The sequence below is a fragment of the Cupriavidus sp. 86D6 genome (assembly GCF_057815095.1).
Genome location: NZ_JBYPSB010000007.1, coordinates 1 through 57671 on the forward strand (window position 1 = coordinate 1; position 57671 = coordinate 57671).

At 61.0% G+C, this 57671-nt stretch carries 49 protein-coding genes and 1 pseudogene (1 of these 50 running past the window's edge); 26 read left to right on the forward strand and 24 right to left on the reverse strand.

Annotated features, from left to right (window positions below; all coding sequences use genetic code 11):
* Positions 1–6 precede the first annotated feature (6 nt).
* The 3 genes from AC3G88_RS17675 (at position 7) to AC3G88_RS17685 (ending at position 2903) form a co-directional block, all read left to right on the forward strand.
* The gene (locus tag AC3G88_RS17675; protein ID WP_488893761.1) at positions 7–909 is read left to right on the forward strand and encodes an oxidoreductase; all 903 of its coding nucleotides are present in this window, start codon (positions 7–9) and stop codon (positions 907–909) included.
* A 70-nt stretch (positions 910–979) separates the two neighbouring features.
* Entirely contained in the window at positions 980–1297 is a 318-nt protein-coding gene (locus AC3G88_RS17680) for an SDR family NAD(P)-dependent oxidoreductase (protein ID WP_488893692.1), read from the forward strand.
* Positions 1298–1370: 73 nt separating this feature from the next.
* The gene (locus AC3G88_RS17685) at positions 1371–2903 is read left to right on the forward strand and encodes an IS3 family transposase (RefSeq protein WP_488893693.1); all 1533 of its coding nucleotides are present in this window, start codon (positions 1371–1373) and stop codon (positions 2901–2903) included.
* 458 nt (positions 2904–3361) lie between these two features.
* Here AC3G88_RS17685 and AC3G88_RS17690 read toward each other — a convergent pair whose 3' ends face one another.
* Both AC3G88_RS17690 and AC3G88_RS17695 read right to left on the reverse strand, forming a co-directional pair.
* A complete protein-coding gene (locus AC3G88_RS17690; protein WP_488893694.1) occupies positions 3362–4075 on the reverse strand; it encodes a restriction endonuclease in 714 nt (237 codons plus the stop codon).
* A gap of 646 nt (positions 4076–4721) precedes the next feature.
* Positions 4722–5399: a carbonic anhydrase gene (locus AC3G88_RS17695; RefSeq protein WP_488893695.1), complete on the reverse strand. Its 678-nt coding sequence runs from the start codon at positions 5397–5399 to the stop codon at positions 4722–4724.
* Positions 5400–5748: 349 nt separating this feature from the next.
* Here AC3G88_RS17695 and AC3G88_RS17700 point away from each other — a divergent pair, with 349 nt between their 5' ends.
* On the forward strand, positions 5749–6513 hold the full coding sequence (locus AC3G88_RS17700; protein WP_488893696.1) for a bestrophin-like domain: 765 nt from the start codon (positions 5749–5751) through the stop codon (positions 6511–6513).
* 554 nt (positions 6514–7067) lie between these two features.
* Here the strand turns inward: AC3G88_RS17700 and AC3G88_RS17705 are convergent.
* Entirely contained in the window at positions 7068–8513 is a 1446-nt protein-coding gene (locus tag AC3G88_RS17705; RefSeq protein ID WP_488893697.1) for an IS1182 family transposase, read from the reverse strand.
* A gap of 794 nt (positions 8514–9307) precedes the next feature.
* Entirely contained in the window at positions 9308–10252 is a 945-nt protein-coding gene (locus tag AC3G88_RS17710) for a LysR substrate-binding domain-containing protein (protein WP_488893698.1), read from the reverse strand.
* Between the two features lie 124 nt (positions 10253–10376).
* Between AC3G88_RS17710 and AC3G88_RS17715 the strand changes: the two genes are divergently transcribed.
* A complete protein-coding gene (locus AC3G88_RS17715) occupies positions 10377–11780 on the forward strand; it encodes an FAD-binding oxidoreductase (protein WP_488893699.1) in 1404 nt (467 codons plus the stop codon).
* A 134-nt stretch (positions 11781–11914) separates the two neighbouring features.
* On the opposite strand, the gene AC3G88_RS17720 is transcribed toward AC3G88_RS17715, so the two are convergent.
* The 8 genes from AC3G88_RS17720 to AC3G88_RS17755 all read right to left on the reverse strand — a co-directional run bounded on the left by AC3G88_RS17720 (position 11915) and on the right by AC3G88_RS17755 (position 19766).
* Complete coding sequence (locus AC3G88_RS17720) at positions 11915–12922, reverse strand: transketolase family protein (RefSeq protein ID WP_488893700.1); 1008 nt, start codon at positions 12920–12922, stop codon at positions 11915–11917.
* Positions 12919–13764 carry a transketolase gene (locus AC3G88_RS17725; protein ID WP_488893701.1) on the reverse strand — a complete coding sequence of 282 codons (846 nt, stop codon included), beginning with the start codon at positions 13762–13764 and terminating at the stop codon, positions 12919–12921. Before AC3G88_RS17725 ends, AC3G88_RS17720 begins: the two co-directional genes overlap by 4 nt.
* A 27-nt stretch (positions 13765–13791) precedes the next feature.
* Positions 13792–15123, reverse strand: coding sequence for an MFS transporter (locus AC3G88_RS17730; protein ID WP_488893702.1), 1332 nt, complete (start codon positions 15121–15123; stop codon positions 13792–13794).
* A 74-nt stretch (positions 15124–15197) separates the two neighbouring features.
* A complete protein-coding gene (locus AC3G88_RS17735; protein WP_488893703.1) occupies positions 15198–15947 on the reverse strand; it encodes an SDR family NAD(P)-dependent oxidoreductase in 750 nt (249 codons plus the stop codon).
* 139 nt (positions 15948–16086) lie between these two features.
* Positions 16087–16986 carry a LysR substrate-binding domain-containing protein gene (locus AC3G88_RS17740; RefSeq protein WP_488893704.1) on the reverse strand — a complete coding sequence of 300 codons (900 nt, stop codon included), beginning with the start codon at positions 16984–16986 and terminating at the stop codon, positions 16087–16089.
* Between the two features lie 242 nt (positions 16987–17228).
* Entirely contained in the window at positions 17229–17912 is a 684-nt protein-coding gene (locus AC3G88_RS17745; protein ID WP_488893762.1) for a carboxymuconolactone decarboxylase family protein, read from the reverse strand.
* Between the two features lie 88 nt (positions 17913–18000).
* Positions 18001–18495 (reverse strand): (R)-mandelonitrile lyase, encoded by a 495-nt coding sequence (locus tag AC3G88_RS17750; protein ID WP_488893705.1) that lies wholly within the window; start codon positions 18493–18495, stop codon positions 18001–18003.
* 14 nt (positions 18496–18509) lie between these two features.
* Positions 18510–19766, reverse strand: a complete 1257-nt coding sequence (locus AC3G88_RS17755) for an MFS transporter (protein WP_488893706.1) — start codon at positions 19764–19766, stop codon at positions 18510–18512.
* A gap of 181 nt (positions 19767–19947) precedes the next feature.
* On the opposite strand from AC3G88_RS17755, the gene AC3G88_RS17760 reads away from it, so the two are divergent.
* Together AC3G88_RS17760 and AC3G88_RS17765 are read left to right on the forward strand one after the other, a co-directional pair.
* Positions 19948–20430 (forward strand): (2Fe-2S)-binding protein, encoded by a 483-nt coding sequence (locus AC3G88_RS17760; RefSeq protein WP_488893707.1) that lies wholly within the window; start codon positions 19948–19950, stop codon positions 20428–20430.
* Positions 20427–22733 carry a xanthine dehydrogenase family protein molybdopterin-binding subunit gene (locus AC3G88_RS17765; protein WP_488893708.1) on the forward strand — a complete coding sequence of 769 codons (2307 nt, stop codon included), beginning with the start codon at positions 20427–20429 and terminating at the stop codon, positions 22731–22733. Before AC3G88_RS17760 ends, AC3G88_RS17765 begins: the two co-directional genes overlap by 4 nt.
* Here AC3G88_RS17765 and AC3G88_RS17770 read toward each other — a convergent pair.
* On the reverse strand, positions 22705–23640 hold the full coding sequence (locus AC3G88_RS17770; RefSeq protein ID WP_488893709.1) for a LysR family transcriptional regulator: 936 nt from the start codon (positions 23638–23640) through the stop codon (positions 22705–22707). The genes AC3G88_RS17765 and AC3G88_RS17770 overlap by 29 nt on opposite strands.
* 210 nt (positions 23641–23850) lie before the next feature.
* Between AC3G88_RS17770 and AC3G88_RS17775 the strand changes: the two genes are divergently transcribed.
* A complete protein-coding gene (locus AC3G88_RS17775; RefSeq protein ID WP_488893710.1) occupies positions 23851–24261 on the forward strand; it encodes a (R)-mandelonitrile lyase in 411 nt (136 codons plus the stop codon).
* A gap of 344 nt (positions 24262–24605) precedes the next feature.
* Here AC3G88_RS17775 and AC3G88_RS17780 read toward each other — a convergent pair whose 3' ends face one another.
* Positions 24606–25481: a GntR family transcriptional regulator gene (locus tag AC3G88_RS17780; protein WP_488893711.1), complete on the reverse strand. Its 876-nt coding sequence runs from the start codon at positions 25479–25481 to the stop codon at positions 24606–24608.
* A gap of 36 nt (positions 25482–25517) precedes the next feature.
* Here AC3G88_RS17780 and AC3G88_RS17785 point away from each other — a divergent pair, with 36 nt between their 5' ends.
* From AC3G88_RS17785 to AC3G88_RS17820, 8 genes are all read left to right on the forward strand, one after another.
* Positions 25518–26405 carry an isocitrate lyase/PEP mutase family protein gene (locus AC3G88_RS17785; RefSeq protein ID WP_488893712.1) on the forward strand — a complete coding sequence of 296 codons (888 nt, stop codon included), beginning with the start codon at positions 25518–25520 and terminating at the stop codon, positions 26403–26405.
* An 11-nt stretch (positions 26406–26416) separates the two neighbouring features.
* On the forward strand, positions 26417–27835 hold the full coding sequence (locus AC3G88_RS17790; protein ID WP_488893713.1) for a 3-isopropylmalate dehydratase large subunit: 1419 nt from the start codon (positions 26417–26419) through the stop codon (positions 27833–27835).
* Positions 27836–27849: 14 nt separating this feature from the next.
* A complete protein-coding gene (gene leuD / locus AC3G88_RS17795) occupies positions 27850–28467 on the forward strand; it encodes a 3-isopropylmalate dehydratase small subunit (RefSeq protein WP_488893714.1) in 618 nt (205 codons plus the stop codon).
* A 67-nt stretch (positions 28468–28534) separates the two neighbouring features.
* Positions 28535–29758 (forward strand): 2-methylaconitate cis-trans isomerase PrpF family protein, encoded by a 1224-nt coding sequence (locus tag AC3G88_RS17800; RefSeq protein ID WP_488893715.1) that lies wholly within the window; start codon positions 28535–28537, stop codon positions 29756–29758.
* 32 nt (positions 29759–29790) lie between these two features.
* Entirely contained in the window at positions 29791–30798 is a 1008-nt protein-coding gene (locus AC3G88_RS17805) for a Bug family tripartite tricarboxylate transporter substrate binding protein (RefSeq protein ID WP_488893716.1), read from the forward strand.
* Between the two features lie 79 nt (positions 30799–30877).
* A complete protein-coding gene (locus tag AC3G88_RS17810; protein WP_488893717.1) occupies positions 30878–31912 on the forward strand; it encodes a Bug family tripartite tricarboxylate transporter substrate binding protein in 1035 nt (344 codons plus the stop codon).
* Positions 31913–31924: 12 nt separating this feature from the next.
* Positions 31925–33337, forward strand: coding sequence for an MmgE/PrpD family protein (locus tag AC3G88_RS17815; protein WP_488893718.1), 1413 nt, complete (start codon positions 31925–31927; stop codon positions 33335–33337).
* On the forward strand, positions 33334–34347 hold the full coding sequence (locus AC3G88_RS17820) for a Bug family tripartite tricarboxylate transporter substrate binding protein (RefSeq protein WP_488893719.1): 1014 nt from the start codon (positions 33334–33336) through the stop codon (positions 34345–34347). Before AC3G88_RS17815 ends, AC3G88_RS17820 begins: the two co-directional genes overlap by 4 nt.
* 708 nt (positions 34348–35055) lie before the next feature.
* Here AC3G88_RS17820 and AC3G88_RS17825 read toward each other — a convergent pair.
* Positions 35056–36429: a type II toxin-antitoxin system HipA family toxin gene (locus tag AC3G88_RS17825; RefSeq protein WP_488893720.1), complete on the reverse strand. Its 1374-nt coding sequence runs from the start codon at positions 36427–36429 to the stop codon at positions 35056–35058.
* Entirely contained in the window at positions 36426–36776 is a 351-nt protein-coding gene (locus tag AC3G88_RS17830; protein ID WP_488893721.1) for a helix-turn-helix domain-containing protein, read from the reverse strand. The genes AC3G88_RS17825 and AC3G88_RS17830 overlap by 4 nt, the downstream gene beginning before the upstream one ends.
* A gap of 727 nt (positions 36777–37503) precedes the next feature.
* Here AC3G88_RS17830 and AC3G88_RS17835 point away from each other — a divergent pair.
* On the forward strand, positions 37504–38415 hold the full coding sequence (locus AC3G88_RS17835) for a tyrosine-type recombinase/integrase (RefSeq protein ID WP_488893722.1): 912 nt from the start codon (positions 37504–37506) through the stop codon (positions 38413–38415).
* Positions 38416–39121: 706 nt separating this feature from the next.
* Complete coding sequence (locus AC3G88_RS17840) at positions 39122–39568, forward strand: response regulator (protein ID WP_488893723.1); 447 nt, start codon at positions 39122–39124, stop codon at positions 39566–39568.
* On the opposite strand, the gene AC3G88_RS17845 is transcribed toward AC3G88_RS17840, so the two are convergent.
* Complete coding sequence (locus AC3G88_RS17845) at positions 39549–40682, reverse strand: ATP-binding protein (RefSeq protein ID WP_488893724.1); 1134 nt, start codon at positions 40680–40682, stop codon at positions 39549–39551. The genes AC3G88_RS17840 and AC3G88_RS17845 overlap by 20 nt on opposite strands.
* Before the next feature lie 214 nt (positions 40683–40896).
* Entirely contained in the window at positions 40897–42816 is a 1920-nt protein-coding gene (locus tag AC3G88_RS17850) for a hybrid sensor histidine kinase/response regulator (RefSeq protein ID WP_488893725.1), read from the reverse strand.
* A 183-nt stretch (positions 42817–42999) separates the two neighbouring features.
* Here AC3G88_RS17850 and AC3G88_RS17855 point away from each other — a divergent pair, with 183 nt between their 5' ends.
* Entirely contained in the window at positions 43000–43455 is a 456-nt protein-coding gene (locus AC3G88_RS17855; protein ID WP_488893726.1) for a DUF2934 domain-containing protein, read from the forward strand.
* 285 nt (positions 43456–43740) lie between these two features.
* Positions 43741–44367: a tyrosine-type recombinase/integrase gene (locus tag AC3G88_RS17860; protein WP_488893727.1), complete on the forward strand. Its 627-nt coding sequence runs from the start codon at positions 43741–43743 to the stop codon at positions 44365–44367.
* Between the two features lie 185 nt (positions 44368–44552).
* Here AC3G88_RS17860 and AC3G88_RS17865 read toward each other — a convergent pair whose 3' ends face one another.
* The 4 genes from AC3G88_RS17865 to AC3G88_RS17880 are packed head-to-tail and all read right to left on the reverse strand — an operon-like array spanning position 44553 to position 48384.
* Positions 44553–45554, reverse strand: a complete 1002-nt coding sequence (locus tag AC3G88_RS17865; protein ID WP_488893728.1) for an NADP-dependent oxidoreductase — start codon at positions 45552–45554, stop codon at positions 44553–44555.
* Entirely contained in the window at positions 45535–46425 is an 891-nt protein-coding gene (locus AC3G88_RS17870) for an alpha/beta fold hydrolase (RefSeq protein WP_488893729.1), read from the reverse strand. The genes AC3G88_RS17865 and AC3G88_RS17870 overlap by 20 nt, the downstream gene beginning before the upstream one ends.
* 37 nt (positions 46426–46462) lie before the next feature.
* A complete protein-coding gene (locus AC3G88_RS17875; protein WP_488893730.1) occupies positions 46463–47251 on the reverse strand; it encodes an SDR family NAD(P)-dependent oxidoreductase in 789 nt (262 codons plus the stop codon).
* Between the two features lie 50 nt (positions 47252–47301).
* Positions 47302–48384, reverse strand: coding sequence for an alkene reductase (locus tag AC3G88_RS17880; RefSeq protein ID WP_488893731.1), 1083 nt, complete (start codon positions 48382–48384; stop codon positions 47302–47304).
* A 131-nt stretch (positions 48385–48515) separates the two neighbouring features.
* Between AC3G88_RS17880 and AC3G88_RS17885 the strand changes: the two genes are divergently transcribed.
* Positions 48516–49082, forward strand: coding sequence for a TetR/AcrR family transcriptional regulator (locus tag AC3G88_RS17885; RefSeq protein WP_488893732.1), 567 nt, complete (start codon positions 48516–48518; stop codon positions 49080–49082).
* A 354-nt stretch (positions 49083–49436) separates the two neighbouring features.
* On the opposite strand, the gene AC3G88_RS17890 is transcribed toward AC3G88_RS17885, so the two are convergent.
* Positions 49437–51146: a tannase/feruloyl esterase family alpha/beta hydrolase gene (locus AC3G88_RS17890; RefSeq protein WP_488893733.1), complete on the reverse strand. Its 1710-nt coding sequence runs from the start codon at positions 51144–51146 to the stop codon at positions 49437–49439.
* 353 nt (positions 51147–51499) lie between these two features.
* On the opposite strand from AC3G88_RS17890, the pseudogene AC3G88_RS17895 reads away from it, so the two are divergent.
* Positions 51500–51923 (forward strand): annotated as a pseudogene (locus tag AC3G88_RS17895) (AMP-binding enzyme); the annotation flags it as partial.
* Positions 51924–52115: 192 nt separating this feature from the next.
* Here the strand turns inward: AC3G88_RS17895 and AC3G88_RS17900 are convergent.
* Positions 52116–53036: a LysR substrate-binding domain-containing protein gene (locus tag AC3G88_RS17900; protein ID WP_488893734.1), complete on the reverse strand. Its 921-nt coding sequence runs from the start codon at positions 53034–53036 to the stop codon at positions 52116–52118.
* Positions 53037–53276: 240 nt separating this feature from the next.
* Here AC3G88_RS17900 and AC3G88_RS17905 point away from each other — a divergent pair, with 240 nt between their 5' ends.
* From AC3G88_RS17905 to AC3G88_RS17920, 4 genes are all read left to right on the forward strand, one after another.
* Entirely contained in the window at positions 53277–53690 is a 414-nt protein-coding gene (locus AC3G88_RS17905; protein WP_488893735.1) for a YybH family protein, read from the forward strand.
* 656 nt (positions 53691–54346) lie between these two features.
* Positions 54347–54985, forward strand: a complete 639-nt coding sequence (locus AC3G88_RS17910; protein WP_488893736.1) for a TetR/AcrR family transcriptional regulator — start codon at positions 54347–54349, stop codon at positions 54983–54985.
* 253 nt (positions 54986–55238) lie between these two features.
* Positions 55239–56930, forward strand: coding sequence for an AMP-binding protein (locus AC3G88_RS17915; RefSeq protein ID WP_488893737.1), 1692 nt, complete (start codon positions 55239–55241; stop codon positions 56928–56930).
* A 94-nt stretch (positions 56931–57024) separates the two neighbouring features.
* On the forward strand, positions 57025–57671 hold the 5' portion of the coding sequence (locus AC3G88_RS17920) for a Crp/Fnr family transcriptional regulator (RefSeq protein ID WP_488893738.1). The gene runs 106 nt beyond the window's last position; 647 of the gene's 753 nt are visible here — the first part of the coding sequence; its start codon is at positions 57025–57027; its stop codon lies beyond the right edge, outside the window.

Genomic DNA, 57671 nt, shown 5'->3' on the forward strand with positions numbered 1-57671 from the left:
ATCACAGTGTGCCAGCATCGCAAGCTCACCCGGGTGTCAAGACGGCCTCCAGCGGGCCGTTACACCAAAGTTGCTCTCGTGACAGGTGCTTCCTCCGGTATCGGTGAAGCCACCGCACTCAAGCTCAAGGCCCAGGGCTACACGGTTTATGCGGCTGCACGTCGCGTGGACCGGATGCGGTCCCTGGCTAATGCCGGCGTCCACGTGCTGGCGATGGACGTGACGGACGATGCCTCGATGCAGGTGGCAATGACCAGGATCATCGCCGAATCGTGCCGCATCGACGTACTAGTCAATAACGCCGGTTATGGTTCTTACGGTTCGGTCGAGGACGTCCCGCTGAGCGAAGCTCGCGCGCAGTTCGATGTCAACGTGTTTGGTGCGGTGCGGCTGACGCAGTTGGCACTGCCGCACATGCGCGCGCAGCGCTCCGGAACCATTGTCAATATTACCTCGATGGGCGGCAAGATCCATACCCCGCTGGGAGCCTGGTACCACGGCACTAAGTTCGCGCTGGAGGCCATCAGCGACTGCTTGCGCATGGAAGTGCAGCCCTTCGGCATCGATGTGGTGGTAGTAGAACCGGGTGGCATCAAGACCGAATGGGCGGACATCGCGGCCGACAAGCTTCGCGAGGTTTCCGGCAAGGGGCCTTATGCGGGACAAGCCAACTCGATGGCCGAGTCGATGGACGGGGAAGCCGGCCGCAAGCGGCAGTCGCCGCCCGAGTTGATCGCCGACACAATTTACAAGGCCGTCAGCGCCCGCCGTCCCAAGACGCGCTATGCAGTGGGCTTCGGTGCCAAGCCGATGATCTTCATGCGCAGCCTCCTGTCCGACCGAGCATTCGACAGTTTCATGCGCATGGCCACGGGAATTTCACGTAACGCGGTTGTCGGCAAATCCTGAAGACCACTACTGGCACGAGATAAGTATCAATGGTGCGGTCTTGTTATTACATTCTTCATGAGGATTAGTCATGTCTGAAAAAGTGTGGTTCATCACGGGCGCTGCCCGCGGATTTGGGCGCGTTTGGGCCGAGGCCGCCCTGGCGCGCGGCGACAAGGTCGCCGCCACGGCTCGGGACGCGGGCGCGCTGGGGCGGTTAGTCGAGCGCTTTGGCGAACAGGTTCTCCCCCTTACCTTGGACGTGACGGATGCTCAGCAGGTCGCGGACGCAGTGGCACAAGCCCATCAGCATTTTGGACGACTGGACGTCGTACTCAACAATGCGGGCTATGCACTCGTCGGCGCGATCGAAGAAGCAAGGGTGGACGATGTAAAGGCGGAGTGTTGATTTGCACTGAATCCTGACCCACCCCCGGCAGGTGGGGATGCGGACAAAATCTTGGACTACCTGGAGGTAGTTCATGTATTCATACGAAGAGCGCATCCGCGCCGTTAGGCTCTACATCAAGCTGGGCAAGCGAGTAGCTGCAACCATTCGACAGCTCGGTTACCCGACCAAGAACGCACTAAAGGGTTGGCACCGAGAGTTCGAGCAGCGCCAAGACCTGCCCCTCGGTTACGCCCGTTCGAAACCCAGGTATTCGCCGGAGCAAAAGAGGCTGGCGGTTGAACACTATTTGGAGCACGGCCGCTGTATTGCACTTACGATCAAAGCACTGGGCTATCCTGGGCGGGCATCGCTCCATGCGTGGATTCAAGAGTTGAGGCCTGAGGAACGCAAGCGCGTCGTCGGCCGATCTGAGGGGGCATCACCTGCTCTCAAGCGGGCAGCGGTCATTGCATTGTGCACGCGAGAAGAAAGTGCACAAGCAATTGCTCAACGACTTGGCGTATGTAGGCCGACGTTGTACAACTGGAAGAACCAGCTACTCGGCCCAGAGGTTTCCGCATCCATGAAGCGCCACCGAGATTTGCCACCGGATCCAGAGCGGGAGGAGTTGGAGCGCCAACTCGAAGCGCTGCGACGCGACGTTCGACGCTTGCAACTGGAGCAAGACCTCCTGAAGAAGGCAAATGAAATCTTAAAAAAAGACACGGGCATCATCCCGCAATCCCTGACCAATCGGGAGAAGACATTGCTGGTTGATGCCCTGAGGCGAACATACGGCTTGACGGAGCTCCTCGAAGGGGTGGGGCTGGCGCGCAGTTCCTACTTCTACCATCGAGCGCGTCTCGATGTCGCTGACAAGTATGTCGAAGTGCGTCGCACCATCGCCGACATCTTTGAACGTAACCATCGTTGCTACGGCTATCGTCGGATGCAGGCTTTGCTCACCCGACAACGCGTACGAATCTCGGAGAAGGTCGTGCAGCGTCTGATGAAGCAGGAGCGTTTGGTCGCCGCAGCGCCGAAGCGGCGCCGATACGGCTCCTACATGGGAGAGATTGGTCCAGCACCAGAGAACATCGTCAACCGCGACTTCGACGCGGCGGCACCCCATATGAAATGGCTCACAGACATTACAGAGTTCCAGATCCCCGCCGGCAAGGTATATCTGTCACCAGTGATCGATTGCTTTGATGGGATGGTCGTCAGTTGGTCGATCGGCACGCGGCCGGACGCTGACTTAGTGAACTCAATGCTGGATGCTGCCATCGAGACAGTCGCGTCCACTGGCGACCAGCCCATTGTGCACTCGGACCGTGGTGCCCATTATCGTTGGCCCGGCTGGCTATCGCGCATCGCCGGCGCGAAGCTGGTTCGCTCGATGTCGCGCAAGGGGTACTCACCTGATAACGCCGCGTGCGAAGGCTTCTTTGGAAGGTTGAAGAACGAACTCTTCTATCCGAGGAACTGGCAATCCAGCACCGTTGAACAATTCATCGAGGCGCTGGACTCGTACATCCGGTGGTACAACGAGAAGCGGATCAAGATCTCGCTGGGCTATCGCAGTCCCGTCGAGTACCGAAAAAGTTTAGGATTCTCTGCTTAACCAGTCCAACTTTTTGTCCGCATCCCCCGTGGGTCAGGATTCGGTGCAAATCAACAAAGAGAGCTTTCACCGAGGCACTAGCTGAGATCGCCAGGAAGAAGCCGCACACCGCCATCGGAACCGGTCTGGCTGACATTGGCCGCCGTCTGGTGCCTGGCCTCGAGATTCCCAACGTGTGCGACCTCCTTCTTGGTGCGAGCTTCGAAAGCCGAACGGAGGTAGTGTTGCATCTGCCGGTGGTTCAGTATGTCCGTCCCACCGCAGTCAATACAAAGGCAAAACCGGTTATTCATTGCGGCAGTCGGCTGGACATCGGGCTATTTCCGGCCAGTCGCGGTCATCCAGGACCCACTTAGGATGATCGCTTAGCAATAGGAAACGGACACCAACCGTCCGTGCGCGTTGACATGGTTTGTTTGCACCTCAGGCAACGCCCTCTGTTAGTCAAAACAAGTCAGCTATACTCGAAGCAGTTCGATTTTTGAACGACACTTCAAGCGGCCGTAATTGGAACAGCCCCAGAAAGGACGCGCGACGTCAGTGACAGGTTTCATCAGTCCTCCGCATCGGGCGCAAATAGGACGCCAATACTGACCCTCGGTAGCCAGCCGAAGCAGTGCTGCCTTACGTGTGCTGTCCAGCGTCCGAAGGCGATTGACCATTTCCTTGCCGTCGATGGTCATGATACGTGCGGCAGCAGCTTCCTCGATAGCCGGCCGAGTGAAAGACGACATGGTGAGGAACACGCCCTCCTTTACGCCGTCTCTCGTCATGACACCTAGAAGGGCCCGGATCGGCTCCACATCTACCCGCTTCTTGCGCCATCCCTTGCATTGGATGAGCTTGACGGGGGTAGGAATGTCCTTGAAGTACAGCGAAATATCAATGCCACCATCAGCCCCGTGACTGCGCTGTTCGGCACGGAACCCATGCGCAGCAAAGTATGCGCCGCACAAAGCCTCGAACCTGTTCCAGGACAGTGCTAGCAGCAGTTCCATGGAAAAGTCATCAGTCGAAATTTTCGGACGGTCAAACTGCGCAAGCAGCGCTTCGCCGTGCTGCCTCTCGGCGGCGGCTTCATTTTCCTGATTTTCTTGTAAGGCCTTGCCTGCTTCCAACATTGCAACTGCGGCATCAATGGCACGCTGTAGCAGAATTTTTCCCTGTCCCATTTGGTCTTTAAGTGTTGTTCCTCTTTGCCGGTGTCGCCTGAAGTAGGGCGTGGGTGCCAGCGTAGTCCATCGAACCCAACATAGCAGCGCGCCGTCCGGCGTCCATACCCAAATAGAGGGGGAGTTGCATATCTACCACTTCTGATACTGTGTAGTGGTCCAATTTCCTCAGACAGGTCGATAGGTGGAAAATCACGATCGACGAGGAAAGACGGCATGACAAAGCAACGCCGCGAGTTTGACGCCGCCTTCAAGCTGGAGGTAGTCCGGATGGTCCGGGATCAGGGCCTATTGGTCGCCGAGGTTTGCCACACGATGGCGATTGGGAACTGCTTGGCCCGGTTCCATGCATAAAAAACGCCTTAAACCGCACCCCCCGGCCAGGCACGCATTTCGAATGGTGGTGCAGTGGCATGACTGCGCACAGTATGTCTCAAGCTTTACGGTGGAACTCCCACTGACTCGACCCAATCCGATTGGGTAACACGCCCAAGAGCGGGTCTAGATCCGATTTTGTGCACCCGCCATTGGGCAAAAGGGCAACATCAACACAAAACTGAAATGGCCAAGTTGCCCTTCTGCCGCTCAAGCGCACTGATCCCAGCATCCGCCACGCCCGCAACAATGGTCTGTTTGATGATGCAGGTCATCGGGCTCGAGCGGCAAGGCGTGCAATAATTCGATCCGCCATCGCCCTATCAATGACTTCAAATGATCGAGTTGCCCGCTCGTAGGCATACATCTCGCCCTTTGCGATGTCGAACCACCAGCCACTGAGAACCAAAGCCCCGGCACTAACCTGCTGGTGAACGATAGGGTAAGTCATTAGATGCTCTAGCTGTACGAGTACGTTGAGTTGCGACAATTGATCGTGAGGCTTTAGACTGCCATCAAGTGGCCCTTCATGTTCTAGGCGAAATGCAGCGTTGTTGGCGTGGTATAGCCATTTGTCGAGGTTTGGCGCCTTTAACTTGGAATTTCGGGTGTACACAGCTCTCATGGCGCCGCATTCGGAATGCCCACACACAACGATATTGGCGACTTTCAAGACCAACACCGCGTACTCAATCGCACTCGCCTCGGAGAGGTCTCCGGTAGACGTGCCTTCCGAGGTCGCGGGCGGTATCAGGTTGCCCACGTTACGCATCGTGAATAGATCGCCCGGATGGGTCGAGGCGAGCAGGTCCGGAACAACCCGGCTATCCGAGCACGTGATAAAGAAGGCATCCGGCGACTGCGAAAGCGCGAGTTCGCTGAACTTCTGCGCGTATTGCGGCAGCAACTTCTCACGGAACTCAACGATGCCCATGATGAGTTTGCGCATGGCTTGCCTCCACAAAACAAGTGTCTGGAGGCCTCAAAACCTCCAGCCACCGCTCAACCGGTTTTGGTACAACGCTTCGCGCAGAGTAACGGCCAACGCTTAGATGTAACACGCCACTTCCGGGTCCTTGGATGGCGCCATCAATGTCTCCGAATGCAGACAATGCTGCCAATCGCACGGTAGCAACTTGCAGAAGTCAATATATATGGAGTAGTCCAACTGAAAGCCGATATATGGGGCTTGGCGTACAGAAAGCGCATCCGGGGAAACCAATACTCGCAAGTACAACTGGCGTCCCTTCCGTCCCAGACGCATTCGAGACCAACAAAACAGTGGGATCCGGCAGAAGATGAATCAACTGATCGATCGACCCGCTCCGCTATTCCTGATCTTGTTAGTCGTACTCACCGGAACAGCGGCTTTCGCCACCTATGTACTTCGACGCTTGCGACCGTTGCCTGACGAGTCTCGTGACGACTTCACCGTAGTCCAAACCGCGACCTTGACGCTTTTCGCCCTATTGATCGGGTTTACGCTTTCAATGGCAGTGAGCCGGTACGATCAGCGCAAAAATCTGGAGGAGGAGGAAGCAAATGCCATCGGCACCGAGTATCTGCGCGCTGACCTTCTAGACTCCGCCCGTGCCGCAGAGATTAAGGCGCTCCTTCGCGCATATGTCGGGCTACGAGTCGAGGCCTATCAATCAACAAACACTGAGATGCTAGCGAAGATCGACTCGCGCACCGCCGATCTCGAGGATCGGATGTGGAAGTCCATCCGGGATGGAGCTAGAGAGACGCCGGACCCCATCACAGCACTAACAGTGTCAGGGATGAACGACGTAATCAACGCACATGGATATACGGTTGCAGCGTGGCGGAATCGCGTTCCGACAGCCGCCTGGGCGCTGATGATTACTATTGCGATATTCAGCAACTTGCTCCAGGGTTACGGTGCGCGGGGCAACGGCGTCAGGATAACGCTCTTGCTTGTCCTCCCACTAACAGCGTCACTGTCACTATCCCTCATCGCGGACGTAGATAGCCCTCGCTGGGGCATGATACGAGTCTCCCCCCAAAACATGCTGGATCTTCAACGATCACTAGCCCAGTAAGCAGCGCTCCCTATATGAGAGTGTTTCCTGGATCTCAGCGAAACGGGGCAGAGAGAGCAGCAATTTCTCTCGCTTTACGGCGTCGTTGCGACTCATCGACCAACCCGCTTGCGTCCGCCCGTTGCCCTTTCAATGGAATCGGCACTACCGTCCTGCCTGCACCACTCTTCCGTTCAGAGACTGCGTCGGGCGAGCATTCATCGCGTAGACCTTTTGAAATGCCTTCAGTTGCTGTCTGGATATCGACATTGGCGTTTCCAACGGAGGGCTCAAGTGTCAGATTGAGGGCGTTGAGCCAACCGCTCAAAACAATACCAATGTCCCAAGTTCAGCACTTAGCGGCCATATGGACACCTTGCAGTAGAAGGCCGAGAAGGGTCGAGGCCGTGTGGAAACGTCTCTCGAATCGTACCAATGCGCATCCCCTCCGAGGCGGAGCCTGCCTTGTCGAATTTTCGGCCAACGGTCGTGGGACGACGTCGAAACGGGTGCGCATAGCGCTAATGGGCCCCTGAGGGCGATCTTCGGCCCATTTTTTTAGCGCAAATGGGTGCTTACGCACCCACCAGACGCATTGCCTTCATTGTCTTCGAGAACCCGAGAATTCGAAGGACGCGCTTCAGGTTGTACGCCAGAACATGCAGGCTCATTTCAGTACCTACATTCGGTAGCGTGCGCGTCAGGAAGTGCGTGTAGCCCATCCAATGTTTGAAGGTTCCGAAGACATGCTCGACGGTTCGCCTGCGAATCGTCATTGCATCCGGCGTCTTGTCGAGCCGGTGTTGGACGGCTTCCAGTACTTCCTCATGCTCCCATCGGGAGATCCGTCGTTCGGAGCTCGGCGTGCACTGAGCCTTTATCGCGCATAGCGAACACGCACTGCTCCAGTAACGGCGCAACTGCAGACCGTGCTCCTCACGGGTGTATCGGTATATTGCGCGCTCGCCAGCGGGACATTGGTATTCGTCATCCCGGGCAATGTAGATGAAGTCTGCTTTGTCAAATCGGCCGTGTGCTTTTGCCCCTGATGTCGTGGGCTTAGGAAGGAGCACCGCAATACCCGCATCTGTGCACTCCTTGATCTGCGGCGCACTGTAGTAGCCACGATCAGCTACCGCACGAAGTCTGGCTTTACCCATAGCGTCGCGAGCTGCTTGAGCCATGGAGCTGAGCTGCGCCCGGTCGCTGCCGGCATTTGTGACTTCGTGAGCGACGATCAGATGGTGCTTGGCATCCACGGCCATCTGTACGTTGTAGCCGACCATTCCAGAGCCCTTGCCACTTGTCGCCATCGAGCGCGCATCAGGATCGGTCATCGAGATCTGACCATCTGGCAGCGTCTTGAGCTCTTCCTTTATCTGGTCAAGACTATGCATCTGCTGACGCAGTTGCGCGATCTTCTCGCGCAGTCGAGTTGTCTTGAGTTCAACCTCTGCCGGCTGCGTGCGATCCGCAGTCTCCAGCGCGCTCAGATACCGCTGGATGCTTTCCTCGATTTGCTGCTGACGCTTGTCGACCTTGCCAGTCGTGAAATTGCGGTCCCGAGTATTGACTGCCTTGAACTTGCTGCCGTCGATAGCCACCAAGGCCTGTGAGAACAACTTTAAATCTCGGCACAGAACGACGAAGCGACGGCAGACATTGCGAATGCCCGTGCTGTTATCCCTGCGGAAGTCTGCAATCGTCTTGAAGTCCGGCGCCAGTCGACCGGTAAGCCACATCAGCTCTAAATTGCGTTGGCATTCGCGTTCCAGACGGCGGCTGGACTGAACCCGGTTGAGGTAGCCATAGATGTAGATCTTCAACAGGACGGCAGGATGATATGAGGGGCGACCTGTGGTCGACGGAGTCGCTCCTTCGAAGCCAAGCGACTCTAGTTCTAGTTCCTCAACAAAAGCGTCGATGATCCTGGCTGGATTGTCCTCGGCAATGAAGTCATCGAGGCATTCTGGAAGCAGTGTGGCTTGCTTCCGATCTTCTCCCTCTATGAACCGCTTCATCCGCCCCCCCCTCTGAATGCGTTAATCCAGTTTAGGCAATCGGGTGCGAGAATGCTGGGTCTAGAAGCTACTGCGAGAAGCTCGTGAACCTGTACGTCATTTATACGCGGAGTAACTTGGTCCTCTTGTCGAGACGAGAGTACGCGTCGTGGCAACAGATACAAGAAGAGATTGACGATTACATGGCCTCCTTGGGACCGTGGTCAGCCGAGGAGACCATTGAATACCTGAGGGAAGAACATCCTGGTCTTTCGCCGGCTCCCGCAGCAGGTGCACTCGTTCCTCTCGGGCGGTGGACCGACAGTAGCCCTTCGATTCACGCCCGAGGTGGCCTAGGTAGGCAGCCAGCCCTTCGGCGATCCGAACTGATACGTTTTCACACACCCTCGGTCGCGAGCCGCCGACTGAGCTGGGCCAGCCTGCGAAACGTGGGCCGAAGACCGAGTGCGGCCCGTCTCAGCCATCGGCTATGTCGTTCGTGGACGTCCGCTGTTCACGAGCTGACGCTAGGGAGGGATTGCGGTGCCGGGTCTGGAGTGCCAGTTCGCGGTATATCACTGCAAGCATGCGGCGGCTGAACAATCGACTGAATGTGGTAAGGGCCGCGGCGGAAGCCTTGAGCCCCTCTGGGGCCGATAGCGGAGTTCTACGGCATGGAAATTCCTATAAGGAAAAGTCTCTACGGCGCGAAATAGGGCCGGCGCAACTGGTTATCCGAAGGGACCGCTGACCCTGGCATCAAACTTCGGAATCAGCAGGTTGCCGCACCGGCATTCGCAGCCTGGCTGCGGGCGCTACACATGAGCCCCGGCCATCAAGCGCAACCAGTCTTGGAAGGCCCCGATCGTCGCCGCCCTGTCGTGTCGGTGCGCGTGCACCACGTGAAATGCATATCCGGGCAGCGCCTGCATATGCGCTTTGCGAAGCGCGCCAGAGTTCAGCAGGTCGGCCACCACGATGTCGCTGCATAGCGCGATCCCCTTCCCGGCAACCACCGCATCGATGGCATGCAACTCCTCGCGAAACACCAGTTCACCAGGCACTGAAGCCCATGTCTCGGAAGCTGGCACGCCCACAGCGGAAAACCACCTCCGCCACGACAGAGCCAACGGATCGCCGCTGGTCCACGCGTAATGGATCAGCGGAAACCTGAGCAGGTCGCGGGACGCCAGGCATGGCGGCGCGGCGCCAAGCAGCGCGGCACTGCCCACCGGATAGAAGGCATCGCGGGCGATCTCCACAGCCACCAGGACGCCGCGTGGCACGTCACGCGCGTAGCGGATGGCCACATCAGCCTCTCCAGCAGCGAGGTCGAGCACACTATCGGTGCCGATGATTTCAAGCGGACATTCTGGATGCGCCGCCTGCCACTGCGGCAGCCGTGGCACTAGCCATCGGCTGGCGAACGCATTTGGACAAGTTATGCGCAGCGGCTGCGCGTAGGCTCCTGCTCCTCTGGCGCCCATCGTGTCCATCGTGCCGATCGTTGCCATCGCGTCGGCGAATTGCTCGAAGCCGCTGTGCAGCGCCGGATACAGTTGTGCGCCGGCTGGCGTCAGGCGCAGCGGACGTGGCCGCCGCTGCAACAACGCTCGGCCGCAGGCCTGCTCTAGGGCCTGGACCTGATGGCTAATGGCAGTGGCAGTCACGTTAAGCTCCGACGCCGCGGCCTTGAAACTGCCGTGGCGCGCAACAGCCTCAAATGCCTGCAAGGCGCGGAGGGGCGGCAACTTTCGCATGTGACCAGTATAGGTGAATTTTTCTCATCCACAGGTTGAGTTCTTTGCCTTTGCGCGAAGCCATGCGGTCGCCAACTATAGCCAGTAGTGGCACGTGCATCGCGTGGTATCCCCGGGAGCAAGCATGAACGACGAAGCACTTTACGAGCCGCGCAATCCGGGCGTAGGGGCGGACCCGTCCCCTTGGCCCGCAGAGCTACGGCAAACCTGTCGCGGCCAGGTCGTGGGACCGGCGGACGCAGATTACGACACCGCGCGCCGCGTCTGGAACGGCGCCATCGACCGACACCCCGCCGTCATCTTCTACTGCGCCGATGCCTTCGACGTAGCCGCCGCAGTGCGTTTTGCACGGGAGGCGGCGGTGAGCCTCGCAGTCCGCAGCGGCGGCCACAATGTCGCCGGCCTGTCGACATGCGATGGTGGTCTGGTGATCGATCTGTCGCGCATGAAGCAGATCGAGGTGGATCCCGCCCGCTGCGAAGTCCGTGCGGAAGCCGGTCTCACTCTAGGTGAATTCGACCGCGCCACGCTACGCCACGGCCTGGCTACGACCATGGGCGTGAACGGCGACACGGGCATCGCCGGGCTCACGCTGGGAGGTGGTTTCGGCAAGCTCGGCCGCAAGTTCGGCCTAAGCTGCGACAACTTGATCGCAGCCGAAATCGTCACCGCAGATGGCCAGCACATCACCGCTAGCGAACACGCGCACCCGGACCTGTTTTGGGGGATTCGTGGCGGCGGCGGCAACTTCGGCATCGTGACAGCGTTCCACTACCGGTTGCATCCCGTGCCGACCAGCATGCCGGTGTGTGAGGTGCGCTATCCGCGTATACAGGCCGCCGAGGCCATGCGGCATTACGACCGGTTCGCGCGCGGGGCACCGGACGAAGTGTGTGCGGATGCGGCATGGATCACCGATGCAGACGGTGAGCAGTACTTCAGCATCTCGGCCTGCCATGTCGGCGATCCCGCCGTCGGGCGTGCAGCGCTCCAGCCATTGCTCGACTTCGGCCACCCGGTAGACGCCAGCCTGTCTCAGGTACCCTACCTTGAGATGCAATCGGCAAGCGATAGCATCTTTCCAAGACACCGTCGCTACTACTGGAAGGCGCAGTTCCTTCACCGCATCGACGCGTCCGCAATTTCCGCCATCATGTCGGCATACGCCCGCGCGCCATCGGCATCGTCACTGCTGGTGTTCCAGCATGTCGGCGGCGCCATCGCCCGAGTGCCACGCGGCGCGACACCATACGTGAACCGCGAGGCAAACTTCGACTGCTTCCCTGTCGCCATCTGGGACGATGCGGACGACGACGCCGAACAGACCGCGTGGGTCCGCGCAGCGTGGCAGGCGGTGCGCCCATTCTCCAGCTGCGGCGTCTACGCAAACAACCTCGGCGACGAAGGCACGGACAGAATCCGTGAAGCCTATGGTCAGAACTATCCGCGGCTGCTGGCCCTGAAGCGCCGGTACGATCCGGAAAACCTGTTCCGGCGGAACCAGAACATCGATCCGGCGGCGGCCTAGCACTGCACCCTGAGTGCCGCTCTCGATTTCACGCGTTTCGCCGAAATTCTCCCAACGGTCTTGAATGAGGCACCAGTTCACCATATCGGCATATGCGGCACCGTCACTTGCCGGTGCCGCGTTATAGCCCCCTCCTACTCGCTAAGCCATTTCTTGATCGACTGAGCAACCACGTTGGTGGAAATGCCATAGCGATCATGGAGCGTCGGGAGGGCGCCAGCATCCAGAAACTCGTCGGGCAGCGCCACTTGCCTGAAAGGCACGTGTGCGCCCGCACGCAGCAATGTTCCAGCAACTGCCTCCCCAAGGCCCCCAATGACGGTGTGGTTCTCTGCCACAACCACCAGTCGGCCCGACTTTCGCGCTTCACGCAGGATGGTTTCCGTGTCGAGCGGCTTGATTGTGGGGACATGCAGCACGGCCACGCCAACACGATCCGCTTCCAACTCCTTGGCCACCTCCAAAGCACGCATCGTCATGATTCCGGACGATATGATCAGCACGTCGGCACCATCCCTGAGCAGCTTCGCCTTGCCGAGTTCAAACTTGTAGTCATACTCGTCCAGCACCACGGGCACGTTGCCGCGTAGCAGGCGGGCATAGACGGGGCCGTTGTGTGCCGCAATGGCCGGCACCATCTGCTCGATGTCGATGGCGTCGCATGGGTCGATGACCGTCATGTTCGGCATCGCGCGCATCAGCGCCAAGTCCTCCGCGGCCTGGTGGCTCGGGCCATATCCGGTGGTAAGCCCGGGCAGCGCGCAGATGATCTTGACATTCAGGTTGTCCTCTGCAATCGTCTGGTGCATGAAATCGTATGCGCGACGCGTCGCAAACACCGCGTAGGTCGTTACGAAGGGTACGGCTCCTTCATGCGCAAAGCCGGCAGCCGCGCCCATCAACAGTTGCTCCGCCATACCCATTTGATAGTAACGATCAGGATAGGCCTTCGCAAAAATATGGAGGTCGGTGTATTTTCCCAGGTCAGCCGTCATGCCGATGATGTCCTGCCGCTCGGCCGCCAATGCTGTCAAGGCCAGACCAAAGGGAGCCGACCTCGTCGTCTGACCTTCGCCAGCGATCGACGCAATCATGGCCGAGGTCTTCAGGCGGGGCTTGCCCGATTGAATGTTGTTGCTCATGCTTTTCTCCCAGCATCGAGGGCCTGCAGGGCCAGTTGCCATTCGTGGGCGTCCACCCGAATGAAGTGGTTCTTTTCGCGTTGCTCAAGGAACGGCACACCGCAGCCCATTCGCGTGTCGCAGACGATCATTCGCGGCTGAGCACCTTTATGCGCGCGGGCGTTGTCAAAGGCCGTCGCCACCGCATCGATGTCATTGCCGTCCACACGCTGCACATACCATCCGAAAGCCTGCAGTTTCGGCACCAGCGGCTCGAACGCAAGAATCTGCGTCGACGGTCCATCGGCCTGCTGGTTGTTCACGTCAACCATGGCGATCAGGTTGTCCAGCTTCCAGTGGCTGGCGGACAAGATACCTTCCCAGATCGACCCTTCGTCCAGCTCTCCATCCGAAAACAGGGTGTAGACAAACGCGTCCGATTTCTTGCGCTTCAGGCCGAGGCAACGGCCCACGGCAATCGTGAGGCCTTGGCCGAGCGAGCCCCCAGACATCTCCATGCCCGGTGTGTAACTAGCCATGCCCGACATGGGCAAGCGGCTGTCATCGCTTCCGTAAGTTTCGAGTTCATCGGCAGGCAGGATGCCCGCCTCGAGCAGCGCTGCATACAGCGCAATCGCGTAGTGACCGTTGGAGAGCAGGAAGCGGTCTCGCCCCTCCCATTGAGGATCTTCCGGCCGGTACTTCATGGCACCGAAGTAGGCGACTGCAAGCACGTCAGCGATATCAAGAGCTTGGCCTACATAGCCTTGCCCCTGGACTTCGCCCATCAAGATGGCGTTGCGCCGGATGCGATAGGCGCGCTCTGCCAGCGAGACAGGCGCCTCGAGATTTGTACGACTCATGATTGACTCCGTTAGATGGTGGTTGGCTTAGCGATTCACAGCTTTGGCCGGCACCAGGAATACGAGCAGCGCGCCGAATACGACCGTTGCCGAGATAAAGATCAGGCCCGCAGTGGATTTGCCAGTGAAGTCATTGAGCCAGCCCACGATGGCAGGAGAGAAGAATCCCGCCAGGTTCGCCACGCAATTCACCGCAGCGATACCTGCTGCTGCGGACATGCCACCTAGCACGGCCGTAGGAAGTGCCCAGAACTGCGATGACGAGGTCATGATTCCGGCAGCAGCAATGCAGAGGCAAATGACGGCTGCAGTAACACTACCGAGCATTGGCAGCGTGGCGAAGCCAATAGCAGCCACCAGCATCGGAATTGCGAGGTGAAGACGACGCTCCCGCCGACGGTCGGCCGACAGGCCAATCAGCGGCAATGCAACGATGGCGCACAGATACGGTACGGCGGTGAGAATTCCAACCCACAGCGGATCCGCGACGCCAGTCTTGCGGATGATCGTCGGGAGCCAGAACGTCAGACCATACTGGCCCAGCACCACGCAGAAGTAGATGGCAGCCATCAACCACAACCGGCGATCCGCCATGAAGGCACGAATCGAAACGTGCTGCACCTTCTGGGCGTTGTCGCCCTCCACATTACGCTGGAGCAACGCCTTTTCCTGGTCGGTGAGCCATTTGGCGCCCTGAATGCCATTGTCGAGATAGAACAGAATGGCAATACCGAGAACCAGAGAAGGCAATGCCTCGATCAGGAATAGCCATTTCCAGCCGGCCAGATCATGCGCACCGTGGAATTCATGCATGATCCAACCCGACAGCGGCCCACCCACGATGCCAGCCAGAGGAATCGCCATGAAGAACATCGACAATGCCTTCGCGCGTCGCTCCGACGGGAACCAGTACGTGAGGTAAAGGATGACACCCGGTGCAAAACCGGCCTCTGCGACACCGAGCATGAAACGCAGTACGTAGAACTGCGTTGGCGTGCTGACGAAAGCGAAGCCTGCCGAGATGACCGCCCAGGTCAGCATGATGCGCGCCAACCAGTTGCGCGCGCCCACCTTGTGCAGGATGACGTTGCTCGGCACTTCGAAGATGAAATAACCCAGGAAGAAAATACCGGCGCCAAGGCCATAGATGGTTTCGCTGAATTGCAGATCGTTCAGCATCTGCAACTTGGCGAAGCCCACATTGACGCGATCAAGGTACGCTCCCAGGTAGCACAGCATCAGGAACGGAATCAGCCGCCGCATCACCTTGCCGTAGGTGCGAGACTCGAACGTGGCTTCGTCGGCGCGTGTTGTCACCACGCCGGCCCCAAGGGCCGACGCTGCAAATTTGGTCTTCATGGAATGTCTCCTGCCGGTGCCCCGGGTGGTCCCGGGTGCTTTGACATGGTGGGGAGGCGGCCCTCGGGCCGCTATCAGTGAATCAGCATGCCGCCGTTCACATCCAGCGTGATACCAGTGAGATATGTGGAAAGATCGCTGACCAGGAACAGGCAAGCGTTGGCTACGTCGGCGGCATCGCCAAGCCGTCCAAGCGGAATACCCTTGATAATGTCTGCCCGCATTTCGGGGGTCAGCTTGTCGCCGGTAATGTCGGTTTGAATCAGACCAGGCGTAACGGAGTTCACGCGAATACGATCGCCGCCAAATTCCCGGGCCATGGCTTTAGCCAGCCCGAGAACGCCGGCTTTCGCAGCGCTATAGTGCGGCCCGCCAAAGATGCCGCCGCCGCGTTGCGCGGAAACCGACGACATGCAGACGATGCTTCCGCCTTTCTGCTCCTTCATTTGCGGCAGTACCGCCTGTGACATGTAAAGCGTGCCGCGCAGATTCACATCAACAACCGCATCGAAATTGGCGGCGCTGATATCAAGCGTGCGGATCGGTTGCGTGATGCCGGCATTGTTGATGAGACCATCGATGCGGCCATAGCGCTCGATGGTGGCCTGCACTGCAGCGTCGCATGATGCCTTGTCCCTGACGTCGCAGCGCAGTCCCAGATGGCCCTCTCCTAATTCGGCCGCCGCTGCCTGGGCTGCATCGAGCTGCAGGTCCACGATGACCACCTTTGCGCCCTGTTCCGCCAGCGCGCGGGCAGTTGCCTTGCCGATACCACGAGGCGAAGCTGCGCCCGTGACGATGACTACCTTGTGCTCGACCAGCATCTCATGTCTCCTTGGTTATGCGTGGTGTGTTGATGGGTCGAGTTTTGTCTCTGGAGCGCTTCCAATCAATGCATTCGGTTTCAACTATTGCTGAGAAATTTTCAGATATCGAGGGTTCACGAGATTAGGGAAAACCCCGTTAGTCCGCACCCTCCTGACGGCGATTGACCTCCCGATCGAGCCAGGTCAGGAAACGCTGGACCCGCGGCAAGTCGGCATTTTGGGCTGGATACACCACGTGATGGCTGACGACCTCCACTGAATATTGCTCTTCGAACACAGGAACCAACGTCCCTTTGCGTAGCATCACCGATGCGAGCAGCGAGCTCTCAAGTGCCACCCCGAGACCTAGGGCAGCCGTTTCTAGTGACATGTATGAACGGTCGAAAGCGAAGTCGAAATTCTTATGCATCGCGGGCACTCCGAACCGCGCAAACCACTGCTCCCACCGAATCAGCGGCGTTTCGGAGTTGATGAGCCGTCGTTGCACAAGGTCGGCGGGTCTTTGCACCGGATTCTTGCTCAGGTACTCAGGCGACGCGAGTGGAAGAATTCGTTCATGTCGGAGCGTCTTAACCTCAAGATCCCGCCAGTGTGCGTGGCCATGCCGCACGTCCACGTCATAGAAGCCAGCGGTGAAGGACACATCCTCGTAGGAGCACGACAGGTTAATCTGAATATCGCCATTGTCAGCCTGGAAAGACTCCAGCCGCGGAAGCAACCACATCAGTCCGAAACTTGGGCTGGTATGAACGCGCAGGATGTCAATAGCTGCAGGCGTGGACGCACGCTCGGTCGCCCTGTTGAGCTCCGCGAGAGCTCCGGTGATGTCCCGTAGGTATTGCTCGCCGACAGGCGTGAGCACAAGACCCCGCCCTTGGCGAAAGAACAGCGGCTGGCCGATAGCCTCCTCCAGATTGGCCAGTTGATGGCTGACCGCCGAAGCAGTCAAACCAAGTTCTTCTGCTGCCCTACTGACGCTTCGGTTGCGCGAAACGCTCTCAAAGGCGACGATGCTCTTCATTGGCGGAATGCGCATTGAGTTCCTTAGTAACGAGCTCTTCGGCCATTATCTCGCATCCGTGCATCCGCCTTGGAAGGAGCACCGACCGGCTCACAAGTTCTGCGCCAGTGACAGATAGACGTCGCATACGCGTCATTGACATCTGCCGACCGAACGACACAGATGGGTCGCTACCGAAGGATGCGCAGTTCCGCTTGAGCACTTCGCTAATGACGATAGTTCCAAGACGGATAGCTGCCCTTGCGTCGTTCGGTCCCTCAGTGGCCCGCTACGCCAGCCAATTGGCGATCGAGCGCCTCACCGGCACGACGACCGTTGTCAGGGCCGACGCGATCAATCAAGACCTGCGTAACCTGCCGCAACTGTGTTGCGCTCAGGCCCACATTCATGCTGATACGCATATGTGCCTGCAACTGCGGCTCGGCGCCCGCAAGGGACGACAGCATGCCGAGGGTTGCCAGCTCTCGGCTCTGCCAGTCGAGATTGTCGCGCTCGAAGATATCGCCGAAGAGATGGGATTTAAGATATTCATCGATTGCTGGCGCAAACTTGAAGAGCAAGCCCGTCACTGGCGCGCCCGACAGCTTCGTCTGGTTTGCCGTGCCGGCGGTCAGCAATGCATCCCCCTTAGGAATGGCTGCGCTCGGATCGTTGCCCTCTGCATCGTAGAGCCCGCGCTGCTTGCGAGCATCGATGACTTTCATCAATTCGCCGAGTGCGTTAAGGCTACGTGGAAATCCGGCGTAGGCGTATAGCTGCACCAGGATCTCCTTGGCGTCGCTGATCGCCAGGCCAGCATCCAGCCCGTCGTTCAAGGCGCCATTAAGCCGGGCGATGTCGCCGGCCGCCGCAAACGCGGCAATCGGGATGATGGCTTGCTGGCGGCCCGTCAGGCTTTCGGACGCCGCGTGGCCGCCAGTGTCTGATAGTGTCGTGTTCATATTCCGGAATTCCTGAGCTTGAGCAGCGTCCAACGATGCGCAGAGCGCTATCGCCAGCGCCATCACCTTGAATTGTCGAACGACACGCTTATCTCGCGTGGTACTGCGCATCGCTGACCTTCTCCATCCACGTGACGTTCCGCCCTTCGACACTTCCGGTGACGGCCAGATGCGTCATGGGAGCGCCCGGTGATGCACCATGCCAATGCTTGACACCGGGGGGACACCAGACAACATCCCCTGCCCGAATCTCCTGGACCGCTTTGCCCCATTCCTGTGTCAGGCCGACTCCAGACAACACCACCAGACGTTGGCCTGTCGGATGGGTGTGCCAGGCGGAACGCGCCGAAGGTTCGAAGGCGACAACGCCGCCAGAAGCGTTGATGTGCGTATCAGCCGGCCAGACCGGCTCGACCTGTACACGGCCGGTAAAGAAGTCGGACGATCCGGCAGTAGATCGCTGCGTCCCAGCCGGGATGATCAGCTGGCCTTCCGTCTGTTGGCCCCCCAACGCTGGTTGCGTGACAGCGGCGGCGGCCACAAGCACTGTGGCAACTGCCATGACCTTGGGGGAAAACTTCATCGTGCCTTCTCCGGTTACATGTGAGCGCACTGGTCATTGAAATCCCCGGCCCTGTCGGCCTTCGCAGCGCGCGTCGTCATCCATGCTAGGACGGCGCCGACAAGCAGCAGGGATGCGCTGGCTTCGAGGGTGCTGCGATAGCCGTATGTATCGAACAGAAAGCCTCCAACTGTAGAGCCCAGTGCGATCGATAGTTGGACGACTGCCACCATCAAGCCGCCACCTGCCTCGGCATGGTGCGGAAACGTACGGGTGATCCAGCTCCACCATCCAACGGGCGCAGCCGTTGCCATCAGCCCCCACAAGGCCAGAAGCATGACGACACTGGTGGCGTGATGGCCAAGGCCAACAAGCGCGAGCGCGATGGCGGCCATCAGCGCCGGGATCGCTATAAGCGTGGCATGGAACGCGCGCTTCAGCACCTCGCCGATCAGCATGGTTCCGACCAATCCCGCCACACCCATCACCAGTAGGATTAGCGACAAGCTACGTGAATCGACATGCGTGACCGTTTCCAGAAACGGCCGGACGTAGGTGAAGAGCGTAAATTGTCCGGAGAAGAATACGCCGGCCGCGAGCATGCCCAGCGTGACGACGGGGCGCTTCAGGTGAATGAACACATTTCCGCTGCCGTTGTGCCGTGTCAGAACAGGCATCGCGGGAAGACTGAACCATTGCCAGGCAAGCGCGAGCAAGGCGATCGGAACGAGGCAATAGAATGCGCCGCGCCAACCGATGATTGCGCCAAGGTAGCTGCCGACCGGAGCCGCTATGACGGTCGCCAATGCGTTGCCGCTATTGAGGATCGCCAATGCGCGTGGCACCGTTTGCGGCGGCACCAGGCGTAGCATCGTCGCCGCCGACATCGACCAGAATCCGCCAACGACGATGCCAATCAATGCTCGCCCAATCAGATAGGCGGTGTAGTTCTGGGCCACGGCGATGATGGCACCGGATACCGCCATGACCACCGTCAAACCAAGCAGCAGCGACTTGCGGTTCATGTTGCCGGCGACGACGGAGATGAACAGACTCGTGAACACAGCAAAGGCACCGGAGATGGCGATCCCCCGGCCAGTCATGCCTTCGGTGACACGCAGATCTGCGGACATCGGCGTCAGCAGGCTCACGGGCATGAATTCCGAAGCAATCAGTGCGAAGACGCAAAGCGTCATGGCGAAAACGCCGCCCCAGTATGCGACCGGCTTCGAAGAATGGGAGGGCGAGGCCGGTTGCGGCGGGGAGGTCCGAGGTAGTGCAGTGTTTTCCATCGGCCGTATCATCCGTAGAATGGCCGCCGGCGACTAGCCGCCTAATGCTTGTTGCCTTGATGAGTCAGTTTCATGAACGCTATTGATGAACGAGCCTCATGACGGCAATGAACCAAGTCGCGTAATCGGCATCTCCTGTATCCGATACCATTCCGCGATCTCCCCGCCCTCTCATCCGTCCATGACAACGATAAACATCAACGGCCAGGTTCATGAGGTCGACCTCGCCCCTGACACCCCGCTCCTGTGGACACTCCGCGATGCCCTGGGCTTCACCGGAACCAAGTTTGGCTGCGGCATGGCGCTATGCGGGTCATGCACCGTTCATGTCGATGGTCAAGCCATTCGCTCCTGCGTCACCCCGATCTCGGCAATTGGCACCAAGCGCGTGCGCACGATCGAATCGATGGATTCGGATCGCGTAGGCCGGGCAGTCCAGGATGCCTGGGTCGAGTTGGGCGTAGCCCAATGCGGCTACTGCCAGGCGGGCCAGATCATGACGGCCACCGCGCTGTTGAAAACCAATCCGAAGCCCACTGACGAGGAGATCGTCGCGGGAATGAGTGGCAATCTTTGCCGGTGTGGCACGTACACACGCATCAATGCTGCGGTAAAACTGGCGTCGTCACGCCTTGCGGCCAATAAGACGGGAGCCAAGGCATGACGCGCACCGACCTCGAAACACTCGAGCAGCCTGCACGCCGCCGCATCCTGCAGGCAGGCGCGGTGTTCGCGCTGTCTCTCCAATTCGGCGGACTGGTCACCAAGGCCGTGGCGGCCGAACCCGAGAAGAAGTACGGCGGCGCGGCGATGCCGGGCGGGGTCGTAGACGATCCGCTGGTGTTTGTCTCGATTGCCCGGGATGGCACCGTGACCATCGTGGCGCATCGTGCGGAGATGGGCACGGGTGTACGAACCAGCCTGCCGATGGTTGTCGCCGACGAGATGGAGGCGGACTGGAGTCGAGTCAAAATAGTTCAGGCCGATGCCAACGAGGCGCGCTATGGCAGCCAGAACGTGGACGGCTCGCGCAGCATGCGCCATTTCCTCGCGCCGATGCGTCGCGTGGGTGCGTCCGCGCGGCAAATGCTCGAAGCGGCCGCCGCGGCGCACTGGAAGGTGCCTGCCACCGAGGTACAGGCGCGCAACCACGAAGTCGTTCATCCGGCAACCGGTCGGCGGATCGGATATGGCGATCTGGCAGAAGGCGCGATGCAGCAGGCCGTACCGAAGCGTGATCAACTGCGCCTCAAGCAGCCGGACGCATTCCGCTACATCGGCAAGGGCAAGATCCTGCCGGCCGACAGCCGGGATATTGCGCAAGGCAAAGCGACCTACGGTATCGACGTACGGCTGCCAGGCATGGTCTACGCCGTCATCGCCCGCCCACCCGTCTACGGTGGCAAGTTGCGCAAGGTCGATGGCACCGACACGCTAAAGTTGCCCGGCGTGTTGCGCGTCGTCGAACTGAAGGGTTACGACGGCCCGCCGTTGTTCAATCCTTTTGGCGGGGTGGCGGTGGTGGCGACCAACACCTGGGCGGCGATGCAGGGCCGCGCGGCGCTCAAGCTTGAATGGGACGATGGCGCCAATGCCCACTACGACTCCGCCGAGTTCCGCCGCACGCTCGAAGCTGCAGTGCGACAGCCCGGCAAGGCGTTGCGCAACGATGGCGATGCGGTGTCCGCGCTGTCGGCTGCCGACGGCCGGCGCAAGATGTCGGCCCAGTATTACATTCCGCATCTCGCCCATGCCTCGATGGAAGCGCCCGTGGCAACGGCGTGCTTCGTTGACGGGAAATGCGAGATTTGGGCCCCTTCGCAAGCGCCTCAGGGAGCCTTGGAGAGTGTGGCCAAGCACGTCGGACTCGATCCTAAGGACGTGACACTGCATCTCACGCTGCTGGGCGGCGGCTTCGGCCGCAAGTCGATGGCCGACTTCATTTCCGAGGCAGCGCTGGTGTCGAAGGCGATCGGCGGCACCCCGGTCAAGCTGCAATGGACGCGTGACGACGACATTCACCACGATTACTTCCACACGGTGTCGGTCGAGCGCATGGAATCGGTGCTGGATGCCAATGGCAAGCCTGCTGCCTGGCTTCACAGGTCCGCGGCGCCGACGATCACCTCGACGTTCAAGGTTGGCGCGGAGGGCAAGGCCGCCTTTGAGGCGGGCATGACGGCCATCAACGTGCCGTTCCAGATCCCGTCGATCCGGCTGGAGTCCGCTGACGTGCCGGCGCACACACGCATCGGCTGGTTTCGCTCGGTGTCCAATATTCCGCACGCGTTTGCGGTCCAGAGCTTCGTTGCCGAACTGGCACATCAGGCGCGTCGCGATCCGAAGGATTATCTGCTGGAACTGATCGGCCCGCCGCGCAAGATCGATCCTTCGACACTCACGGACACCTGGAACTACAACGAATCGCCGGACGTGTATCCCCTCGACACGGGCCGCATGCGCGGCGTCATTGAGGAAGCCGCGCGCCGAGCCAACTGGGGCCGCAAGCTGCCCAAAGGCCATGGGCTTGGCATTGCCATGGCCTATAGCTTCGTGACGTACGTGGCCACCGTTGTGGAAGTGGCCGTGGATGGCAAGGGCCAGATCACCATTCCGCGCGTGGACGTGGCCATCGATTGCGGGCCGCAGGTCAACCCCGAGCGCATCCGTTCGCAGATCGAGGGTGGAACTGTGATGGGTATCGGCCTGGCGACGTTGGGGGAAATATCCTTCAAGGACGGCCGCGTCCAGCAAAGCAACTTCCACGACTTCGAGCTCCTGCGCTCGCACATGGCGCCGCAGGCCATCCATACGTGGATGGTGGGTGGTGATTTCGGCGTGCCGCCCGGCGGTGTGGGCGAGCCGCCCGTGCCGCCCGTCGCACCGGCGCTGTGCAACGCGATCTTTGCGGCAACGGGAACACGGATTCGGGCGCTACCTATCCGTGACCAGCTTTCGCAGGCTTAGTCGCCGCGACGTCATCCGGCCGGTGCCGGATGGCGTCAATCACGATCTTGAGCGCGCGCGATGACTGCCTGCGGCTCGGATAGAACGCGTGATAGCCGGGGAACGTCGGGCACCAGTCCTCCATCACCTTGATGAGTTTCCCCTTCTCCGCGTACGACTGGATGACCGGCGTCGGCAGGAACACCAGCCCGAAGCCATCCAGGGCCGCATTGAGCATCTGGTTGACGCTATTGCAGATGACCTGCCCTTCCACACGCGCCTGCAGCTTCTTGGATCCCTTCGCCAGTTCCCACGCATAGAGGCCGCCGCTGGTGGAAAGGCGCAGGTTGATGCATCGGTGCGATAAAAGGTCGCGCGGTGCCATCGGCTTTTCACGGCCCTTGAAATATGCGGGTGACCCCGCAATGGCCATCTTCACATCGGGGCTGATGCGCACGGCAATCATGTCTTTTTCGATCTGATCGCCAAATCGTACGCCGATGTCGTAGCGATCGCCCACGATGTTGGTAAGTCCATAGTCGACCGTCAACTCGACGTTGAGGTCCGGATAGTGCGGGAGCACCTTGGCGAGGCGTGGCCAGATGATGGCATCGATCGGATGGTCGACGGACGTAATGCGAATAGTGCCAGCCGGGCGTTCGCCAAGTTCGGCCACGGCGGACAGGTCGGCTTCGATTTCCTCGAATTTTGGGCCGATGGACCGGATCAGCCGTTCGCCGGCGTCGGTCGTCGACACACTGCGCGTGGTCCGCGTCAGCAGCCGCACACCCAGTCTCGCCTCCAGATTGCGGATAGTGTGACTCAGCGCGGATTGCGTGACGTCGAGGCGCGCTGCTGCCCGCGTGAAGCTCCGCTCCCGGGCGACGGTAACCAATGCAAGCAGATCGTTGAGATTGTGGCGGGGCATCGCGGCTCTCTGTGAAAAATGCAATCAGGCGTCGCGAAGGGCGCCATGAAAGCATTTCATGAATGTTCCGGCTATTGTTCAGCCTGGTGCGCGCGACGCGCAAGTGTTTTGTTGATAAGCCCCATGCAAACTTCGCCTGCTCCAAGTCCTCCGCTCGACGTCTTACCCGATGAGGAACCAATGGCCATGACACTGGAGATACGGTCCCGAATGGTCACGATCACCCCGCCTGGCTCTCAGCCGTCGATGGACGGCAGTTCCGCCCACTTCACGGGAAGCGTCCGCATCGACGCACATTTCCAAGCGTCCCCGCCCGCGCGCGTGGGAGGCGCCACAGTTACATTCGCACCGGGTGCCCGAACGTCCTGGCATAAGCACCCGCTCGGGCAGACCCTTCTTGTCGTCGCCGGGACGGGCTTTGTCCAGCAATGGGGCGAGGCGGTCCAGGTCATGCGGCCGGGGGATCTTGTCTGGATCCCACCCAATACCAAACACTGGCATGGTGCGACAGCCTCTTCCACCATGGCACACATCGCGATTACCGAGGCAATGGAGGGAAAGGCAGTGGATTGGATGGAGCGTGTGAGCGCCATGCAATACGACGAAGCCTTGGAGCGATAGACACGGGGAGCAACCTGCCGGTCCTGGCTCTGCGTCCGCTGCGGAGAGTCGCAAGGGACGGCTATGTTTGGACTTCCAGCCACTACACAACAATGGCACGGTCGTCTCAATTGGGTCGCGAACCGCCGATTGAGGTCGGCCCAGCCTGTGAATGAAGGTCGACGACCGGTCCGAATCAAACCGGCCAGTCGCGCAGGCCCCACCTTACTGACAGCATCGTCAACTTTGCGCGATCACCCGCAGGTAAAGTTAGCAGCATCGTCTGTACTGCCACTTCCTTTGTAGATTGCCTTGCGCGGAAACGGACACAGCGGCCGCGCGCAGGTGGCCGCGCGTCGTTGGTCTCAAACATCGTGAGTGATCTGGCCCGCGCCGAGCGTGTTGACGCTTTCGATGCCCACGTCCATCAGGATGCGGCTCCGCTCGGCCGACACATAAATGGTCAGATGCTGCACAGGCACCGTATCCACGTCATAGAGCAGTCGCGCCACCCGTAGCAGGGGCGCACCGACGTCGACACCTAGCAGTTGCGCGTATTCCGGCTCGGCCGGCACCGCAGAAATCTCCTGCACCACGCGGCCGAAGCGGATGCCCTGCGCCATCAAAATTTCGTAGAGCGCCTGCTTCTGCAGCTTCGCCCGCGTGATCCCGTGCGCAAAACGGTCGGGCACCCAGGCGTCGGTCACCATGACGGCGTGTTCTTCGGTTGACCGCAGCCGCACGGCGTGCCATGCGAGATCGCCCGGCTGCAATTGCAGTTGCAGCGCAACCACGGGCGGCGGCTCGGCACCCGGCAGCAGCTCAAGCACCGTCACCCGCGTGGCGTGCGCCTGCTTTCGCAGGGAATCGACAAAGCCGAGCGTGGCAGCGGGCCGCTGAGGCGGAAGATCCATGCGGACGAAGGTGCCGAGCCCCTGCTTCTTCTCCACCAGCCCCTGGGCCTCAAGATCGCTGACCGCCCGGCGCACGGTAATCCGCGACACCTTGAACAGTTCGCCAAGCCTTACCTCGTTGGGAATGCTTGCCCCGGGCGGATACATGCCGCGCAGGATCTGGTCGCGCAGCACCACGAACAACTGCTGGTGCAGCGGCAGGCCCGCCTTCTTGCCTGCGCCCTCGCGGCTGTCTGGATTCATCGTCTGATCGGTAAAAAAGAAAAAATTGTAGCAGGCCCTATCGTTATATCGCCATGACGTTATACACTTAGTACCATTGGACATCGAGACACCGCTCTCACACCATAGAAACCGACGCCCATGACCACACCTTCGCCCCGCGCCATCCTGCGCGCCCGACTGGCCGGAAATGACTTGCTCGCCGCTCCCGGCGCCTACGATGGCATTACTGCCCGCATGGCCGCGCAGGCCGGTTTCGAGGCGATCTATATGACGGGCGCCGGCGTCTCAGCCTCGCGCGGCTTTCCCGATTTCGGCCTGCTGACGCTGACCGAGATGGTCCAGGCAGCGGGCGTTATCGCGCAGTCCGTGTCGGTGCCCGTCATTGCCGATGCCGACACCGGCTATGGCAATGAACTCAACGTCACACGCACCATCCGCGAATACGAGCGCGCCGGCATTGCCGGCCTGCATATCGAGGACCAGTTAGCGCCCAAGCGCTGTGGTCACCTTGACGGCAAGGAAATCGTGTCCCGAGAGGAATTCGTCGCGAAGATCCGCGCCGCGGTTGCCGCGCGTACCGATCCGGATTTCGTGATCATTGCCCGTACCGATGCACGCGCCGTGGTCAGTCTGGACGAAGCGATTGCCCGCGCCAATGCAGCGCTGCGAGCCGGTGCGGACATGGCTTTCGTCGAAGCCGCGCAAAGCATGGAAGAGCTCGCCGAGATTCCGCGCCGCGTGGAAGGTCCTTGCTTGCTCAACATCGTGCGCGGCGGCAAGACGCCCGATTTGTCGCTCGACGTCGCGCAGGAACTGGGCTACAAGCTGGCCATCCTGCCGAGCCTGCTGATCGGCGCGGTGGTCGAAGCATGCGATCAGACCCTGCGCGCACTGCGCGAGACGCGCAAGCCGCCGGTATCCGCCAATGCCATGCCGGTAGCCGAACGATTCCGGCGTTTCGGCGCCGACGAATGGAACGCCCTGCGTACGCGTTTCCGTGACGACGCTGAACAGGCAGGCCGGTAATGGGCACGACCATGGCCCACGTTGCCACGCCTGCTACGGCTATCACGCCTCCCACGCTATTCGACAAGATCTGGCGCGCGCATGTCATCGAGGCATTCCCCGATGACTGGGCGCTGGTGCATATCGACCGGCAACTGCTGCACGACATGTCGGGCTCGCGTAGTTTCCAGGAACTGGAAGCGCGCGCGCTGCCGGCGGTACTGCCTCAATTGAGCTTTGCCACCCCCGACCACACGGTCTCCAGCGCGCCTGGCCGCACGGCCGCAAGCGCGCCACTGGGTCTCGCGCTGGAGCGGGGCGCGCAAAGCCATCGCATCCGCTTTTTCGGGCTTGGCGAACGCGGCCAGGGGATCGTCCACGTGATGGGTCCGGAACTAGGCGTGGTGCTCCCGGGTAGCACCGTGATTTGTGGCGACAGCCATACGTGCACCAACGGGGCATTAGGCGCGATGGCGTTTGGTGTCGGCACGTCGGAACTGACGCACGCGTTGGCCACTCAGACCTTGATGCAGCGCAAGCCGCGCAACATGCGCATCCGTTTCAACGGCGGTCTGGCGCCACGCGTCTCAGCGAAGGACATGATCCTGCACGCCATCGGCAAGCTGGGCGCGGCAGCCGGCACGGGCCACGCCATCGAATATGCTGGACCGGCCGTGGAGGCATTGTCGGTTGAAGCGCGTATGACGCTGTGTAATCTCTCCGTCGAAATGGGCGCCCGTATCGGCATGGTGGCGCCTGACGAGAAGGTCTTTGCCTGGCTGGCCGGACGGCGCTTCGCGCCCGCTGGCCCGATGTTGGAGGCGGCCGTCGCACATTGGCGCACGCTGCACTCCGATGACGGCGCGCTGTTCGATCGCGAGCACGTCATCGACGTGACGGAACTGGCGCCGCAACTGACGTGGGGCACGAGCCCGGAACACGAGACTGCCGTCACCGGCACAGTACCGCAGGACGACGAAGCATCGGACGAAGGCCGGCGCACCGCCTGGCGCGAAGCCCGCGCATATATGGGCCTGGCGCCGGGCGCCCGCCTCGAAGGGCAGCGCATTGACCGTGTCTTCATCGGTTCGTGTACCAACTCCCGTCTGGAGGACCTGCGCACCGCCGCCGCCTTGCTCGGCAATAGCCGCGTGGCACCGCACGTCGAGGCCTGGGTCGTGCCCGGGTCGGAAGACATCAGCCGCGCGGCACGCGCTGAAGGACTGGACGAGCAATTCCGCGCCGCTGGGTTCCAGTGGCGCGAGCCGGGCTGCAGCATGTGCGTGGCCGCCAACGGCGAAACCGCCGCTCCCGGACAACGCGTGGTGTCGACATCGAACCGCAATTTCGTCGGCCGCCAGGGGCCGGGCGTGCGCACGCACCTGGCCAGCCCCGCCACCGCCGTGGCCTGTGCACTGGCAGGCGAACTGGCCGACCCGCGCCACATCTGAGCAGGAACATGCCTATGACCCCATTTACAACCTTGTCCGGTCCGGCAGTGCCGCTGATGCTCGACAACGTCGACACGGACACCATCATCCGGATCGAACGGCTGGCATCGGTCAGCCGCGACCAGCTTGGCCCCTATGCGATGGAAGCACTACGCCTGCGGCCCGACGGCTGCGAAGCCGACAGCGTGCTGAACCTTCCCGCGTTCCGCAAGGCCCCGATCCTGTTGGCCGGCCGCAACTTCGGCTGCGGCTCCTCGCGCGAAGGCGCCGTGTGGGCCTTGGCTGCAAGCGGCGTGCGCTGCGTGATCGCACAGAGCTTCGGCGACATCTTTCACGCCAACTGCTTCCAGAACGGCATGCTGCCGATCGTCCTGCCGGCTGCCGTATTGGCCGTGCTGGCGCACGATGCCGCGCGCGGCATCCCCATCACCGTGGATTTGCAGACCTGCCAGATCACGCTGCCGGGGGGCGACCGGCTGCCGTTCACCGTGGACGCCCTCAAGCGCACCGCGCTGCTGGAAGGACTCGACGATCTCAGTCTGACACTGCGCAAGCGCGATGCCATTGCCCAGTGGCAGGCCCGGGACCGCCTGGCACGCCCCTGGATATGGGACCCGGTCGCGCTCGACTGAGTCCATCACCTGCTATTGCATACGACAGCCGCCCTGATAGCGGCGGCACACAGACACGGAGACAACGATGAACCAGACGTCCGCACCGGACCGCGCAGGCACTGTGCGCCCCGCCGGCAACGATGACGAACAGATTGCCATCCCGTGCACCTTGATGCGCGGGGGCACCAGCAAGGGACTGTATTTCCGGGCCAGCGACCTGCCGGCGGCAGGCCCGGCGCGCGACGCTGCACTCAAGGCGTTGATGGGCAGCGACGACCTGCTGCAGATTGACGGCCTCGGCGGATCGAGGCTCGTGACGGCCAAGTTCGCCATCGTCGACAAGTCCCAGCGGGACGATGTCGATATCGACTACACCTACGGCATCGTCCCGCCGGGTCGTGGCATCGTGGTGTACACCAGCAATTGCGGCAATATCTCTGCCGGCGTGGGGCCCTTTGCGATCGATACCGGATTGGTCGAAGTCACCGGGCCCGTGACCGAAGTCCGCATATTCAACACCAATACGTCCAAGATCCTGATCGCCCACGTGCCCACCCACGGTCGGCGCGCTCGCGTGCAGGGCGAATTCGAGATCCCCGGCGTACCCGGAACGGGCGCCGAGATCTTCATGGACTATCGGGCCACCACAGGCGCCAAGACCGGCCGGGTGCTGCCCACAGGCCAAACGCGCGATGCCATCGTATTGGACGATGGCCGCACGCTGGACGTCACCCTGGGCGACGTGGCAAACCCCTGCATCTTCGTACGGGCCGCCGACGTTGGCCTGAGCGGGGGCGAGCTTCCCGACGCCATCAATGCAAATGCCCCGCTGATCGACACCCTGCGCGAACTGCGCGGGAAGGCGGCGCAACGGCTGGGCTTTTGCGACAACTGGCAGGACGCAGAAACCGTGTCGCCCGCCTTGCCGCTCGTCGTGCTGGTGGCACCGTCGGCGCACTACACCGATGCGCAGGGACGGACGGTCGATGCGGGCGAGATGGACCTGCGCGCGCGGTTGATCTTCTACAACAAGTGCCATGAAAGCATGGCCGGTACGGGATCAATGTGTACGGCTGCGATGTCGCGCATCCCCGGCACGCTGGTGCACGAAGCGGCCTACGCCAACCCAGCATGGCAGACGGACACGCTGCGGATCGGCCATCCGCTGGGCGTGATGGAAGTGGTGGTGCGGGCGCGCGAGGCCCGGCACGCCGAAGAGACGGCATTCGAACGGCTGGGCTTCGGCCGCACGGCGCGGCGTCTGATGCAAGGCGAGGCGTTTGTGCCAGCCAGCGTGCTTGACGTCTGAACCGCCCACCCTACAAGCAACGAGACCCCATCATGTCACACCACAATGTTTCCCATTCACGCCGCCGTCTGATGCAAGGCGCGGCCTCTCTGATCGCCCGGCCGGCGGTGGGCATCGCACGCGCCCAACCCGATGCGTCGACCTGGCCGCGCCAACCGGTTCGCATCGTTGTCGGCTATCCGGCCGGCCAGACCGTCGATGTCACCGCACGGGCCTATGGCGCTGCGCTGCAGCAGGCCTGGGGCCAGCCCATCGTGGTCGAGAACGTACCGGGCGCCAATGGCATCGTCGGCGCACGCATCGTGAAATCCGCCAATCCCGACGGCAACACGCTGCTGTTCGGCACGTCCGGGCAACTTGCGATCAACCCCGCGATCTACGCCTCGCCACCCTATGATCCGTTGCGCGACTTCGCTCCGGTGGCACTTGGGGCCACGGGGCGGCTCTATCTCGTCGCCAACAAGTCGCTGCCCGTGTCGAACCTGCGCGAGCTGGTGGCCTACGCCAAGGCACATCCCGGCAAGTTGACCTACGGCTCCGGCGGCGCCGGCATCACCGCCCACCTGGCGATGGAACTGCTCAAGGCGGCAACCGGCATGGACTTGCTGCACGTGCCGTACAAGGGCTCGCCTGCCGCGCTGACAGGACTGCTTTCCGGCGACGTCCAGTTGATGTTCGACGCCGGATCCCTGGTATTGCCGCAGATCCGCAGCGGAAAGATCAAGCCGTTGGCTGTCTCAAGCGCCGAGCGTTTCAGTGGCCTGCCTGCTGTCGCGACAGTCGCCGAACAGGGTGTAGCGGGATTCGATGTCAATACCTGGAGTGCGCTAGTTGCGCCGGCCGGTACGCCGACACCCATTGTCGAAAAAATCAACGCCGCGATGCAGGCAGCCAGCCGCCTGCCTGCCGTGGCCACACCAGTGCGCGCCGGCGGCAGCGAGCCCAAGCAATATTCGACGGCCCGTTTCGGCGATTTCCTGCGCCACGAAACCGCGCTCTGGGCCGATGCTGCCCACCGCGCCGGGGTCAAGCCAGAGTAGCCGCCCCACGAATCGGGGCCGCCGCTAGCCGCGGCGCCCCGCTCGCCTTTCCGCCTGCAACCGCTTTATCGAGTCGCCCATGCCCTTTATCGCCCTGCGACAGCGTTGTCGCGCCCCGATCGCTGCACCAACGCCTGTCTCGACCGCTCGCCGCATCGTCACCGTGGCAGGCGCCTGCGCCGTGCTGGCTCCAGTCTCTGCGTTCGCCCAGCCTTCGAGCCCTGACTGGAAACCGTCACGGCCCGTCACGCTGGTGGTGCCGTACGCTGCCGGCGGCGGCACCGATGCGACGGCCCGCGCAGTGGCACGCCGGCTTGGCGAACGCTGGCACCAGCCCGTTCTGGTCGAAAACGTTGGCGGTGCCGATGGACTGATCGGCACGCGCCGCGTCATGGACGCCAAACCTGACGGATACACGCTGCTGCTGCAGGTGCCGTCCCTGCTGCTGATGAAGTACCAGAGCAGCCTCAAGGGCGTCGACCCGGCGGCCCGGTTGGAACCGGTATCGGCACTGGCTATGTCCCCCACGGCGGTGGTCGTCGGCGGCAAGCTGCCTGTCCATTCGCTCAAGGAACTGGTCGACTATTGCCGCAAGCCCAATGCGGCATGCTCTGCGGGCTCCGGCGAGAACAGCTCAAAGCTGCGCGCACGACTGTTTGCCGCCCACTGGGGCCTGAAGGACATGCCCGTGGTCAGCTATCGCGGCACCAGCCCCATCATCTCCGATCTGGTTGCCGGAACGTTGACCGTTGCCTTCACGGGCCTCACGGCTGCGCTGCCGCTGCACAAGACGGGCCAGTTGCGCATCATCGCCACCAATGGCGACACGCGCGCCAGCGCCCTGCCCGACGTGCCCACCAGCGCGGAGGCCGGCTGGCCCGACGCCTATTCGGTCACCTGGTATGGCGTGTTCGCGCCCAAGGGCACGCCGCAACCGGTGGTCGACGCCATCGCCACAGCGCTGCGCGAAAGCGGCAAATCGCCCGACGTGCAACAGGCCATCGCACTCGCTGGCGCCGATCCGCGCTTTTCCACGCCCGCCGAGTTTGCTGCGCAGATCCGGCGCGACAACGCGCTGCTGTCGGCACGGGCCGCCAAGTACCCACTCGAGTAGATGGAAGGCGTCATGCAGGAACATCTCACGGACCTCGACAATGCCGCCACGCGGATTGCCGCGTTCGCCCACGGCTTCCAGCCCACCCGACTCACCGACGCCGACCTGACACTGTGCGGCCGCTCGCTGGCCGATACCTATGCGGTAGCGGTGGCTGGGCGCGGCGAGCACGCGCCGCTGGCCGCCCTCGCCTACCTGTCGCGTGCCGGCCTGTTGCACCATCACGCCGGCCAGGGTGCCAGCCTGTGGGGGCGCACTGAACGCACCGCGCCCGAAATCGCCGCATGGTGGAACGGCATCGCGGGCCACGTGCTTGACTACGACGACGTGACAGTCCCGATGCGTGGCCATCCGAGTGTGGTCCTGTGGCCTGCGCTACTGGCCTTGGCCGAAGATCGTGGGCTGATGGGCGGACGTCTGCCGTCGGCTTTCACAGTCGGCATGGAAGTCATTGGCAAGCTTTCACGTGCCATGGCGATGCCGCACTACGCTGCAGGCTGGCACTCCACGGCCACCATCGGCGCACTCGGCGCGGCCGTGGCCTGCTGCCATCTGCTGGACCTCAACGAGCGCCAGATTGCCCATGCCGTCGGCCTTGCCGTCGCACAGGCCGCAGGAACCCGAGAGAACGTGGGCTCCGAGGGCAAGTCGTTTCAGGCGGGCCACGCAAATGCCGTGGCGGTGCGCGCCGCCAGCCTGGCAGAAGCCGGCTTCGAGGCTGGCGCTGACGCACTGGATGGCCCACATGGATTCCTGGCGCTCTATGCCGGCGACGATGCCCCGCCTGACTGGCTGGCCGGGCTCGGCGAAGCGCCGCTCGAACTTCAGCGCAGCGGCCTTGACGTCAAGCAGTACCCGATGTGCTACGCCACGCATCGCGCGCTGGACGCCGTACTGGCGCTGCGGGCCGCCCATGGTGTACGACTGTCCGATGTTGCACGCGTCGACATCACCACCAGCCACGGCGCGCTGGTGCCGATGGTCCATCCGAACCCGCGCACCGGACTCGAAGGCAAGTTCAGCATGCCTTATGCCATGGCCGCTGCCCTGGAGGATGGGGCAATCCGGCTCACCAGCTTTGTCGATGCATCTGTACAGCGCCCTGACATCCAGGCCTTCTTCCCGCGTGTGCACGCAGCCGAATCCGCTGGCCCGGCAACGCCGCGCTGGGCCGAGGTCAATCTCACCTTGCGCGACGGGCTCCGGCTTTATCAACGCGTGCAAACCCTGCGCGGCTCCGCGCAACAGCCACTGGACGACGCCGAACTTGCCGCCAAGCTGGACGACTGTCTGGCATGGACTGGCGGTGCCGCCCGAGGCCCGGAGTTGCTCGCCCTTGCCCGGCAGTGCCATGCACGGCCGGCCCGCGCCTTGATGACCGACCTTCAAGCCATCGTTGCTTCCGCAGTAAAGGAGACAGCATGACCCCGCGATATCCAGCCAGACCTTGGCCCCGTTCCTCACGCCTTGCCCGCCGCCTTGGCCTGCTAACCACCTATGCGGCCAGTGTGGCGTTGCTGGCCGGGGGGACTGCAGCCCAGGCTGCCTGGCCGGAGCGCCCCATCAAGCTGGTTACCGGCTTTACAGCCGGTGGTGGTGCGGACGGCGTGGCGCGCGCCGTCGGCGAAGCATTGGGTCGCAAGCTCGGGCAACCCGTGGTGGTGGAAAACCGGCCGGGCGCCGGCACGACATTGGCCGCTGCCATGACAGCCAAGGCCGCGCCGGATGGCTACACGCTGATGCTGCTGACCACAACGAACGCCATCTCACCGGCGATGTACAACAAGCTGCCCTACAACGCGGCCAAGGACTTCACGCTGGTCGGCTCGGTCGCAAGGGGCCCCATGCTAATTGGCGTTGCCAAGACTTCGAGCATCCATTCGCTGCAGGACCTGGTCGGCCTGGCGCGCAAATCGCCCGGCAAGCTCAACTATGGCGCCGGCGGCGTTGGTACGACACCGCATCTGGCCGCATTGGTCCTCCAGCGTGAAGCCGGCATGACGATGACCCACATCCCCTACAAGGGTGGCAGCGAAACTGCCGCGGCATTGATCGGCGGGCAGATTCAGGTGCAGTTCGGCACACCGCCCGCGATGGCGCCGCTCACCTCGCGCACGCGCTTTCTCGCCGTCACCACGTCGCAGCGCACCGCGCTTGTGCCCGGCGTTCCCTCGGTCGCAGAGACCGTCAAAGGCTACGAGGTGATGAGCTGGTACGGCCTGGCCGGCCCGGCGGGCCTGAGCAGCGATGTCGTGACCACGCTCGCCAAGGCCCTGGGAGACGTGCTGCAAGACGACGCTGTGCGCAAGCATCTCGGCACGCTGGGTCTCGAGCCCTACGCGACATCGCCGGCCGACACGGCCAAGCTATACCTTGGTGAACTCCAGCGTTGGGGCAAAGTGATCAAGCAAGAAGGACTCCGCGCCGACGAATAGACACAGGGAGCCACCGGGCTGGAGTTTGACGCGAAGCCTCGGTACCGCTCACGCGCCGGCTTTGCGCCCAAAGGAACGTCTCCCTCGCAGGCTACGGCCAATCATGGCCAGTGCGACTTCCAGTTGTAAAACCGTCGAGGGCTCACGCAAGTTTGATGACAACGCCATTGATTCCGGCATTCAGTCTGAGCGAGATGGCGTCAAAGAACATCTTCGCGACCAACGCCGCCGATACTGCCATAAAGTGAGTAGCCGGCCTTGTGAATGACACGACTTACCCCGAACTCAGCCGTTGCGGATGCAATGCCCGAGCAGTGACAGCCTGTTCGTTGGCGAACGCGTGCTGAGTGCTCATGAACCGACACCAATTCGGCTGCTATCATTAGTCCCGCTAGGTGCTCGCGGGGCGTGTTCAAGGTAGAGTGGCGTCGCCTGAGCAGGGCGGCCCATATCCGGCAAGATCAGATCGTACATTCTGTGCTAGGCATACTTCCAACAGTGTCTCTGCTCTGCGCATCAGATCGCACGTCACTGGTTCGTCAACTCGGCCTACTGTCAACTCTGTGGGAGAAGTGGGGGCGATTCTCATGGGAAGTGATGCTGCCCCAGCTGCAGGCTGCGCTCGCGCGCAGGTTTTTCATCCCATAGCAGTCGCAATTGCTTGATGGCTTCCCACGTAGGATGACCGAGCCTATTCCGTGATTGAGATTAGGCGGCCTTGTTTCGTGCATGATGCCGCTTCCGGGCAGACACCACCATTGGATGCGCCTCAAAGTTGGCCAGCAAGTTCGCCTTGGACTTTTCTGTCAGCAGCGAAGCCTCAATCATCTCCGGCCACGTCTTGATCGCTGCGTTGACGGTCTCCTGGATAGCTGCCGAAGCGGGCTTTTCGACAATATCCAGGGTCCGGCAGAAGCTGCGCACAATGTTTGGACCGAGGCGTTGCTTCGTCTGTCGCCGATCTTCATCATTGCCCGAATTTTCGAGCATATCTGGCGGAACAATATAGAGGGCATGACCGCTTCGCTTTGAGTAAGCGCTGTACCCGACAATGTCGTATGCCGGCGAAAGCTCGGGAGTCTTACCGTCCCTATAGATCACCCCAATGTTCTTCAGATGCATATCGGGATTCCCCAGAAGCTCGTTCACTGTGATGCGCCGCAAGAGTTCGTGAATCGCCGGCTCCCCTAGAGACGGCTCGCCCATCATCACGGCGGCGATCTCGAGATAGCTCCCTTCGTACTTTCGTTCTGGTTGCACGCCGAGAATCTGGCCAAAATCCTCAACATGGAAACGGCCATTTGGTGAGCGATCAAAGCGGGTGACCACCAAAAAATTCGTCTTCTTCGTCGCCTCATCCCCGAGGTCATAGCCGTGCTCCACCGCCAGTAGCTCAAGGGGAGCCAGTTTTGCCTCGCAGACGCTCACCCCCGCCGCCTGAGCGAGACGCAGCGACAGATCTTCCAGCTCCGGAAGCTGAGGATTTCCCACGACAGGGAGCTTTGCAATGATGTGGGTGTCTTGATTCTTTGTTCGGCCAACATATCGACCGTTCTGTTCCAGGACACCGACTTTGGGCTGCACGCCACTGACCGAGACACCTTCGACCATCGGTTCTTCGATGACGGACATTTCCAAACTGTCGTTGTCTTGCGTAACCAAATGGGTCACCTCGTCCTTCGACAGTTCGACAGGTGCCGCATAGACGTTGCCAGGCAAGTCGCGCCCCGTGGCCGCGAGCATTTCGAAATGGTCGGTGGGCTCACACCCACGGATCTCTGCGATTCGATCCCTGAAAACACCTTCCGGCAGCAATCCTTGAAAGAAGGCTGGGAGTAACCAGCTCTGCGACTTGACGGAGTAGGCTCCGTTGAAGACTTCGTCGGTGACACTGGCCCAGACTGCTTTTTGCTCTTCGGGCGTCTCGGCTTCCATCGACAGGGAGAGGGTCGGGGCAGAAGGTCCCAGATTGGCAAACGCGTCATCGGCGACGAAGCGGATGATCGGTTGGGTGTCCCCATATTTGAAAAGCAGGCCGACACGTTGTGTACCCAAGAAAATACCAAGGGTTCTAAGTTTCATCGTTGGGTCTTCTTTTGTGCAGTGGTGACATTGGCGGTACTGCGTTCACGCTCTTGGCCTTCACGCAGGCGGCGCAACGCTCCGCTGACTCGTGTCGGAGTACGGGCAGGCTCCGACAGGGTGTCAGCGAAAAGCGATGATGCTTCCTTCGGTACGAGCTTTACCTCGAGCCCGAGGCGGTCGGCGACGGCAAGCAGGGTAGAAACCTTGTAGTCTTGTGCGCCGGTAAGGACGTGATTCAGAGTACGGTACGTGATTCCAGAATCACGCGCCAGCTTAAGCTTCCCATACTGGCGCTGGGCCTCTCGCTGGTGAAGCAGATTGGAGATCTCTTTAAGTGACTTCATAGGTTACTAAAGTAGTATTCTGTCCGTTTATATTACTTTAGTAGCAGTGCCCAGAGAGATCAAGAATGGATGATAGCAAAGTATCTTTTCTCCGAAAAATACTACTTTAGTATCATTCTGGAGGCGGGGCGGGCACGCTATCCTCTAGCGCACTCAACCTCCGCTCGCCGATGTGAGACCTTCGAGCGCGATACCCGCGTGCAGGGCGCGGGTGATGTCTCTTTTCGCAGGGCCAAGCGGACCAACAGCGGAAGTGGAGGTCGAGTGCGAGACGCGCGGCCGCCCGAGACTGAGCACGCGATGGGTGAGCGTCGCAGATCTGCGGGAGCCGTTATGAGCGATGCTGACAATCAGCGCGCGCTGCTTCTAGAAGCCCGGCGTCTAGCTGAGGATGTGGACGGTACCGCCGACCAGCTGCTTGCCCTCGCACATGCCAGCTACCGGGCTTGGACGCGAAACCGACGACTGCATTTTCCCGATCCCCGCCGTCACACACTGCTGCTCGAAATCCTTCGTTACTGCGCTGAATCGCACCTACTGGAGTGCCCACCGTTCCAGCAAAGCCGGCTAGAGGTGGTGGAGGATGCAATGGATGCCAGCTATCCGCGCTATGCCCGCCTGCGTCGTGCACGCTCAGGCGGGAGGGTACCCCCGCATCTTCAAGCAGCAGGCGGCGCAAAGCGCCGATAGTTGTATGATGGAAGCGATATTCAGTATATAAATTTCTATGGATAAACTCTGGCTCTCCGACCCCGCCAGGGCCTACGCCGACTGGCAGATCCGCGAAGCGGCCGGCGCAGACGGGCGGCCTTTCTCGCAGCAATCGGTCATCCAGCACCGCGCCATGTTCGACCGGTTCCACCGACACCTGGTCGGGCACGGTGCAACGCTGGCCAGCTTCGGTGCAGACCAGATCGACGCGTTCTGGCTCAGCCCAGAGGCGGCCACGTACACGCCGTCCACTCGCATGCGGTACCTGAAGCTGCTCGACCGGCTGTGCAGGCATCTGGTCGAGGCCGGCATACGAAAAACAAATCCAGCTTCCGAGCTAGTCCTAGCGGGCCGCTGGCCGGTAGACGATCCCGAAGTCCATTTCCTTCCCGATGACGTCGACCAGCGCCTGCAGAACTTCGTAAGGCCGCCTAGTGGCGACTTGCCCGAAATGCTGCAGAGACGCGCGATCGTTGCACTCTTTCTCGGCACTGGCGTCACGGCCGGCGAAGGCCGCGCCACGCGCATGCAGGATCTGACCCCTCTCGCGTCTCCTCCTTATCTCCACGTGCCTGGGCGGCGGCATAAGCCATCGCGCACCATTCATCTGGAACCCTTTGCGGTGGCGACGCTGAGCACTTGGCTCTATGTCCGCCGCGCTTGGCCAGCCGGTGGCGACTTGCTGTTCTCTCTGACGCGAAGGGGCACTCCGATTACGGACATGAGCTTCGGCAATATCGTGCGTGAAGCTCTCGTTAGCGTTGGTCACGAGGCTGAAGACATGGGGCCGCGGATCCTGCGGAACACTTACTGCCGGCGGTTGTTGATTCGTGGTGTCGCGCCTGACGCAGTTACGGAACGGCTAGGCCTGTCCAGCAACAGGACGGTTACGCGCATCGCGGCCACAATCGAACGCCCCGACAGCTAGGTTTCCCCCCCTTTATTCGCGAGGACATCGCCCACTCCCTTACGCCATACTCATGCTCGAATTTCCGGATCAAGCGAACCGAACAATACCGGGAGCAACAGCATGGTCACCACGCTCGCATGGGCTCTATACGCCCTCGTGCTTTTTACGGCGCTTTTCGCTGGGCTGCGTTGGGTTATCGCGAACGATCCTAGCTACGCATGGAGCGACTAGCTCGGCGCCAGCGTGGCCGTGATCATAGTTCCAAGGCCACGGCGAACCTGCATGCATATGGTGACAACAGACAGTTCCCCAACATCACCGCGGGCAGTTGCCGCGCTTGCCCGGTTGCATACAGCAGCAACAGCCCAGGGGTTCCTTTGCCTCGCTGTCAACGCCAATCGAAACTTGCACAGTTGGGGGTGCGGCCGAAAATTGCACTGTAGGGCGGTGGTGCTGGCCTGAAGTGGCAGAGTTGGAATCAGAGCCAGTGCCCAGAAAACTCCGCAACGGTCAGACCCGGAGCCCATCGCCCGAGTCCGCCGATCAGAGACAGCCGCGGTCCTGGCGTGGGCGGACGGCAGAGACCGGCCAAGAACGGTCCTTGGCACTCAATCGGCGAACGCCTGCTGACGAGCGACGAACCGCCATTCGGTAAGGCGGCGACCGACGATTCGTCGGACGAGCCAGCTCATTTTCAAGTGTTGTGTGCAGCGGATCAGATTCGATGATTCGATGGCAATGCCCCATGCGTCTTTCAAAACTTTTTCACCGGGCACCCCGCCCATGGACCGCGCGCCGCGTCCCCGTCAATGGCGCCCGGCCGCGCGTGGTTGTCGTCGACGACAACCACAATGCGGCCCTTGCGCTGGCGGCTTACCTGTCGCTTGAGGCGATCGAGGCCCGTGCCGTGTTCGGCGGAATGGAGGCGATTGATATGGCGCGCGAGTGGGCGCCCCATGTGATCCTAATGGACATCTCGATGCCGCAATGCGATGGCTTCGAGGCGGCCTGCGCGCTGCGGCAGGATCCGCGTACGGCCGGCATTACCATCGTCGCGCACACCGCACTGGACGAAGCCGAGGTACGGCGGCATCCGGCCAGCCACGAATTTGACGGCTATGTGCAGCCACATGGCGATCTGGTCGCGCTCATCACAGCGCTCGTTGCGTAACTGCCTGCCGGGGCAGGCTTACTGTAAAGACTGTCTCCTGTTCGTCCGACCGCACGTCGATCGTGCCGCCGTGCGCGGCAGCGATCTCGCGGGCAATAAACAATCCGAGGCCGAGATTGGCGCCCTTCCTGGCTTCAGCCTCCGGGCCGCGCTGGAGTGGGTCAAACAGCCTTTGCAGCAGCGCGGGCTCGATGGCAGCACCGGAATTTTTCACCTCGAACCGGACTTCCGTCTCGTCGCCCGTCAGCACCACCCGCACCGGCCTGTCAGGCGCGCCATACCTGATCGCGTTCACGACCAGGTTGCCGAGCAGCTGCTGCAGGCGTGGGCCGTCCCAGACACCGCGCAGGCTCACCGGCGCCTCAAGCACGATCTTGCGGTCGGAATGAGCGGCACGCAGCTGGTCCGTCTCATCGGCAAAAACCGCCGCAAGGTCGACCTCCGCTGGCACGATGCTGATTCCAAGACCCAGTTCGGTCCGGTTGAAATCGCACAGATCGTCGAGCAGCGCCTGCATCCGGGCACCCGTTCGGATCAGACGGTTTGCCGCCGCCGACACGCTTTCACCGGCGTTGATCGCGGACAGATACGAAGCCGTCGCCTGGATGGTCTGCAGCGGGCTGCGCATGTCATGGCCGAGCATGCCGAGGAACAGGTTACGTGCCCGCTCGACCTCCGCACTGAAGGAACGGATCGATTCGGCAATTGCCTGGTCGATCGCTTCATTGAAGCGGATGATGTCACCCACATGGGGGCCTTCAGGCAGGCAATCGTCCATCCACAATTCGAGCACGCTGGCGCGCAGCGCGCGATACTCGGCGGCCAGCTGGTTGATATCGAAGCCGCCTTGCGCGCGCAGAATCGCGTGCGTGTGTGCCGCTGTGTGCGGCGCATCGGCCAGTTGCGGGGCACGCCCCCATGCTTTCTGCGCTTGCGCTTCGAGGGTTTGCGGGGTCGAGAGGTCGGCCACGACAGCTTCAAGCAGCGCCCGGGCATGGTCACGCAGAGCGAGCGAATCCATGCGTGCTGCGGCGGGCAGCAATGTCGCGGCGAACGCCTCCCATTGCACCAGGATGCGCTCCATATCGCGCAGGATGAAATCAGGCAGTCGCATGTCATTCCTTGAAAGAGCCCAATGCCCAGGGGGGGGTGCCGGCACCCGGTCTGTGAGTAGTGTAACCACCAGCCAATACCGCGATTGAGATTACCCGTTCCGAAGACGGCAGTTCTATCAATGCAGGCAGCTCACCCTCCGCATGTCAGCGCGTTGCCATAGACGGCAGCAATGTCGCTGTCTCCCCTCGTCGGGACCCGGGCCGCGAGCGGTGCTACGTCGCCATGCCCAGCGCCCGGACGAGATCGGCGAGCCGGTACGGCTTGTGGATAAACGTAAAGTCGCTGAGATTGCCGTGCTGCGCCTTCAGGGCGGGAAGAGGATAGCCCGAGGCAAGCACAATCCTGATGTCCGGACGAAGGCCGCGCGTCGATCGCGCGAGCTGGATGCCATCGATCCCATGCGGCATCACCACATCGGTGAACAGGACGCGGATGTCGTCGCGCCGGCTCAACACATTCATCGCCTCGGACCCGTTGCTGGCAGTCAGCACCTCGTAACCGAGGCTGCGGAAAAGCTCAGCCGTCGCATCCAGCAGATCCGGCTCGTCCTCGACCAGCAGCACCGTATCCAGCGCCCGGCCCGCTAACGTGTCAGCGTCGCCTGATGCGTCCTTCGCTACCGGCAGGTACATGCTGACGACCGTGCCCCGGCCGGGTTCGCTATCGATCCGCACGTCGCCGCCAGACTGCGCAATGAAACCGTACACCTGGCTCAGGCCAAGGCCGCTGCCCTTGCCCACTTCCCGGGTGGTAAAGAATGGCTCGAAAGCACGCGCTACAACCTCGGGCGGCATTCCCGAGCCGGTGTCCGCGACGGACACCCGGACATACGGACCGGCCGCGAGCGCCCCCACCATTTCATCGCCGAGTTCGACGTTCTCCACGCCGATGACGATTTTTCCGCCTTCGGGCATGGCGTCGCGTGCATTGACGACGAGGTTAAGCAACGCCGCCTCGAACCGGGCTGTGTCGAGCAGGACAGGCTGGGGGTGGGGTTCCTGCCTGACCTCAAGTCCGATTGCGCCGTTGGTGGCCCGCCGGAGCACCGCTTCAAAGCCGCGGATCGCCGCGTTCACATTACATTTTTCGGCCTTGAGCGGCTGCTGGCGGGCGAATGACAGCAGCTGCTGTATCATCGTCGCACCGCGGGCGACCGCGCGCTGCATCGTTTCCAGCATCCTGATATCGGCGTGTTCATGCAACCGCAGCGACAGCACATCGAGGCCGTTTGACATGACCGCCAGCAGGTTGTTGAAATCGTGGGCGACGCCGCCCGTCAGCTGACCCAGCGATTCCATCTTCTGTGCCTGATACAGCGCGGCACTGGCGCGCTCCAGCGCCTCAGCCGCCTTTTTGCGCTCGGTCATGTCGCGTGTCACCTTCGCAAACCCGACGAGCCTGCCTGCTTCATCGTGGATGGCATCGACCACCACATGTGCCCAGAAACGGCTGCCGTCCTTGCGTACCCGCCAGCCTTCCCGCTCGCACCGGCCCTCCGTACGGGCTATGGCCAGCGTCTGGGCAGGCAGACCGCCGGCGCGGTCTTCTTCCGTGTAGAAACAGGAGAAATGTCTTCCCACAATTTCATCACGCGAATACCCCTTGATACGCTCGGCGCCGGCATTCCAGTTGGTCACCTCGCCGTTCGGCGAAAGCATGTAGATGGCGTAGTCGGTCACCCCCTGCACCAGCAGGCTGAAGCGCTGCTCGCTTTCACGCAACGCTTCCTGGGCCGCCTTTCGCTCGGTGATGTCGCGTGTGATCTTGGCGAACCCGACGAGCTTGCCGGAATCGTCGCGCAGCGGATCGATGACCACGCTCGCCCAGAACTGGCTGCCGTCCTTTCGTACCCGCCAGCCTTCGTCCTCGAATTTTCCTTCGTCCTGGGCCGTTCGCAGCGCAAGGGCCGGCCGACCGGCAATCCGTTCACTTTCAGGGTAAAAAACGGAAAAGTGCTGGCCGATGATCTCGCTGGCAGCGTACCCCTTGAAGCGTTGCGCCCCGGCATTCCAGGTCTTGATGAACCCTTCCGGATCCAGCATGAAAATTGCGTAGTCCCTGACGCCGGCCACGAGGAACTGGAAGGACTGTTCGCCAGATAATTCTCCGGGCTTCTGTATGTAACCGCTCATGATGTTTGCATCGCAATACCTGTTGGCCGTTCGTCCGGTGAGTTGCAGAGGCCCATGCTGCCTGCAGGTGACAGATGGTGTGAGCAAAAGCCGTGCCCATGCAATGGCATGCCAGGCCGCAGCGTACCCCACTACCAGCCTGTGCCAGGCTGAACAGCCGGTTGGTCATCTGGCGAAGCAATCATGACTGAGCGACTGGTTGACGTGACAGACAGCCGCGGCGCGGTGCTGCACACCTACCCGATTACGCTGGATGGCTCGGTTGACGCTCCCGACGCCGCCGCATGTCAGGCCAAGGCGTTGGAAGCGGCGGCGCACAGCCGGCTCGTCCCGGATGCTGAGCTTGGCACCCTGACGGCCAGGATGCACACGGCCCGGGGCGGGCAGATGGCCCCCTATGGCGATGACCTTGAGAAAAATTCGGAAACGAAAGTCGGCCTGGACCAGGCCGTTCGGGAACGCGCTTACCTGCTATGGGAGGAAGACGGGCGCCCTGATGGACGTACGGAAGAGTACTGGCATCGCGCGCTCGACCAGCATCTTCGCGAGCGGGCCTATGTTTTGTGGCAGCAGGAAGGCAGTCCCGAAGGGCGACAGGATGGATATTGGCGCCGGCTGGTCGATTTCCAGGCGCAATGACCCGCGCTCACCCGCCTCATGAGTTCCAGGCTGGGTTTGCTTTTTGCTGCTTCGCGAGTGCATGCCTGTCATGCGCAGGTCAAGGGCCGATGGGGCGCAAGTTGCAAAGCCGTCCTGTATCGGTAAAGAGTACTAAATTCATGATCTCCACGGGCGGCCTGCTGCGGCCGCTTTTGAGCGCCGTGGCGACATTCGAAGAAACTAACTGAGGGGCTGAAACGGGTCGGACAGCGACCGTTGCCAAAAGCGCAAACTGGATCTCCCTTCACCTGAAAGGAGATCGCCATGGGCACCCAAAACTCTCCTGCCGCACCTCGCGCACCTTGGAACAAGGGAAAGATCACGGGTCAGAAGCCGCCATTGAAGCTCAAGGAAATTTGGGCGATTCGAACTACGCTGCAGATGTCCGCGAACGTGCGCGAGCTGGCGCTGTTTAACCTGGCAATCGACAGCAAGCTCCGAGCTTGCGATCTAACTCGACTGCTGGTCCAAGACATATGCCAAGGCGGTCACGTGGCCGCGCGCGCAACAGTGACGCAGCAAAAGACCCATCGACCGGTGCAGTTCGAGATCACCGTGCAGACACGCGAGAGCGTTGATGCCTGGATTCGACTACACGGCCTGCGTCCCTCAGACTATCTGTTCCCGAGCCGGCTTCACGCCTCCCCCCATCTTTCGACGCGACAGTACGCCCGACTCGTTCACCGATGGGTCGCTTCGATCGGGCTCGATGATTCGGTCTACGGAACACACACCATGCGGCGAACGAAGGCTTCGTTGATTTACCGGCGGACGAAGAATCTGCGCGCCGTGCAGTTGCTCCTCGGACACTCGAAGATCGAGAGCACGGTGAGATACCTGGGCATCGAGGTCGACGATGCCCTCGAAATGGCGGAGCAAACTGAAGTTTGATGAGATCTCGGCCCGCGAGCGGGCGCTTGCCGGCCAACAAGCGTCATTCGCTCTCTTTTTTGCTCGGACACTCGGGCGTCGGCTCTGCCCCTTGACCGGCCATCCGGTTCTCTATGAGACTAAACCTAGTCACCCGCCTCTTCAATCGCGAGGGCAAGCTCCTGCACAGTCAACCGCTCGGCCGCTCACTTGATCTTCACGACGACCTTGCCTTTCGCGCGTCCCTGGGCCAAGTATTCAAGCGCTACCTTCGCTTGCTCGAATGGAAAAACCTTGTCGATCACCGGACGAATGTGCTCGGACTCGAGGAGCCCTCCAATTTCGGCCAGTTGGGCGCCGTCGGGACGCACGAATAGAAACGAGTAAGTGACGGCCTGCTTTCTTGCAAGCCGCATGATCTTCCGGCTCATCAAGCCGAACACGAACGCCAAAAAGAAGTTCAGGCGTCGTGCGCGTGCGAAGGCGGCGTCCAATGGACCGATGAGCGAGACAATTTTGCTCCCTGGCTTGAGAATGCGGACGGCTTTCTCGATCGAGTCGCCCCGCAGTGTACCGAGCACCACGTCGTAGCCGCGCAACACTTTTTCGAATTCCTCCTTCTTATAATCAACCACCTCGTCTGCACCCAGCGTGGTGACCAGTTGGACATTGCCCGTGCTAGTGGTCGTTCCTACCCTGGTGCCAAGGTACTTTGCCAGCTGGATCGCGAAGGTGCCGATACCGCCTGCCCCCGCAGGGATGAATACCTTCTGGCCAGCTCGAACATTTGCGCGCTCCTTCAATGCTTGCCACGAGGTGAGGCCGACCATCGGAACGGAGGCGGCCTGCACAAAGTCGAGCTTGGCCGGCTTCAGTGCAGCAACGCTTTCCGGCACCGCCGCGAATTCAGCGATCGAGCCTCTGCCCAGATCGAAGAGGCTGGCAAAAACGGCATCGCCCGGCTTGAAACGCGTCACGCGGCTGCCAACTTCAACCACCACGCCGGCAATATCGCTGCCCAGCGTGGCCGGTAATTTGAACTTCAGGACAGGTTTGAACGTTCCCGCCGGAATCATGTTGTCGATTGGGTTCAATCCCGCCGCGTGGACCTGCACCAGCAACTCATCAGCCTTTAACGTGGGGCGCGGAACGTCGGCGAATCCGATCTCAGGTGACTTGCCATAGCGTTTAAATGTGAGTGCTTTCATGTTGCTCTAATTCCAATCGGGGTGTTGCCAAGAACGCCAGCGCCGTCGACACGAAGTCGGCGTGGTATTGAAAGATGCCACCGTGCCCGGCGTCCTCGTAAATGACTAGCTGCGCTTGGGGAATGCGGCGGGCCATGTCGCGACTCAGCGTCGTAGGCACCATGACGTCGCTGTCGCCATTGGCGATCAGGACCGGCATGCGCAGGCCGGCGAGATCTTGGGGCACCTGCTCGCCCCATGCCTTGATCGCCTTGAGCTGGCGCCAGAACGCGCGAGGTGTCGGTCCTTTGTCGCGATCGGCGTGGCGCTCTTTCAGTCTTTTCAGGAAGGCGCTTGCCGCCTGCCGGCCCCGGGCCATAGCGGTGAAGAAGAGATAGGTCTTGGGGTCACGGAGCCTCAGCAGGCCCTTGAGTATCAGCGGCCACGACACCGCACCCACACGATCGATGCCCTGCCCCCCCGCGGGGCCCGTGCCGGTAAGGATGAGCTTGCGCACCAGGGTAGGCGCCTTCAGGGCCACGTCCTGCGCCACGAAGCCGCCAAGTGAAAAACCGAGCAGATTTACTTGATCGAAACCCATCGCGCGGATTACCGCGATAGTGTCGCGCGCCATCTCGTCGACGGTCACCGGCGCGGTGCCGCCGGATAAACCGATTCCCCGATAGTCGAGGGCAACCACGTGATGCTCACTAGCCAGGCCATCTACGATGCGCGGGTCGAAGTTGTCCAGCACCGCGCCCCAGTGGTTGAGCAGGACCAGCGGGGTACCGCCATGCGGTCCCAGTTCGCGATAAGCGAACGTGGTTCCGCCCGCCGTTACGAGTCTGGTCTGAACGTGGATATAAGACGCCTGCAGCGCTTTGAAGGTCATGGTCGATTCTCGTCGGGCGCCCCAGTTATTGTGGCGGTCACGCTTCCGGCCGATACCGTTCAGCCGCCTGGGCTTGCCGAATGTCCGACATGAGCCCTTGACGCGCGCCATCCAATGCGTTCCAGCGTGCAGCCACGTGAAGTGGCGGGATAGTCACGAGTTCGCGGCGATCGAAGCCGACCAGTGCCGCATCAACCAGTTCGCCGACTTCCATCACTTCGGGAAGCGTATTGACGTCGATGCCGGCGCGTCCCCATATTTCCGTGCGAGTCGCTGCGGGGAGCACCGCCTGCACGTAGACGCCGCTGGGCGACAACTCGAGGTTCAACCCCTGGGACAGGAACAGCACAAACGCCTTGGTGGCGCCGTAAATCGACATGCCGAACTCGGGCGCGAAGCCTACCACCGAGCCGATGTTGATGATTGCGCCGGTACCCGATTCCAGGAAGCGCGGAGCGGCCGCGGCTGCAAGCCGCGTCAGCGCCGTGGTATTGAGCGTGATCAGGCGTTCAATGCCCTCGGCCGTCTGGTGCACGAAGCCGCCAGACTGAGCCATCCCGGCGTTGTTGACCAGGATGCCTATGCGAGCATCCTCGCGCAGACGAGTCTCAACCGCGGCAAGGTCGGTGGGCTGGGTAAGGTCGGCCTGCAGTACTTCCACGGTCACCTCACTTTCTTCACGCAGCCGCGCTGCCAGCGTATCGAGGCGCGCCTTGTCGCGTGCAACCAGCACAAGGTCGTGGCCGCGGCGGGCGAAGCGCTCGGCGTAGGTGGCGCCGATGCCGGAGGAGGCGCCGGTGACGAGAACGGTCGGAAGTGTGGTCATGAACAGATTCCTTTTAAAGCCGGTCCGGATGCGGACGCAATGTGCGCGCCTCAGGCGGTGATAGACGGGTAATCGGTGTAGCCCTCAGCGCCGCCACCATAGAGCGTGGCGAAGTCCGGCTGGGCCAGCGGGGCGCCGGTCTTCAGGCGTTTGACCAGGTCGGGGTTGCTGATGAAGGCACGGCCGAAGGCGAACAGGTCTGCCTTGCCCTCGTTGAGCCTGGCGGTGGCGAGTTCAAGGTCGTAGCCGTTGTTGGCCAGGTAGGTTTGCCTGAAGCGGCGGCGCAGCGCGCCATAGTCAAACGGTGCGACATCGCGCGGGCCCCCGGTCGCCCCCTCGACCACATGCAGGTAGACGATGCCAAGCGCGCTGAGCTGCCCGGCGATGTAATCGTACTGCGGCTGAGGGGCGCTGCTCGAAATGCCATTTGCCGGTGACACAGGCGAGATGCGCACACCGGTCCGGTCGGCTCCGATTTCTGCCACCACTGCCGCAACGACTTCCAACAACAGGCGCGCACGATTCTCGATCGTGCCGCCGTAGGCGTCAGAGCGCTGGTTGGCCCCATCTTTGATGAATTGCTCCAACAGGTAGCCGTTGGCACCGTGGATCTCTACGCCGTCGAAGCCTGCGGCCATTGCATTAGCCGCGGCTTGACGAAAGTCGCCAACAATGCCCGGCAGTTCGTTGAGTTCGAGGGCGCGCGGCTGGGACACGTCGACAAAACCGTTGTTGACAAAGGTCTTCGTCGCCGCGCGGATGGCCGAAGGCGCGACCGGTGCAGCGCCGTCAGGCTGGACATCGACGTGCGAAACACGGCCGACGTGCCAGAGTTGCGCGAAGATGCGTCCCCCCTTGGCATGCACAGCCTCGGTGACCTTGCGCCAACCGGCGATTTGCTCGGGCGTGTACAGGCCCGGGGTGTCCTGATAGCCCTGAGCCTGGGCCGACACCTGAGTGGCCTCCGTGATGATCAGACCAGCCGAGGCGCGCTGGGCGTAATAAGTGGCGGCCAGTTCGCTGGGCACTAGCCCCGCGCCTGCGCGGTTGCGTGTCAGCGGTGCCATGACAAAACGATTGGCAAGTGTCAGGCGCCCAAGGGCGTAGGGCTCGAAAAGCGTCTTGTCGGTCATGTTGCGTCAGCCTCTGGTGTTTGGAAATGCATTCAATGATGACGAGCATAATCTTAGCTGTCAAGGTTTTGATGATGATTGACATCAATGTACAATAGGCCTTTCACACATGAACCCACCGTGGTCAGGAAATGAAGATCACCAAGGCACAGGCACAGGCCAATCGAGAGCACGTTGTGGAGACGGCGTCCAAGATGTTTCGAGAACGTGGCTACGATGGGGTTGGCGTTGCCGACCTTATGGCCGCCGCCGGCTTCACCCACGGCGGCTTTTACAGACAGTTCGGCTCCAAGGCCGACCTGATGGCGGAATCGGCGGCCTGCGGTATCGCGCAGACCGTATCGCTGAGCGCGGGTGTGGACGCGCCTACGTTTGTGCGGTACTACCTTTCTCGCGAGCACCGCGACACCCGTGCCACAGGGTGCACGATGGCCGCACTGGGGGGAGATGCCGCGCGCCAGCCGGAAGCAGTTCGTACCGCGTTTGCGGCCGGTATTGAGAGTCTCCTGGCTGTACTGAGTGCCGAGAGCAGTGCGCTGGACGGTTTGGACGCAAGCCAGGCGCGAGCAAAGTCCCTCGACGTACTCGCGCATGCGGTCGGTGCCATTGTCATGTCGCGTGCTTGCCCGGACGATTCGCCGCTGGCCGACGAAATACTTGCGGTTTGCCGCGACGAGATCCTCGCTTCACTGAGCTGAGCGTGTTCTCGACGGAACGCACCTGTTGAGCCAGATGTCGAGGTTGCTCGCCTTATCTATCACCGAGCACTTGCGACGGTTTTCAGCTTTGTAGTCGCCTCATCCGAATTCCCTGCTCGCCGCCGGCTAACCGAGGAAGCGCTCGCGACCTTCCTTTGAGTCACCGGGGCGGTGGGAGAGCGCAATTTATGCCGAACATTCCCGCTGATCGCAGATAGATTACCGCGACACTTTGGGCTGGTGGTCTTTTGGATGTGCTGCCAGCCTCGTGTTGTGTCGGCCGGCAGCGCAAGCGGAATAAAGTTGTGAAGTGATCTGATCCGCCCATGACAATGTCGTCACGGGCAGCAGATATTAATTGGAGCAGATATAGCTTGATGCGGCGTTCACGTCCCCGCTGACGTACTTTGGCCACTGGGGGTAGTCACACAGAGGACGCGTGCGTCCCGCAGTGGGCGGGTTCAAGTCGGTAGCGACGAGATTCTGCGGAGCTATGCCTTTCGTAACCCAGTTGTCCAACGCAGTCAGCCCATCATATGCCGCTTCAAACTGCCCACCGGTGCCATGTGCCGCCCCGGGAACCAGATAGAACTTGAGGAATGACGACAACGCATTCTGCCCATAGTTCGCCAGCAATCGGTCGTAGTAGTCAATCGACATCTGCGCCGGAATGAACTGGTCGGATTGCCCATGTTGGAGGATCACCTTCCCACCTCGGTTCCTGAAGTTGTCCAGGTTGACGCTCGTGGAATCCGTCATTTGGCTTACCGTCTGAGTTCTAGCGGTGAGCACCCCTGGATCCGTGAAGTTGAAGGACATTAGATCAAGCGAGGGATCCCTTGCAATTGCGTATCGCAAGAGGCCGTTCGAAAATGCATAGAAGAACGACAACTGTCCGAACTGTCCGGGTGAAGCTGTCGCGGGATCCAGTACAGCGTCGGCGGCAGAGTCACCCAGCGGCGACAAAAAGCCACTCCAGAAATCGGCGCCCGCGAGGATGTTGTAGGCGGGAATGCTCTGAATACCGTTTGCAAAATTGAAGCTCGTCTTCAGCGGCGTGGCAAGGTACTTGACCGTGCTGAGCTGCGGGTCTGACAGGCAAGTGTCGCCTGTGTCGGTGCCCCCGGGGCATCGCACAATAGTCGGATCGAACGTGCAAAGACTGGGATTGCTGATTAGGCCGTCAGTCGCGCCGTCTAGGCTGTCACAGGCCGACATCACAGCCTTCCTGAGCACAGCTCCCTTGTTTGCATTGATGAATCCGCCTGGGGCAAGTGATGCCTGAGAGATTCGCCCCATTTGAAAGGCCAGGCCCATGAATTCGGATGCAGGAAACGTGGAAATGATGCCGTCGTACTCCGAGGCGTACTTCTGCGCGGCGATGAGTGCCTGGCGACCGCCGCCTGAACCGCCGATGTAGTAGCTGTGCGCAAACGTGGCTCCGTAGCGCTGCCTGGTCAAAAACACAGCGACATCATGCGTCTTCTTGATGTGCTCGCCAGCATAGTTTGCCAACGCCTCATCGTTCTGACCAAATCGGCCGTCCGCAGCGTTATTTCCTTGATGCCCGCCGTCGCTTGCAAGCGTCACGTATCCGCGCGCCAGCGGGGTTAAAACGCCCTTCGATTCGCCGTAGAGCGTGAGGCTGGTGAGTGTGAAGCCTGTTGTGTCCGGCACAGATCCATCAAGCCCACCGCCACCGAAGTGAACCGATTTCCCGTTCCACTTGGACGGCAAGTCCACTTCGAACTTGATGTTCGGCGCGGTCGGGTCCACGGGATGAACCACGCCCAAAACCTTGCAGAACTCACCATTCGTATTTCCCGACGCGGTCGCTGCTATCAGCGTGGCGGACGAGATTGTGGCGCCAGTGGTTGGCAGACCGATTGCGGAGGCTGGTATGGTTGAACCTTGGAGCGCCGCACACTGCTGTGCTGGCGTCAGTTGAGGGGTGGCATCGGCTACGACAGAGTCGCTGCCTCCTCCACAGCCCACGACGAGCAGGGCTGATATCGTTGCCAGAGCAGGTGCAAGCCACTGCTGCCTAACTTTGGTGAACTTCATGACGTTGTCTCCTCGCTGACTGCGGGACTTTTGCTTGTCCACGAGTCGCTTTTCGTTAGTGGATGGTTCTATGAGGTACGCCGTCGCTGACGAGCTAGCCGCTCAAGAGACTTGTGCCAGCAGGGCGCCTCGACAACGACCATACAAGTCCCCGCTGCTGAAGATTGTCTTGCGCAAGACGATTCGAGATTGGCAGTGCATCTGTTCGAAGATGTCGGGCTAGCGTAGCCGTATCAGGCTTAGACAACGGCTTCCTGTACAAAAACGGTTGTGCGAACTGGCGGCCGTTGGACTTCAGGAATGCCGCGCGGGCTCTGCTGTCTTGCCGCTTTCGGCATGGTTCCCGCTGTCAGCCGGACGGCTATATCCAGATTACGGACCGTTCAAAGGACCGTCATCATCTCTGGGGGAGAGAACCTTTCTTCGGTTGAAGCCGAAAATGTCCTGCACCAGCACCCGGCTGTGCTGATCGCGGCGGTAGTCGCTCAGCCAGACGCAAAGTGGAGGGAATCACCTTGCGCGTTCCTTGAACCCCGGCGTGGCCCCACCGGACTAGGCCGAGACATCAGGCCCACTAGAAGCGCCCGGCGAGGGTCATCTACCGGCCACTTCCAAAGACTGGTACGGGGAAGAGACCGGGCGACCGCCTTTTGCGGCGGAGATCATGCTCCGTATCCCTTTCTCGGCGGGGCGGCCCGTTCGATCAATCCAACCAAGTCAGACCAGTGCACAACCTGGTTCATCTGTTCAGAAATTCACGCTTCCGCGTCCCTTTGGTGACGAGTTCGAATCCCGTGCGTCCAGCGCTGTCGCGCATCAGAGTCATGGAGGACCGCTGAATGGGGTACTTCTTGTATTGAACGGTAGAGTGATGCGCCGTGTTGGTCGCGAACGCCGGACAGGCGCCGTCTACGGCACTTGAACGGATGCGCAGAAGCAAATTGGAATGTCGGGTTTCCGCGAGCTCCATCAAGGCGACGGAGAGGATAGTCGCTCGACCAGGAAGTCGATGTATGCCCTGACGGCGGGCGTCATGCCCCGCCGTGTCGGAAAGACTGCGTGCATGAGCAGGTCTTGTGCGGACCAGTTAGGCAACACTCGCACCAAAGCGCCCTTGTCAATGGCTGGCTGGCATGCCAGCTCCGGCACCAAGGCAATGCCAAGCCCGTCAACAAGGGCTCGCTCCATGACAGCCCAACTGCTGCACATAAGACGTGGCCTCATCCAAATCTCACGCTCCTCGCCCCCGGGACCTATCAATTCCAATCGCTGCGACGCGGTCGAATCTGTCAGGCTCAGAATGGACAGGCCCGGCAGTGCGTCCGGATCGTCAAATGCGCCGGCTGATGCGAGGTAGGCTGGGCTGCATACAAGGAAACGTCGACCGACAAGGAGTGCGCGAGTAATGAGGGACTCATCCATATTGACCATACGTCTAAGTCGAAGTGCGACATCGATACCCTCGCCGACCAGATCGACTGCCCGATCTGTGGAGATAAGCTGGAGTTGTACACCGGGATGAGCCCTCGCAAACTCTGGTAAATGGCGAGCCAGATACAGCTCCAACGCCAACGGGGGGCAGCTTGCCCTTACGAGGCCCACAGGGGCAGCAGAAGCGAGATCAATTACATTCTGCGCAGCTTCTGCTGCCCGTACAAGTTCGCGACAGTGCTCCACGAAGCGCGCGCCCACATCGGTGAGCTGCATCCTTCGGGTAGTCCTTTGCAAAAGAAGTACGCCCAGCCGTTTCTCGAGAGACTGAACGCGGGAACTTAAGGTTGACTTGGGAACTTCCAAGATCCTGCTCGCGGCGGAAAAGCCGCCGTACTCGACCACTTTAGAAAAAAAGTACAGGTCATTGAAGTCTTGAAGAGCTTGCTCACGCCTCATGTTCGCCTTTCGAATCCAGTAGCCTATTGTCCGCGCGCCTGAACGGTCTGTCCCGGCAAAACGGACTTATCGGGAATCTCTTTAATTTTTATGCTGTTCATTCCATCAGCTAACCCAAAGGTTGATCAAATGAACGCTTCCATATTTCCACGGAAGCCCGCATTCCTCTTGCCCGTCTTGGCCATCGGCATGGCAGGCGTGGCACTTACTTCCCTCGCAGCATCGGACAGGAGCTCCAATATGAATTCTTCTTTCGTTTCAGATTCGGCCGACGATAGAGCGGCCGTCCAGGCTTTCCCGGCGGAATATTTCAGTGCGCTCCACGACAGGAACATTGACGCCGTGCTCGCGCTCTATAGCAAGGATGGCGAACTGAGTGCGCCACTCATGCCGCCGGCTGCAGGTGAACCGGCCTTGCGCACTACGTACGAGAATCTATTCAAAGCAGTTCAATTCAACGTGACGTACAAAGTCGAGGCCGTGACGATCATGTCACCTACATGGGCTCTTGTCCGCACAAGTACCACTGGGACCGCCGTTACTCTGGCAACCGGTGAAGCTCGGCCTGCAGGTTTTCAGGAATTGTTTGTCCTCCGAAAGGAAGACGACGGCAAGTGGCGTATTGCGAGGTATATGACCACGCCGACCATTTGAGGCACTCGGTCCAGGAGATATCGGCCAATTGCGTCCATATGAATGTCTCCTTAGTGTGGGGTTTGCAAACTAACCGGCGCATCTTCGCGTAGGCACAATCGGTCACGGCCGTCCTTCGCGCACGGAGGACACGCCGGCTCTCACTTGCTCCAGTGTTGGGAGGGACGCTACCGAAAAACGGAACGCAAGAATGTCGTGCGCAAGACAGTGGCTGTGACTTCTCAAAAACCCGGCCCACGGCGTGCGCAGACGCCAATCCGCGTCAATTGTCGTGAGTGAGACAATGTTTGCGAGCACGCCGCGTTATCGTAAGCCTCGGGGGCCAGGCATGCGCTAGCGGGCTGGAGTGCAAACGCAGCGCGGCTCCTTGCTGGAACACTGCCCGGTTCCATAGGTCTCCAGACCTATTTCGCCCGGCGCTAGGGTTAGCGCCGGGCATCTTCTATTCGAGGCGGAAAGAACGATTTCTTCCACCCAGTCCCAGATGCTCGAAGTGGACGTTCGCGGCTCCTCCATCGAAAGTCTGGCCGTTCGGCCACCATTTCCGGCTGTGCCCTGTACTGCTCCACCGTCGCCGAGCTGGACTACCGTGGCATAATGTTTAGCGTTACGGCTAGCATGAGTACCAGCCTTGTATATGGCGGCCACAGGATGACATGGAAGATATTGTGAATCCTTCTCGCGTGCGCATCCGACGCCGCGGCGCTGACAAGCATCCCTTGATCTTGCAAGCGGCGCGCGAGCTCGTGGCCCAATCGGGCTTTCGCGAAGCGCAGATGACCGTCATTGCGGATGCTGCGGGCATCGCAATCGGAACGCTTTATCGGTATTTCCCCTCCAAGACCGAACTCATGGTCGAGGTCGTCAAGTCGACCGCGCAACGTGAGGTGGACGTCGTCGCCGGCATTGCCATGCGCGATGGGTCTGCCTGCGAAAAGCTTGGTGCCGCCGCATGGACGTTTGCCAGTCGTGCGCTGCGTGGCCGAAGACTCGCTCACGCGCTCGTCGCGGAACCTGTAGAGCCCGATGTGGAGTCTGCCCGCCTGACATACCACCGCGCACTCTCCCGCGTCTTCAAGACAATCATTGAACAGGGCGTGGAAAACCAAGAGTTTCCACCGCAGAATGCCGCCGCGTCGGCCGATTGCATTGTCGGCTGCCTGTTCGAAGGCCTTGTCGCGCCGCTGAGCAATGGCGCCGCCGATTCGTCAACGTCCATGAGTTCGCATGCCACGGCAATCATCACGTTCTGCCTTCGCGGGGTCGCTGGGCGCATGCTCAGCTTTCCGCCCTAAAGTTAGCCCGGTCCTCAGCCGCCTGCGCCCCGCTATTCGGATCCAGAATCCCCGTTCCACTTAAGGAAACCGGCAAGCGCAAAAAATGTATTTTCCGCACGTTTTCCAAGCCGAACCGCATCTCCATGTTAGTACTTTCCCTGTAGGCATAAGCCTTGACAGGCGGGCGAGCACAACTTAGCCTTAAGTGAAATCAAGATTCACTTAAGGCCGGCGACGAGACCGACGCCCAGTCGAGCATGGAGACACCCTCATGAGTACGTTAGAGCTCAATTTGGAGCTGCATCGCCGGGTTGCCTCACTGGTTTCGGAATACTCGGCGCCATCGGCGTGTCTCGCGTGGCTACTGTGCGACCGCCACCCGGCCGAAACCGTGGCCTATGACGTCATCGATGACCAAGGAAACACGGAGCGCCTGACGTATGGCGACCTGAAACGACGTTCCGAAGCCTTTGCGGCAGGGCTCACGAGCATCGGCATCCGAGCTGGGGATCGAGTCGCGACGCTGGCGGGAAAGAGTGCGGAATACCTGATTGGGCTCGTCGGCATCTGGCGCCTCGGCGCGGTTCACGTTCCGCTATTTACAGCGTTTGCGCCGCCCGCCATTGCACAGCGACTAGCCGGCAGCAAGGCAAAAGTCGCGATTTGTGACGCCGCCCAGGTTGGCAAGCTCAGCGCAATCGACGGGGACTCTGAGCCCATCGCTGTGACCGACCTGATTGTCATTGGTGGCGATGGGACGTCGCCTGGCAACTGGCAGGTCCATAAATTCGACGATCTCGCAGCCGAAGGGCGTTCGAACGTACCTTCCGCGGTCTTGGGCGGAGACGCACCGTTTATTCATATCTACACGTCCGGAACCACGGGCAAGCCCAAGGGGGTAATTGTCCCCATCCGTGCCATTGCCGCGTTCCGAGCATACATCGAATTCGGCATTGGATTGCTTCCAACCGACGTGTACTGGTGCGCTGCAGACCCAGGCTGGGCCTATGGACTGTACTTCGGCGTTCTCGGCTCGCTAAGTACCGGGGTCCATAGCCTGCTTCTCAAAGGTGGCTTCGACGCTGCGGCTACTTACCGCATCCTCGCAGAGCGAAACGTCACGAATTTCGCAGCCGCTCCGACCGTCTACCGGTCCCTCATGTGCTCGGAGGCTGCACCGCCGCAAGTTCTGAAGCTGCGCTGCGCGTCCAGTGCTGGCGAGCCGCTCACGCCCGATGTGAACGAATGGGCTAAGTCGGCATTGGGAGCGCTCGTCTTTGACCACTATGGCCAAACCGAGGCCGGCATGCTCATTAACAACCACCACGATCCTCGACTCGCACGGGAGATCCGACCTGGATCGATGGGTATCGCCATGCCTGGATGGAAGGCTGTGGTGCTAGACCGCAGTGAAGACATTGAACTACCGACTGGAGAGGTCGGACGTGTCGCCTTCAATGTCGCGGAGAGCCCGCTTGCGTGGTTTCACGGCTATGACGCAGCTCCGGAAAAGAGCGCGGAGAAGTTTTCCGCAGACCGCAGATACTACCTTTCCGGCGACCTTGGCAAGATGGACGCCGAAGGCGGCTTCTATTTTTCCGCGCGAGAGGACGATGTCATCATCATGGCCGGTTATCGCATCGGACCATTTGAGGTTGAGTCTGTGATTGCCGCCCATCCGGCAGTCGCGGAATGCGCCGTCATCGCCGCTCCCGATAAGATCCGGGGAGAAGTGATTGAGGCGTATGTCGTCCTGCGACCGGCATTCGCGCCGAGCTCAGCAATGGCCGAGGAGATCCAGCAGTGGGTCAAGACTCGCTATGCCGCCCACGCCTATCCACGGCAGGTGCATTTCGCCCCCGAACTCCCGAAGACCCCTAGTGGAAAAATCCAACGATTCGTGTTGCGTGCCGCACGGAACGACGAACCGGCCAATTCCGCTACTGGCACAAAAGAACGCTGACGCCCGTATCGACGCCATCAACGCGCACAGTCAGTCCGATTTGCCCGTCAGACCGTGACGACTGCCGCCAAGCGGCAACCGAAGAGATTTACACATGCAAACGCTATCCCACGACTTCAGGGGCCAAGTCACCCCTCGACTGTCCGTCTCCGAGCGCATTTCGCGTTCGAGCCTGGCGTCATTCTTCGAGAGTTCCGCCTGGTTCGACCATCTCACCCCTCAGGAGAAATCGCGCGTCATGGCCGATTCTTTTGAAAAGCATTTCGTCGCGGGCGGTACCGCTTGCCACCGGGGTGCGCCAGCCGACCATTGGCTCGGCGTAGTCGAGGGCATCGTCAAGGTCGATACGGCGTCGTCATGCGGGAGAGCTATTACGTTCGCCGGCGTTCCCGCAGGCGCATGGTTTGGCGAGGGCGCCGTACTGAAGAATGAGCCGCGGCAATATTCTGTTGTGGCACTGAAGGACAGCCGGGTTGCCTATGTTTCGAAGGCCACCTTTCATTGGCTACTGGAACACAATCACACGTTTAGCCGCTATGTCATCGATCAACTCAACGCGCGTTGCGGCTACTACGTTGGGCTGGTGCATAACCTGAGGCTCCACGAAGCGGCAGGCCGCGTGGCCTTCTGCCTTGCCGAACTGTTTCACCGTCAGCTCTATCCTGTGACAGACCGAACCTTGGGACTGTCCCAGGAAGAAATCGGACGGCTCTCCGGCCTGTCCCGCCAGAACACCAATCG

Bases quoted from the DNA above. Each gene is read 5' to 3' on its own strand.
- AC3G88_RS17680 (WP_488893692.1), top strand. From the start codon at position 980: ATGTCTGAAAAAGTGTGGTTCATCACGGGCGCTGCCCGCGGATTTGGG.
- AC3G88_RS17685 (WP_488893693.1), top strand. From the start codon at position 1,371: ATGTATTCATACGAAGAGCGCATCCGCGCCGTTAGGCTCTACATCAAG.
- AC3G88_RS17690 (WP_488893694.1), bottom strand. From the start codon at position 4,075: ATGGGACAGGGAAAAATTCTGCTACAGCGTGCCATTGATGCCGCAGTT.
- AC3G88_RS17695 (WP_488893695.1), bottom strand. From the start codon at position 5,399: ATGCGCAAACTCATCATGGGCATCGTTGAGTTCCGTGAGAAGTTGCTG.
- AC3G88_RS17700 (WP_488893696.1), top strand. From the start codon at position 5,749: ATGAATCAACTGATCGATCGACCCGCTCCGCTATTCCTGATCTTGTTA.
- AC3G88_RS17705 (WP_488893697.1), bottom strand. From the start codon at position 8,513: ATGAAGCGGTTCATAGAGGGAGAAGATCGGAAGCAAGCCACACTGCTT.
- AC3G88_RS17710 (WP_488893698.1), bottom strand. From the start codon at position 10,252: ATGCGAAAGTTGCCGCCCCTCCGCGCCTTGCAGGCATTTGAGGCTGTT.
- AC3G88_RS17715 (WP_488893699.1), top strand. From the start codon at position 10,377: ATGAACGACGAAGCACTTTACGAGCCGCGCAATCCGGGCGTAGGGGCG.
- AC3G88_RS17720 (WP_488893700.1), bottom strand. From the start codon at position 12,922: ATGAGCAACAACATTCAATCGGGCAAGCCCCGCCTGAAGACCTCGGCC.
- AC3G88_RS17725 (WP_488893701.1), bottom strand. From the start codon at position 13,764: ATGAGTCGTACAAATCTCGAGGCGCCTGTCTCGCTGGCAGAGCGCGCC.
- AC3G88_RS17730 (WP_488893702.1), bottom strand. From the start codon at position 15,123: ATGAAGACCAAATTTGCAGCGTCGGCCCTTGGGGCCGGCGTGGTGACA.
- AC3G88_RS17735 (WP_488893703.1), bottom strand. From the start codon at position 15,947: ATGCTGGTCGAGCACAAGGTAGTCATCGTCACGGGCGCAGCTTCGCCT.
- AC3G88_RS17740 (WP_488893704.1), bottom strand. From the start codon at position 16,986: ATGCGCATTCCGCCAATGAAGAGCATCGTCGCCTTTGAGAGCGTTTCG.
- AC3G88_RS17745 (WP_488893762.1), bottom strand. From the start codon at position 17,912: ATGAACACGACACTATCAGACACTGGCGGCCACGCGGCGTCCGAAAGC.
- AC3G88_RS17750 (WP_488893705.1), bottom strand. From the start codon at position 18,495: ATGAAGTTTTCCCCCAAGGTCATGGCAGTTGCCACAGTGCTTGTGGCC.
- AC3G88_RS17755 (WP_488893706.1), bottom strand. From the start codon at position 19,766: ATGGAAAACACTGCACTACCTCGGACCTCCCCGCCGCAACCGGCCTCG.
- AC3G88_RS17760 (WP_488893707.1), top strand. From the start codon at position 19,948: ATGACAACGATAAACATCAACGGCCAGGTTCATGAGGTCGACCTCGCC.
- AC3G88_RS17765 (WP_488893708.1), top strand. From the start codon at position 20,427: ATGACGCGCACCGACCTCGAAACACTCGAGCAGCCTGCACGCCGCCGC.
- AC3G88_RS17770 (WP_488893709.1), bottom strand. From the start codon at position 23,640: ATGCCCCGCCACAATCTCAACGATCTGCTTGCATTGGTTACCGTCGCC.
- AC3G88_RS17775 (WP_488893710.1), top strand. From the start codon at position 23,851: ATGGTCACGATCACCCCGCCTGGCTCTCAGCCGTCGATGGACGGCAGT.
- AC3G88_RS17780 (WP_488893711.1), bottom strand. From the start codon at position 25,481: ATGTCCAATGGTACTAAGTGTATAACGTCATGGCGATATAACGATAGG.
- AC3G88_RS17785 (WP_488893712.1), top strand. From the start codon at position 25,518: ATGACCACACCTTCGCCCCGCGCCATCCTGCGCGCCCGACTGGCCGGA.
- AC3G88_RS17790 (WP_488893713.1), top strand. From the start codon at position 26,417: ATGGCCCACGTTGCCACGCCTGCTACGGCTATCACGCCTCCCACGCTA.
- leuD (WP_488893714.1), top strand. From the start codon at position 27,850: ATGACCCCATTTACAACCTTGTCCGGTCCGGCAGTGCCGCTGATGCTC.
- AC3G88_RS17800 (WP_488893715.1), top strand. From the start codon at position 28,535: ATGAACCAGACGTCCGCACCGGACCGCGCAGGCACTGTGCGCCCCGCC.
- AC3G88_RS17805 (WP_488893716.1), top strand. From the start codon at position 29,791: ATGTCACACCACAATGTTTCCCATTCACGCCGCCGTCTGATGCAAGGC.
- AC3G88_RS17810 (WP_488893717.1), top strand. From the start codon at position 30,878: ATGCCCTTTATCGCCCTGCGACAGCGTTGTCGCGCCCCGATCGCTGCA.
- AC3G88_RS17815 (WP_488893718.1), top strand. From the start codon at position 31,925: ATGCAGGAACATCTCACGGACCTCGACAATGCCGCCACGCGGATTGCC.
- AC3G88_RS17820 (WP_488893719.1), top strand. From the start codon at position 33,334: ATGACCCCGCGATATCCAGCCAGACCTTGGCCCCGTTCCTCACGCCTT.
- AC3G88_RS17825 (WP_488893720.1), bottom strand. From the start codon at position 36,429: ATGAAACTTAGAACCCTTGGTATTTTCTTGGGTACACAACGTGTCGGC.
- AC3G88_RS17830 (WP_488893721.1), bottom strand. From the start codon at position 36,776: ATGAAGTCACTTAAAGAGATCTCCAATCTGCTTCACCAGCGAGAGGCC.
- AC3G88_RS17835 (WP_488893722.1), top strand. From the start codon at position 37,504: ATGGATAAACTCTGGCTCTCCGACCCCGCCAGGGCCTACGCCGACTGG.
- AC3G88_RS17840 (WP_488893723.1), top strand. From the start codon at position 39,122: ATGATTCGATGGCAATGCCCCATGCGTCTTTCAAAACTTTTTCACCGG.
- AC3G88_RS17845 (WP_488893724.1), bottom strand. From the start codon at position 40,682: ATGCGACTGCCTGATTTCATCCTGCGCGATATGGAGCGCATCCTGGTG.
- AC3G88_RS17850 (WP_488893725.1), bottom strand. From the start codon at position 42,816: ATGAGCGGTTACATACAGAAGCCCGGAGAATTATCTGGCGAACAGTCC.
- AC3G88_RS17855 (WP_488893726.1), top strand. From the start codon at position 43,000: ATGACTGAGCGACTGGTTGACGTGACAGACAGCCGCGGCGCGGTGCTG.
- AC3G88_RS17860 (WP_488893727.1), top strand. From the start codon at position 43,741: ATGGGCACCCAAAACTCTCCTGCCGCACCTCGCGCACCTTGGAACAAG.
- AC3G88_RS17865 (WP_488893728.1), bottom strand. From the start codon at position 45,554: ATGAAAGCACTCACATTTAAACGCTATGGCAAGTCACCTGAGATCGGA.
- AC3G88_RS17870 (WP_488893729.1), bottom strand. From the start codon at position 46,425: ATGACCTTCAAAGCGCTGCAGGCGTCTTATATCCACGTTCAGACCAGA.
- AC3G88_RS17875 (WP_488893730.1), bottom strand. From the start codon at position 47,251: ATGACCACACTTCCGACCGTTCTCGTCACCGGCGCCTCCTCCGGCATC.
- AC3G88_RS17880 (WP_488893731.1), bottom strand. From the start codon at position 48,384: ATGACCGACAAGACGCTTTTCGAGCCCTACGCCCTTGGGCGCCTGACA.
- AC3G88_RS17885 (WP_488893732.1), top strand. From the start codon at position 48,516: ATGAAGATCACCAAGGCACAGGCACAGGCCAATCGAGAGCACGTTGTG.
- AC3G88_RS17890 (WP_488893733.1), bottom strand. From the start codon at position 51,146: ATGAAGTTCACCAAAGTTAGGCAGCAGTGGCTTGCACCTGCTCTGGCA.
- AC3G88_RS17900 (WP_488893734.1), bottom strand. From the start codon at position 53,036: ATGAGGCGTGAGCAAGCTCTTCAAGACTTCAATGACCTGTACTTTTTT.
- AC3G88_RS17905 (WP_488893735.1), top strand. From the start codon at position 53,277: ATGAATTCTTCTTTCGTTTCAGATTCGGCCGACGATAGAGCGGCCGTC.
- AC3G88_RS17910 (WP_488893736.1), top strand. From the start codon at position 54,347: ATGGAAGATATTGTGAATCCTTCTCGCGTGCGCATCCGACGCCGCGGC.
- AC3G88_RS17915 (WP_488893737.1), top strand. From the start codon at position 55,239: ATGAGTACGTTAGAGCTCAATTTGGAGCTGCATCGCCGGGTTGCCTCA.